Genomic DNA, 57671 nt, shown 5'->3' with positions numbered 1-57671 from the left:
GGGAACCGTTCGGTCGGTTCAGTCGTCCTTGCGCTTGTATCCCCGCAGGAGGAACCACGCGGTCAGGGCGCAGCCCACGATCATCACGAGGAGGACGATCCGGAGCATGTTTCCGGGCCCCTGGGGCTCGGCGGCGGTCACGGCCTGGGCGAGCCGGACGGTGTGGGGGCTGTACTCCATGGCGCGGACTCCTTCGCTGTACTGCCCGTCCACGGTATCTCCGCCTAGGCTGGGCTCTGCTTCGGGGATGCGCGCACGCACGCGCGTGGGTTACGCACCGGGCCGTGGTGATGCGCGGGCCCGCTCGAGTACCTGGGGGAAGACATGTCCGACGGCCACGACGACAGCGGGCGGGAGCGGGTGCCGGGCCGGCAACGGCGGCGTTTTCCGGGGATCTCCTCGCGGGCGTACGAGCATCCGGCGGATCGCAGTGCTCTGGTGGCGTTGCGGAAGCTGAGCGGTTTCGACACGGTTTTCAAGGCGTTGAGCGGTTTGTTGCCGGAGCGGAGTCTCCGGTTGTTGTTCCTTTCGGATTCGGTGCGGGTCTCGGACCGGCAGTTCGCGCATCTGAACGTGATGTTGCGGGACGCCTGCTACATCCTGGACCTGGAGAAGGTCCCGCCGATGTACGTGACGCAGGACCCGGTGCCGAACGCGATGTGCATCGGTCTGGACGAGCCGATCATCGTGGTGACGACGGGGCTCGTCGAGTTGCTGGACGAGGAGGAGATGCGCGCGGTCGTCGGGCACGAGGTCGGGCACGCGCTGTCCGGTCACTCGGTGTACCGGACCGTGTTGCTGTTCCTGACGAGTCTCGCGGTCCGGGTGGCGTGGATTCCGCTGGGCAATCTGGCGATCATGGCGATCGTCACGGGGCTGCGCGAGTGGTTCCGCAAGTCGGAGTTGTCGGCCGACCGGGCGGGTCTGCTGGTCGGCCAGGATCTGCAGGCGTCGATGCGGGGCCTGATGAAGATCGCGGGCGGTAATCATCTGCACGAGATGAACGTGGACGCGTTCCTGGAGCAGGCCGACGAGTACGAGGCCGGTGGCGATCTGCGCGATTCCGTACTGAAGATCATGAACGTGCTGCCCCGGTCGCATCCGTTCACCACGGTGCGCGCGGCCGAGTTGCGGAAGTGGGCCGCCTCGCGCGACTACCAGCGCGTCATGGATGGTCACTATCCGCGGCGGGACGAGGACGGCGACGCCTCGGTGCGGGACTCGTTCCGCGAGTCGGCGTCGCACTACGCGGGCCATGTGCGCAATTCCAAGGATCCGCTGATGAAGCTCGTGAACGACATCGCCGGCGGTGCGGGAGATCTCGGGGAGCGGGTGCGGCGGGGCTTCGGCGGCTTCACGTCGTCCACGCCTCGGCCGCCGAAGGACGGGACGGGACCGGAGGGCGGGCAGGCGGAGGGCCGGGACCGGCCGGAGGGCCCCGATGCGCCGGGGGACGGGCCGCCGCGCGAGAACGGCTGATCCGGGCCGACGCTGCCGGCCGGTGCGGGGTCTCGGCCTCGCGCCGGGTCACGCCCCTCCCGGGGCGGCTCACGCGGTTTGACACGCCCGGGGCGTTCCGATCGCTCCGGGTAGCGGACACGGTCCGCTCAACGCACTCCGGGTGTGTCCCGCCACTGCCGCGACACGCCCGGGATGCTGTGAAGGCTTCCTACGGCCGACACAACGGGCCCGGGGGCGGGAGCGCTCCCTGGGCGCCCTGCGGGCGGGCACGACACGCCCGGGGTCTCTTCGCGGCTCCCCACCGCGACACCACGACACGCCGAGGGCACGACACGCCTGGGGGCCTCCTACCGGCCGCTTAGGCCTGCGCGAGCCGCCTCGCACGCCCTCTCCCCCGTCGCTCGTCTCACAGCCACCGCCCATCTCATCCCCCCGTCGGCTGGGCCCGGTCCGCGAGTGTGCCGCAGAGGTGGGTGACGCCGTCGGGGGTGTAGGGGTCGGTGTCGGCGGGTGCGCCGTCCTTGGGGGTCTGGCCGGCGAGGAGGGGGCGGAGGTGGTTGGCGGGGTTCTCGGCGCAGGAGAGGGGGCCGGCGCGTACGGAGGAGGTGACGAGGCGGGTGTGGTGGAGGCGCAGGTCGTCGCGGTCGAAGCGGAAGAGCAGTTCGCGGCGGACGGTGAAGAGGGAGACCTTGCCGTGCGGGTCGTCGGCGGGGCGCAGGGCGTAGACGAGGGTGTGGTCGGCGGTCACCTCGAGCGTGGAGGAGTCGCTCTCGGTGAGGGTGAGGTGGCCCTGGACGCGGGTCTGGTCGTCGGCGAGGCGGGCGTGGTCGGGGTCGAAGCGCACGAGCCAGCCGGTGGGGGTGTTGCGGCCGTCGGCGGCGGGGTGGCTGAAGCCGCGGTCGAACTGGTCGTGCTGGTCGGGGTCGAGGAGGACGCGGACGGTGCGGACGGGGCCGCCGGTGAGGACGTCGGGGTCGAGGGAGGAGCGGACGATGTAGTCCTTGGCGATAGCGAGGGCGCTGAGGACCTGGTCGTCGGAGAAGTGGGCGGTGCGGCGTCCGCCGGGGAGGGTGATGCCGTCGGCGCCGGTCCGGAAGCGGGCGGCGGGGCTGTGGGCGTAGAGGCGTTCGGGGTCGTCGGCGCCGGGGACGGGGTGGCGGGGGGCGAGGGGGACGACGCTCAGCCTGGCGGGTTCGCCGAGGCGCTGGGCGGCGGGGCCTTGGTAGGGGTGGCGTACGCCCATGTAGATGGCGGTGCCGAAGGCGACGGCGACCAGCATGACGAGGATGAGTGCCTGGTGGGGCAGTCCGCGTCGGCGGCGGGGTCTGCGGCGGACGGCGGGGGCGTGGTCGGTGACGCGTTCCTCGGCGGAGTATTCCTGGAGGCGGGCAGCGCGGATGAACGATTCGTCGAAGACGACGGACCGGTACTCGTCATCGCCGCCTCCGGGCGCACCCTCGGGTGTCCCTTCGGGCGGATCGTCAGACCCTCCCATACTTCCAGGGTTGGTCTGCGGGGGGCCGCGTAAACGCGCCCGTGCGCGTCAAGTTGGGGCGGGGGCGGCCGGGTGGGCGGTAGTGGTCAGGGGCTGTGCGGGATGACGGGGACGGGGGGTGTGGAGTGGTCGGCGGAGGCGGAGGGGCCGGTGTGGTCGCCGCCCTGTTCCCGGCCGGTGGAGGCGGGGGGCGGGGCCTGCTGGGGGCTGCCGCCGCCGGAGGAGGAGCCGCGGTAGACGGCGGCGAAGGCGAGGGCGACCATGCCGACGCCCATGACGACGGCGAGGACCCAGGCGACGGGGCGGTGCCAGCGGGCCTGCCGGCCGTAGGCGCCGGGGGCGCCGTAGGGGCGGTCGAGCGGGTCGAGGTCCTCGTCGGGGTCGTCGGTGCCGGGGTGGTGGCCGTATCCGGGGTACGGGTCGTCGGGGCGTTCGCCGCGGGCGCGGGTGCGGCGGGCGGCCTCCGCTTCGGAGGCTTCGGCTCTGGCCTCGGCGGCGGCGAGCAGGCGTTCCACCGCGGATGGCTCGTGGACCGCCGCGGCGCGGACGAAGTCCTCGTCGAAGACCACGGAGGCGAACTCTTCGTCCGTCACCCCGTGGTCGTGGTCGTCGTCGGGCTCCCAGCCGTCCGGGAACGGCGTGCCCCCCACGTCCTCCGGCACGGTTCCAGAGTAGTGGCGGGGGGTCGTTTTGGGCAGACGGTGGGGAAATTCATCCGCTGGGTGAGATGCCCCGTTCGACGCGACGGCGCACGCGCCGGAGCGGGCCGGGGGCATATGCCCCCGGCGTGCGCCCTCAGCGGCGTACGTGTCCGTCGCCGGTGACGATGTACTTGGTGCTGGTCAGCTCGGGCAGGCCCATGGGGCCGCGGGCGTGCAGCTTCTGGGTGGAGATGCCGATCTCGGCGCCGAAGCCGAACTGGCCGCCGTCGGTGAAGCGGGTGGAGGCGTTGACGGCGACGGTGGTGGAGTCGACCAGTTGGGTGAAGCGGCGGGCGGCCTGCTGCGAGCTGGTGACGATGGCCTCGGTGTGACCGGAGGTCCACAGGCGGATGTGTTCGACGGCCTTGTCCAGGGAGTCGACGACGGCGGCGGCGATGTCGTGGGAGAGGTATTCGGTCTCCCAGTCCTCGGGGGTGGCCTCGACGAGGGTGGCGCGGGTGTCCTTGGCGTGGGCGAGGACGCGTTCGTCGGCGTGGACGGTGATGCCGGCGTCGGCGAGGGCGTCCAGGGCGCGGGGCAGGAAGGCGGGGGCGATGTCCTGGTGGACGAGGAGGGTCTCGGCGGCGTTGCAGACGCTGACGCGGTGTGCCTTGGAGTTGACGAGGATGTCGATGGCCGTGTCGAGGTCGGCGTGGGCGTCGACGTAGACGTGGCAGTTGCCGGTGCCGGTCTCGATGACGGGGACGGTGGATTCCTGGACGACGGTGCGGATGAGGGAGGCGCCGCCGCGCGGGATGAGGACGTCGACGAGGCCGCGGGCGCGCATCAGCTCGCGGACGCTGTCGCGGCTCTCGCCGGGGACGAGCTGGATCGCGTCGGCGGGCAGTCCGGCGCCGCCGACGGCGTCGCGGAGGACGCGGACGAGGGCGGTGTTGGACTGGTAGGCGGAGGAGGAGCCGCGCAGGAGGACGGCGTTGCCGGACTTGAGGCAGAGGGCGGCGGCGTCGACGGTGACGTTGGGGCGGCCTTCGTAGATGATGCCGACGACGCCGAGGGGGACGCGGACCTGGCGCAGGTCGATGCCGTTGGGGAGGGTGGAGCCGCGGACGACCTCGCCGACGGGGTCGGGGAGGGCGACGACGTCGCGGACGTCGGCGGCGATGGCGCGGATCCGCTCGGGGGTGAGGGTGAGCCGGTCGATCATGGCGTCGGCGGTGCCGGCGGCGCGGGCCTTGGCCACGTCCTGGGCGTTGGCTTCGACGATCTCGCCGGTGCGGACCTCGAGGGCGTCGGCCACGGCGAGCAGCGCGTCGTCCTTGAGGGCTCGCGGCAGCGGCGCGAGGTCGGCGGCGGCGGCCTTGGCCCGGTAGGCGGCCTGGGTGACCGGGGACATCGAGTCGTACGGCGAGAGCGTGGTCATGGGGGCAGGGTAATGCGCCGGAGCGGGGCGTCCGGGGCTTGTCCCACACCCCGAGACGTCTGTTTTGCGGTGGATCGGCCGGGCGGGCGGTCCGGGGTTCCCGGGCGGGCCCGGTCCGCGAGGGGGCGACCCACGAGGGTCCGGCCCAGAGGGGCCCGGACCGCAGGGGGGCCAGCCCGCCGGGGCCCGCCCCCCGGGACCCCGGGAGGCGCCGCCGGACGCACGCGACGCCCGGCATGCCCGGCAGCCGGGCGGCCCGCGGGCGGGGCTTTCCGCGGCCCCCGGGACACCGCGATACCGAGACCCCGAGATCCCGAGACCCCGAAAACGCCAAGGCACGCAGACACGCAGACACGCAGACACGCAGGCGCGCGGACACCCAGGCACCGCGGCCGGAGAAGCCCCGGAGCCCCGGAGCCTCAGAAGGGGTGGACGCCGACGGGGGTGGCGGGGGCGGGGCCGTAGCCGGCGGCGATGCGCTGGTGGTAGGTGGCCCGGTCGATGACCTCCAGGCCGACGATCTCCCAGGGCGGCAGTCCGGCGGTCTGCCGGTGCTCGCCCCACAGGCGGAGGGCGACGGCGGCGGCGTCGTGCAGGTCGCGGGCCTCCTCCCAGTAGCGGATCTCGGCGTGGTCGTCGGCGTATCTGCTGGTCAGCAGGAAGGGATGGTCGTGTGCGAGCTGTTCCAGCGCGCGGCGGACCTCGGCGAGCGGGGCGCGGGCGCCGGAGACGCTGAGGGTGACGTGCCACAGGCGGGGGGTGTGTTCGGGTTCCTCGCCGCGGAAGCGGTCGCCGGCGGCGACGCTGGTCAGGGCGCGTTCCTCACCGGCGCGGGGGGCGCGGGCGCCGGTGGTGCGCGCCGTGGTGCCACCGCGCGCTCCGGCGGCGCCCCTGGACGTACCGGAGCGGGACGCCGGCGTCCCAGGGCGCACTCTGCTCACGACGGCCTCCTCCGCACACGGTCCGGCCCGGTGGTCGGCCGGGCCCATCCCTCAGGAAAGTTGAGCAGGCCGCGGGAGATCGCGGGGCGGTTTTGCGGAACGTCCACCGCCGATTCGGGGACGTTTCGACCTATTACGGGTGCAGGATCACCAGATCGTCCCTGTGTACGACTTCCCGTTCGTACGCCGGTCCGAGTTCGCGTGCCAGTTCCCGGGTGGAGCGGCCGATGAGGCGGGGGATCTCCTTGGCGTCGAATCCGACGAGTCCGCGGGCGACGGCGTGGCCGGCGGGGTCGCGTAGTTCGACGGGGTCGCCGGCGCCGAAGTCGCCCTCGACGGCGGCGATGCCGGCCGGGAGGAGTGACTTGCGGCCCTGGACGACGGCGCGGACGGCTCCGTCGTCGAGGACGAGGGCGCCGCGCGGGGTGGAGGCGTGCTGGAGCCACAGGAGGCGGTCGGTGGAGCGTTTGCCGGTGGCGTGGAAGTAGGTGCCGGTGTCGCCGCCGGTGAGGGCGTCGGCGGCGTGGACGGCGCTGGTGAGGACGACGGGGATGCCGGCGGCGGCGGCGATGCGGGCCGCCTCGACCTTGGTGACCATGCCGCCGGTGCCGACGCCTGCCTTGCCGGCGCTGCCGATCTCGACGCCGGCGAGGTCGGCGGGGCCGCGGATCTCGGCGAGGCGGGAGGTGCCGGGGCGGCTGGGGTCACCGTCGTAGACGCCGTCCACGTCGGACAGGAGCACCAGGAGGTCGGCGCGGACGAGGTGGGCGACGAGGGCGGCGAGGCGGTCGTTGTCGCCGAAGCGGATCTCGTCGGTGGCGACGGTGTCGTTCTCGTTGACGACGGGGAGGGCGCCCATGGCGAGCAGTTTGTCGAGGGTGCGGGAGGCGTTGCGGTGCTGGGAGCGGCGGCTCATGTCGTCGGAGGTGAGCAGCACCTGGCCGACGCGGACGCCGTAGCGGGCGAGGGAGGCGGTGTAGCGGGCGACGAGGAGGCCCTGTCCGACGCTGGCGGCGGCCTGCTGGCGGGCGAGGTCGCGGGGGCGGCGGCGCAGGCCGAGGGGGGCGAGTCCGGCGGCGATGGCGCCGGAGGAGACGAGGACGATCTCGCGTTCGCCGCCGCTGCGGACCTTGGCGAGGACGTCGACGAGGGCGTCGACGCGGTCGGCGTCGAGTCCGCCGGAGGCGGTGGTCAGCGAGGAGGAGCCGACTTTCACGACGATCCTGCGGGCTTCGCTCACGTCCTGCCTTGCCACTGTCACCTGCGTCGTCCTCACTCGGCCGTTCTCGCGCCCCGCCGTGTCCGGTGGCGGCGCCGCCAATCTACGGGAGGACGGCCGCGGGCCGCGCGTCCATTCCGTGGGCTGGACACGGGGCCGGGAGGGCGGGAGCCGGGGTGCCGGGAGGGCCGAAGCCGGGCGCCGGGAGGGTGGGGACCGGGGTGTCGTGGGGAGGTGCGGGGCCCGTGGAATGCTGGCGGACATGAGGATTCTCGTCACCGGCGGAGCGGGGTTCGTCGGTTCGCAGTTCGTGCGCGCGCTGCTCCTGGGGCGGCTCGCCTCGGGGGCCGGGGCGCGGGTCACCGTGCTCGACAGCCTGACGTACGCGGGCAACGAGGCGAACCTCGCGCCGGTGGCGGGCCGGGAGGGGTACGTGTTCGTGCGGGGCGACGTGCGGGATCCGGTGGTGGTGGACGAGGTGGTGCGCGGCCAGGACGTGGTGGTGCACTTCGCGGCGGAGTCGCACGTGGACCGGTCGATCGCGGACGCGGCGCCGTTCGTGGCGACGAACGTGCTGGGCACGCAGGTGCTGCTGGAGGCGGCGCGGCGGCACGGGGTGGGGCGTTTCGTGCAGGTGTCGACGGACGAGGTGTACGGGTCGATCGCGGAGGGTTCCTGGACGGAGGAGAGCGTGCCGGCGCCGAATTCGCCGTACGCGGCGTCCAAGGCGGGCGCGGACCTGCTGGCGCTGTCGTACCACCGCACGCACGGGATGGACGTGGTGGTGACGCGCTGCTCGAACAATTACGGGCCGTATCACTTCCCGGAGAAGATGATCCCGTTGTTCACGACGAACCTGCTGGACGGCCGGAAGGTGCCTCTGTACGGGGACGGGCGTCAGGTGCGGGACTGGGTGCACGTGCTGGACCACTGCCGTGGGGTCGACCTGGTGCTGCGCGGTGGGCGGGCCGGGGAGGTGTACCACATCGGCGGCGGTACGGAGCTGTCCAACCGGGAGCTGACGGGGCTGTTGCTGCGGGCGTGCGGGGCGGGTGCGGACCGGGTGGAGTACGTCGCGGACCGCAAGGGGCACGATCTGCGGTACTCGCTGTCGTTCGCGAAGATCCGGGAGGAGCTGGGGTACGAGCCGCTGGTCGGTTTCGAGGAGGGGCTGGCGGACACGGTGCGCTGGTACCGGGAGCACCGTTCCTGGTGGGAGCCGCTCAAGGGGAGGGCGGCGCTCCCGGTGTGAGGCGCGGCGGTGGGGGGCCGTGGGCGGGGGTGCCGACGGGGCCGGCACCGGGGGGGCGGGAGCGCGTCACCCGCAGGTGGGGTGGGATCCGGGCTCGTGTAGGCTGCCGACCCGTGTATTCATAGGACGATCGCCGCCTTTGGCCTCTCGTGGCCTCCGTGGTGGACAGTGGGTGCGGCGCGGCGGTTTCCGCCGTCGGCCGCCCACGGCCGGGTACCCCCCTGGCGGAGCGGTCGGGCCTGTCCCTGAGGCGTATCGACACCGGAGCGCGGCGTGACGTGGTGGATGCTGACCCCGGCCTGCGGGGCCCGCCCCGTCCGGGCGCGCCGCCGGGGGCCGTCGGCCGGCCCCGCCCGCCCGGGTTCGTCCCGCACGGAACCGAATGAAGGCCGCGCGCGGGGCGCACGGGCATCGCCCGTCCCGGTCCGCGCCGTCCCCTCCCCCGTCCCTCTCCGGAAGTCCACGCCCCCATGACAGCCACACCCGTCGCCGCGCAGACCGCCGCGGCGCCCCGCTTCAGCATCATCGTGCCGGCGTACGGCGTCGAGGGTTATCTGCGCGACTGCCTCGACTCCGTGCTCGGACAGTCCTTCCGGGACTTCGAGGTCATCGCGGTCAACGACGCCTCTCCCGACGCCTGCGGTCTGATCATGGACGAGTACGCGGCGAAGGACCCGCGCGTGGTGGCGGTCCAGCTCGAACGGAACGTGGGCCTGGGCCGGGCGCGGAACGAGGGCATGTCCCGGGCCCGCGGCACGTATCTGATCTTCCTGGACAGCGACGACACGATGCTGCCGGGCGCGTTGCAGGCGGTCTCGCGCCGGCTGGAGGAGAACGGCGACCCGGAGCTGCTGGTCTTCGACTACGCGCGCACCCACTGGGACGGCCGGATCACGCCCAACGCCAAGCGGCGGGTGCTCACCACGAGCCCGGAGGGCGTCTTCCGGCTGGACGATCACCCGGAGCTGGTGGGGCTGCTCCAGGTCGCCTGGAACAAGGCGTACCGGCGTGACTTCGTGGAGCGCTGGGGCTTCACGTACCCCTCGGGCTATTACGAGGACACGCCGTGGACGTATCCGGTGCTGGTGGCGGCGGAGTCGGTGTGCGTGCTGGACCGGGTGTGCGTGCACTACCGCCAGCGGCGGCAGGGCAGCATCCTGCGTTCGCGCAGCCGCAAGCACTTCGACGTGTTCGACCAGTACGAGCTGGTCTTCGACTTCCTCGACGCGCATCCGGGGCTCGACCGGTGGCGGCCGGCGATGTTCGAGCGGATGAGTCATCACTTCCGGGTGATCGAGCGGAGTCCGGGCCGGTTGCCGGAGGACGCGCGGGCCGAGTTCCGTGCCCGGCGGGTGGAGGCGGAGCGGAAGTACCGTCCGGCGGGTTACGTGGAGCCGGGCGGGGGTGGTTCGGCGGCCCGGCGGGCCGCGCGGCGGCTGCCGGCGCCGGTGCGGGCGTTGGCGCGCCGGGTCCGGCGGGTGCCGGGCCGGGTCAGGAAGGCGCTGCGGGCGTCGGTGCTGGCCGCGTACTACCGGGCGCAGCGCATGCTGCCGGTGCGGAAGGACGTCGCGGTCTTCGCCGCCTACTGGAACGCGGACTACGCGTGCAATCCGGCGGCGGTCCACCGCAAGCTGCGGGAACTGTCCCCGCGGACGAAGACGGTGTGGGTGCTGAAGCCGGGCACGCGTAACCGTCCGCCCGAGGGCACGACCGTGGTGCGTCCGGGGTCGTTCGGTTTCTGGCGGGCCATGGCCCGGGGCAAGTATTTCGTCAACAACGTCAACTTCCCGACCGCCGTGGTGAAGCGGCGGGGGCAGGTTCATGTGCAGACGCACCACGGCACGCCGTTGAAGCGGATGGGTGTCGACCTGATCGAGTTCCCGGTGGGTCAGGGCACGCTGGAGATGACGTCGCTGATGGAGCGGGTGGACCGCTGGGACTACAGCGTGTCCTCCAACAGTTTCTCCACGGCCGTCTGGGAGCGTGCCTACCCGGCCGAGTACACGTCCCTGGATTACGGCTATCCGCGTAACGACGTCCTGGTGAACGCCACCGACGCGGACCGGGCGCGGGCCCGTGAGGCGCTGGGGATCGCTCCCGGCACGACGGTCGTGCTGTACGCGCCGACGCACCGGGACTACCACGCGGCGCCGCGTCCGCTGCTGGACGTGGAGCACTTCGCGGAGCGGCTGGGCGAGGACTTCACGGTGCTGTCGCGGGTGCACTACTTCAACCTGGGTTCCGGCTCGGGGGCGCTCACGGGGGCGGGTGTCGTGGACGTGAGCGGGCATCCGAGCGTGGAGGAGCTGTACCTGGCGGCGGACTGTCTGCTGACGGACTACTCGTCGCTGATGTTCGACTACGCGCTGCTGGACCGGCCGATCGTGGTCTACGCGAACGACTGGGAGGTCTACCGGGCCACGCGGGGCACGTACTTCGACATCCACGACGAGCCGCCGGGTCATGTGGTGGACACCGAGGGGGATCTGCTGGACGTCTTCCTGTCGGGCCGCTGGTGCGACGACACGTCGGCGAAGGCGCGGACGGAGTTCCGCAGGCTGTTCTGCGAGTTCGACGACGGGCGGGCCGCGGAGCGGGTGGTGCGGCGGGTCTTCCTGGGGCAGGACGTGCCGCCGGTGGAGTTGCCGGAGGGCCGTCCGCGGCGGTCGGCACGCGGCTGACGCGGTGTCCGGCCCGGGACAGGCCGAGGGGCCCTCTCGTATCGCATGGTGGCGGTACGGGCGGGCCCCTCGGCGTGTCGGCCCGAGTTCGGAGTGTCGGGCCCGGGTTCGGAGTGTCGGGCCCGGGTTCGGTGTGTCCGGCTCGGCGTGTCGGGTTCCGTGTGGCGGGCAGGCCGCGTGTCGGGCGTGTCGCGCTACTTCGCGGCGGGCGAGCCCCGCATCGGCTGTGTCGCGCTACCTCGCGACGCGCAGGCCGCGTGTCGGGCTTCCGTTCGGCGGGGGCTTCGCGTGCCGGGCGTGTCGGAGCCTCTCTGTGTCCTCCTCGTACCGGTTTCCGGCGTTTCGGCGGCCCTCCGTCTGCCGGGGGGCGGAGTGTCGGGCCCCGGCAGGTCCCGGCGGCCGGTGTCAGAGCCCGGCGAGCCGGGCCTCGGCGGGGGCAAGCCAGGCCCTGGCGGGACGAGCCGGGCCTCGGCGGTGCCTGCGCGCGGACCCCGTGCGCAGGCACCGGGCCGGTTCGCGCGCGGCCCCGGGTGGCCCGTAACGGGCCCGTGTCTCCGGGGGAGGTCCGTCAGAAGGGTTCGAAGCCGTCGTACTCGCGCTGGGACTCGTCGCGGCGGGCTTCCCGTTCGCGGCGGCGCTGGGCGGCCGGGCGCGGGGCCTCGAAGCGGTGGTCCTCGCCGCGGCGGCCGAGCATCTCGGCGCCGGCGGTGACGGACGGCTCCCAGTCGAAGACGACCGCGTTCTCCTCGGGGCCGATGGCCACGCCGTCGCCGGGGCGGGCCCCGGCCTTGAGGAGCCGGTCCTCGACGCCGAGGCGGTTGAGCCGGTCGGCGAGGTAGCCGACGGCCTCGTCGTTGTTGAAGTCGGTCTGGCGGACCCAGCGTTCGGGCTTCTCTCCGCGCACGCGGAAGAGTCCGTCGTCCTCGCGGGTGACGGTGAACCCGGCGTCGTTGACGGCCTTGGGCCGGATGACGATGCGGGTGGACTCCTCGGCGGGGCGTGCGGCGCGGGCGGCGGCCACCAGTTCGGCGAGGGCGAAGGAGAGTTCGCGCAGCCCGGTGCGGGCGACGGCGGACACCTCGAAGACGCGGTAGCCGCGGGCTTCCAGGTCGGGCCGGACCATCTCGGCGAGGTCCTTGCCGTCGGGTACGTCGATCTTGTTGAGGACGACGACGCGGGGCCGGTCGTCGAGTCCGCCGTAGGCGCGCAGTTCCGCCTCGATGACGTCGAGGTCGCTGAGCGGGTCGCGGTCGGACTCCAGGGCGGCCGTGTCGAGGACGTGGACGAGGACGCTGCACCGCTCCACGTGGCGCAGGAACTCCAGGCCGAGGCCACGGCCCTGGCTGGCGCCGGGGATCAGTCCGGGCACGTCGGCGATGGTGTAGACGGTGGCGCCGGCGGTGACCACGCCGAGGTTGGGGACGAGCGTGGTGAACGGGTAGTCCGCGATCTTGGGCTTGGCCGCGCTGAGCACGGAGATCAGGGAGGATTTGCCGGCGCTCGGGTAGCCGACGAGTGCGACGTCGGCGACGGTCTTCAGCTCCAGGTGGACGTCCCGGAGGTCGCCGGGCACGCCGAGCAGCGCGAAGCCGGGGGCCTTGCGCCGGGCGGAGGCCAGCGCGGCGTTGCCGAGGCCGCCCCGGCCGCCCTGGGCGGCGACGTAGGAGGTGCCGTGGCCGACGAGGTCGGCGAGGACGGTGCCGTCCGCGTCGAGGACGACGGTGCCGTCGGGGACGGGGAGGATCAGGTCCTGGCCGTCCTTGCCGGAGCGGTGGCCGCCCTCGCCGGGCTTGCCGTTGGTGGCCTTGCGGTGCGGGGAGTGGTGGTAGTCGAGGAGCGTGGTCACCGACTGGTCGACGGTGAGGATCACGTCGCCGCCACGGCCGCCGTTTCCGCCGTCCGGGCCTCCGAGCGGCTTGAACTTCTCACGGTGGACGGAGGCACAGCCGTGGCCTCCGTTACCCGCGGCGACGTGCAGCTCGACGCGGTCCACGAAGGTGGTCATGGTGTGGTGCCTCCAGAAACGTGCGGGGGTGGGTGTAGCTGTAACGCGGAAAGGGCGGACCTGCTTCCCGTGCCGGGAAGTGAGGTCCGCCCTCGCCGCATCGCTCGGTACGGAAGCCGTGCCCTGGGAAGGGTCAGGCGACCGGAACGATGTTGACGACCTTGCGGCCGCGGCTGGTGCCGAACTGCACCGAGCCGGCCTGCAGCGCGAACAGGGTGTCGTCGCCGCCGCGGCCGACGCCCGCGCCCGGGTGGAAGTGGGTGCCGCGCTGACGGACCAGGATCTCACCAGCGTTGACGACCTGACCGCCGAAGCGCTTCACGCCGAGCCGCTGGGCATTGGAGTCGCGCCCGTTCCGGGTGGACGATGCGCCCTTCTTGTGTGCCATGAGTTCTCAGTCCCTTACTTCGCGGCCGCGGGGATCTCAGTGACCTTGATCGCCGTGTACTGCTGGCGGTGGCCCTGACGACGGCGGTAGCCGGTCTTGTTCTTGTAGCGCAGAATGTCGATCTTCTGGCCCTTGTGGTGGTCCACGACCTCGGCCTGGACCTTGATGCCGGCCAGCACCCACGGGTCGCTGGTCACAGCGTCGCCGTCGACGACGAGCAGGGTCGAGAGCTCGACCGTGTCGCCGACCTTGGCGGTGGAAATCTTGTCAACCTCGACGATGTCGCCGACAGCAACCTTGTGCTGGCGACCACCGCTGCGCACGATGGCGTACACGCGGATCTCACTCTCTCGCTCGGGAACGGCACCCCCGCAGTCCAGCCGTCCCGCGGCAGACGCGTACGGCCTCTCCCGGTCGCGGCCCGCGTCCGGGAGGAAAGGGTTTACGGGGATGTGACGCGTCTGTCGACACGCCGACGCTCAAGATTACGGGCCTGCCGGACGGGGGTCAAACCGGCCCGTGTGGCCCGGTGACGGAGGCGGCGTACTCGGCGTAGGCGTGGGCGATCCGCTCGGGCGGCAGGTCCAGGTGTTCCAGGATCGTGTAGCGGCCGGGCCGGGTGCGCGGCGCGAAGGCGACGGCGCGGACGAAGTCGTCGTCGCCGACGCCCAGCTCGCGGGCGAGCACGGGCAGCCCGTGGCGGCGCAGGGTGCGGGCGACGAGCCGGGCGCGGCCGGTGTCGCCGCGCAGGTGGGTGGCGAAGGCGGCGGCCATGCCGACCTGTTCCCCGTGGCAGGCGGGGTGGCGCGGGTGGAGCAGGTCGAGGGCGTGGCCGATCTCGTGGCAGGCGCCGGAGGCGGGCCGGCTGTGCCCGGCGGTGGTCATGGCGACGCCGGACAGCACCAGTCCCTCCGCGAGGACGGTGAGGAAGGCGTCGTCGTCGCAGCCGCCGGGGTGGCGCAGGACGCTCTCGCCGGCCTGGCGGGCGAGGGCGGCGGCGAGGCCGTCGACGCGTTCGCCGCGGACCCGGTGGGCGAGTTCCCAGTCGGCGACGGCGCTGAGGTTGGAGAGGGCGTCGCCGATGCCGGAGCGCACGTAGCGGGGCGGGGCCCGGCGGACCACGGCGAGGTCGACGAGGAGGGCGACGGGTGCGGGCACTCCGTAGGAGCCGTGTCCGGCGTCGTTGGCGAGGACGGAGACCGGCGAGCAGATCCCGTCGTGGGAGAGGCTGGTGGCGACGGTGACCATGGGCAGTCCGAGGCGGGCGGCGGCGAACTTGGCGCAGTCGATGACGCGGCCGCCGCCGATGCCGACGATCGCGTCGTGGCGGCCGGTGCGGGTGCGGTCGGCGAGGCGCACGGCGTCGTCGAGGCCGGCGCCGCGGGTCTCGAACCAGGCGGCGCCGGGCAGCGCGGGTGCGAGCCTGCGGCGCAGGGCGGTGCCGGAGCCGCCGCTGACGGCGACGGCGACCCGGCCGGAGGGGGCGATGCGCTGGTCCACGAGGAGGTCGGGGAGGTCGTCGAGGGCGCCGCGGCGGATGTGGACGGCGACCGGTGAGGGGATGAGCCGTGACAGGACCGGCACCGTTCCTCCGTCGCGGGGGTCTCGTGCGGCGACGGACGGGTCCCGGCGCCGAAGGGTCATCATGGCCGCGGCGGACCCGCGGGTCTCCGTCCGGGGCGGGGGGTGGCCGGGAAGGTGCGGGAAGTTGTCCGGGAAGGGGTGTGGCCCCGTCCCTTTGGGGGGCGGGGCCACACGGTGGTGCCTGCGGGGCGGGTCAGCCCTCGTCGGCGGTGGCGGTGACCGTGGCCGGTGCCTGGCTCTCGGCCGCCGCGGTCTTCTTGGCGGCCGTCTTCTTGGTGGTGGCCTTCTTCGCGGTGGCCTTCTTGGTGGCGGCCTTCTTGGCGGGCGTCGTCTTGGCGGCCGTGGTCTTGGCCGTCGTCGTCTCCGCCGCCTTCTTGGCCGTGGCCTTCTTCGCCGCGGTCTTCTTGGCCGCCGTCTTGGTGGCGGTCGTCTTCTTGGTGGCGGCCTTCTTCGCGGTGGCCTTCTTGGCCGTCTTGCGGGCCGCCGCCTTCTTGGCGGGCGCCGCCTCCTCGGTCCCGGCCGCCTCCTCGGTCCCGGCCGCCTCGCCCGGCGCGGCGGCCTCGGTGGCCGCGGGGGCCTCGGTGGCCTCCGTGGTCCCGGTCTCGGCGGGAACCTCGGCGGCCGGGGCCGCCTCCGGGGCCGTGGCCGACGGGACGACCACGACGGCCGTGTCCTCGGACGCGGTGGAGGTGGTGGGCTTGCGCACCGCCCGGCGCCGCGGGCGGGCCGGGGCCGCGCTCTCGGCCTCGGACGCCTCCGGGGCGGCCTCGGCAGGCGCCTCGGCCGGGGTCTCCGGCGCCGCGGGGGCCTCCGGCTCGGCCGGGGCCTGCGGCGTGTCGGCGACGGTCACCACGGCGGCCTCGGCCCCGGCGGGCGAACCGGCCGGAGCGGTGGCCTTCCGGGTGGCCCGGCGCCGGGTACGGCCCTTGGGGGCGGCCTCGTCCACGGCGGCGGCCTCGGCGGCCGGCGCCTCCGCGGCCTCGGGGGCCTGGGCGGCGGGCGCCTCGACGACCGCGTCCTCGACGGCGGCCGGCTCGGCCAGCGCCTCGGCGGCCGGCTCCCGCCGGACCGGGCGCTCGGCCTCCTCGGCGGCGCTGACGTCCTGGGCGGTCGGGCCCTGCGGCACGGCGGTGTCCCGGGTGGGGGCGCCCGCCGGGGCCGACGCGCGCCTGCCGGTCCGGCGGCGGCCACGGCCGCGGGTCGCGGCGGCCTCCGCCTCGGCGGCGCTGTTGTACAGCTCCTCGTCGGCGCTGAAGTCGGGCGCCGGCAGGGCGACCGGTTCGGCCGCCTCGGCGGCCACCTCGGCCTCGGTCTCCGCCTCCTGCTCCGCGGTCGGGCCGGTCTCGACGCCGGCCGCCGCCTCGTGCTCGTGCGGCTGCTCGGCCGCCCCGGCGCGGGCCCGCTTGCGGCGCTTGCCGCCGCCCGCGGCGGAGGGCTGGTCGAGGTGGACGATGACACCCCGGCCGTTGCAGTGGACGCAGGTCTCCGAGAACGACTCCAGCAGGCCCTGGCCGACCCGCTTGCGGGTCATCTGCACCAGGCCCAGCGAGGTGACCTCGGCGACCTGGTGCTTGGTGCGGTCGCGGCCCAGGCACTCCAGCAGGCGGCGCAGCACCAGGTCCCGGTTGGACTCCAGCACCATGTCGATGAAGTCGATGACGATGATGCCGCCGAGGTCGCGCAGCCGGAGCTGGCGGACGATCTCCTCGGCCGCCTCCAGGTTGTTCCTGGTGACCGTCTCCTCCAGGTTGCCGCCCTGGCCGGTGAACTTGCCGGTGTTGACGTCGATGACGACCATCGCCTCGGTCCGGTCGATCACCAGCGAACCGCCGCTGGGCAGCCAGACCTTGCGGTCCAGCGCCTTGGCGAGCTGCTCGTCGATCCGGTACGTGGCGAAGACGTCGACCTCGGAGGTCCAGCGGGAGAGCCGGTCGGCGAGGTCCGGCGCCACGTGGGAGACGTATCCGTGGATGGTCTGCCACGCCTCGTCGCCGCTGACGACGACCTTGGAGAAGTCCTCGTTGAAGATGTCCCGCACGACCCGGACGGTCATGTCCGGCTCGCCGTAGAGCAGTGTCGGGGCGTTGCCGCCCTTGGCCTTCTTGCGGATCTCGTCCCACTGCGCCTGGAGGCGTTCGACGTCGCGGCGCAGTTCGTCCTCGCTGGCGCCCTCGGCGGCGGTGCGCACGATGACGCCTGCGTCCTCGGGGACGATCCGCTTGAGGATGGACTTGAGGCGGGAGCGCTCGGTGTCGGGGAGCTTGCGGCTGATGCCGGTCATCGAGCCCTCGGGCACGTAGACCAGGTAGCGGCCGGGCAGGGAGACCTGGCTGGTGAGGCGGGCGCCCTTGTGGCCGATCGGGTCCTTGGTGACCTGTACGAGCACCGACTGCCCGGACTTCAGGGCGGACTCGATGCGGCGGGGGCCGCCGGACATGCCGAGCGCCTCGAAGTTGACCTCGCCAGCGTACAGGACGGCGTTGCGGCCCTTGCCGATGTCGATGAAGGCGGCCTCCATCGACGGGAGCACGTTCTGCACCTTGCCGAGGTAGACGTTGCCGACGTACGAGGTCGACTGCTCCTTGTTGACGTAGTGCTCGACGAGCACGTCGTCTTCCAGGACGCCGATCTGGGTGCGCTCGCCGTGCTGGCGGACGACCATGACGCGCTCGACGGCCTCGCGGCGGGCGAGGAACTCGGCCTCGGTGATGATCGGGACGCGGCGGCGGCCCTGCTCGCGGCCCTCCCGGCGGCGCTGCTTCTTGGCCTCCAGGCGGGTGGAGCCCTTGATGGACTGGACCTCGTCGGAGGGTTCGGTGGCCTTGCGGGGCTCGCGGACCTTGACGACGGTGCGCTCGGGGTCGTCGGTGGACGACTCGGCCTCGCCGGAGGCGTCCCCGGCGCGGCGGCGGCGACGACGGCGGCGTCGGCTGCTGCTGGAGCCGCCCGCGTGGTCGGTCTCGCCGGAGGTGTCGTCGCCGTCCTCGGCGTCCTCGTCGGCCTGTGCGGTGGTGTCCTCGGCGTCCTCGTCGGCCGGCCGTTCGGCGGTGTGTCCGGTGCCGGGTTCCGTGCCGTGCGCGCCGTCGGTGGTGTCGCCGTCGGCGTGGTCGTGGTCGCCGTCGGTGCCGTCGCCGTCGGTGGAGTCGCCGCGCCGGCGGCGGCGTCCGCCCCGGCGACGGCGGCGGCGGGAGCCGGACTCCTCGCTGCCCTCGCCGTCGTCGCCGTGGTCGCCGTCGTCGCCCTGGTCGTCGGCGTCGTTCTGGTCGTCGGCGTCGTCGTCGGCCGCGGTGGCGTGGTCGGGGCCGGTCTCGGCGGCGGGCGTGGTGGTGCGCTCCTCGGCCGTGTCCTCGGGGGCGGCGCCCCGGCGGCGGCGACGGCGGCGCGACGCGGCGGGTTCCTCGGTGTGGTCCTCGTCCTGCTCGGGCGCGGGGGTGCCGGCGGCCTCGGCGGCGGCTTCCGCGGCGGCCCGCTCGGGCGTCTGGAAGCGCGGCTCGGCGAAGACGGGCGGCTGGAAGAGGGCGACGGCGGGGCGGGCCGGGCGCTTCGGCGTGCCGGACTCCTCGGTGCCGGAGGCGGCGGTGTGCGCGGGCTCGGCGAATCCGCCGGCGGCCTTGCGGGTGGCGCGGCGGCGGGCGCGGCGCGGGGCGGCGTCCTCGGTGGGAGCGGCGGGCGCGGTGGACGGCGGGGTGGTCCCGGGGGTCTCGGCGGCGGGCTCGGGCGTGTCGGCCGGGGCGGGCTGCTCGACGGTGGTGTCGGCGGCGGCTCCGGGCGTGTCGGCCGGGGCGCTCGCGCGGCGGGCGACCCGTCGGCGGCCACGGCGCGGGCCGGCCTCATCGGCGGCTTCGGCGTCGCCCGCCGGGCCGGTGCCCTGCGTGTCCTGGGCGTTGTCCCGGGCCGGGGCCTGTGCGGCGGGGGTCTGCTCGGCCGGGGCCTGCGCGGCCGTGGGCGAGGTGGTGTCGCGGGTGGCGCGGCGGCGGGTGCGGCGCGGGGGCTCGGCCTCCGCGGTCACGGCCGGGGCGGGCGCCTCGGCGGGGGCCTGCGCGTCGGCGGCGGGGGCCGCGGGGACGACGGTCTCGGCCGCCTCGGCGGCGGCGGGCGCTCCGGCGGGGGCGGAGGCGCGGCGCACGGCACGGCGCCGGGGGCGGGCCGGGGCGGCCTCGGGGGTCTCGGTGGCCTCTTCGGTCCCGGCGGCCTCGGCGGCTGCCGTCTCCTCGGAGTCTTCGGGGTCCTCGAGGGCCTCGGGGCCGGTCACGGCCGTCTCGGCCGGGGCGACGGTCTCCGCCTGTGCCTCGGAGGCGCCCGAGGGCGGGCCCGCGGGGCGGGAGGCGGCCCGGCGCCGGCGGCGCGGGGGCAGGGTGTCGCTGGGGGTGTTCGAGTCGGCGTCCGTGGTGGCTGTCGCGGACTCTGTGGTGTCGGTCGGTTCGAGCATGCGGGGGTTTCTCCCGTCAGGCTCCCGGGCGCCGCGCCTGGTCCGGCATCGACCGTGTCGGTCGCCGGTGACGTCCGCGGTCCGCGCGGTGCGCGGTCCCGCCGTCCGGGGCGCGGGCGCCGCTCGGGAGCTCTCCGTGTCTGTCTCGCCGGTTCCGCACTCCTTGTGGTGCACGGCCTGGCGAAAGTCTTGTGGTGGGTGCGCTGCCCGACCCAGGTGGCTCCCGAGGTCGAAGGGCGGCGCTACGACATCCGTCCCTGCGCGGGACCTTCCTTACGCCGGTGCCTTCGCGGCGGCAGCGGCAGCGGGGGCCGTGGGCGGCTCGGGCGCTACTGCCTCGCGGTCGGGCGCGAGCGGGTCGGTCACCGCACCGGTCTCTTCATCGAGCAGCCCCTGCGCCAGCCTGGTCACCGCTGCGGGGACCGGCGGCGCCAGGTCGGCCACGGCGCGGAGACCGGACAGGACGTCGTCGGGTCGTACGGCAGGCGTCACGTGCCGAACAACCAGCCGCAGTATCGCACAGGGCCGGTCGCTCGGCCTATCAGCCTGCGCGGGGTCGCGCTGTCCGGTGCGCAGGCTCACGACGGCCGCGCGGGCGTCGAAGGTGCGCAGGCCGCTCTTGGTGCGGCGCTGCACCTCGACACCGTCGGCCGCGGTGAAGGCGGCGGCGGCGCGCTCGGCCTCGGCCGGGTCCACGCCGTCCAGCCGCAGCTCCCACACGGAGGCCGTCAGCCGGTCGGCGAGCCCGGAGGTGCGGGTCTCGACCGCGTCGACGATGTCGAGACCGGCGGGCAGGGACGCGTCGAGGAGGCGGCGCAGGGTGTCGGGGTCGCGCGCTTCGGTGAGCGCGATCTCCAGGTATTCCGCCTCACTGCCCGTGCCGGTGGGTGCGGCATTGGCGTAGGACACCTTCGGGTGCGGCGTGAACCCCGCCGAGTACGCCATGGGCACCTCGGCGCGGCGCAGCGCGCGCTCGAAGGCACGCTGGAAGTCACGGTGGCTGGTGAACCGGAGGCGGCCGCGCTTGGTGTAGCGCAGTCGGATGCGCTGCACCGCGGGTACGGGCGGCGGTCCTTCGGGCTGTCGCTTGCCCAGTGTCGTTCAGTCCTTCGTGAGTGCGGTCGTCCTGCTTCCAAGAGTACGTGCCGCGGCGCGGGATGGTTCCCCCGTCCCCGGGGTTTCCGGGCGGGGGCTCGGGCGGGGGCGCCGGGGGCCGCCAGGCAGACTGTGCGTGCCCGCTTCTCGTACCGACGGAAAGGCTGTGCCACGCATGATCACGCTCACGAAGGAAGACGGCCCGGCGGATCTGGACGGGGTGACGCACCTGTCCATCGGGGTGTCCTGGGACCCGACCTCCGGCAGCAGCGGAGGGCTGCTGGGGGCGCTGCGCCGCAAGTCCGGCACGGACCTGGACCTGATCGCCATCGCGCTGCAGGGCGCGGACCCGGTGCGGCTGGCGGGTCTGGACTCGCTGGATCCGATGGGCAACGGCTCGCTGCTGCACAGCGGTGACAACCAGACGGGCCGGGGGGACGGCGACGACGAGACGGTGACGGTGGAGTTCGCGCGCATTCCGTCCCACATCACGTCGATCGTGTTCATCGCGGCGGCCTACAAGAAGGGCAGTTCGTTCCAGAAGGCGCGCAACATCAGTTTCAAGGTGTACGACGCGACGGGGGGCAGTTCGCAGCAGGTGGCGGACATCTGGCCGAGTCTGCTGACGCAGGACAACGGCTGCGCGGTGGCGAAGGCGGTGCGGGTGGGCACCGGCTGGAAGCTGGAAGTGATCAATGTGACGGGGAAGATCAAGCAGGGTGACGAGCACGCGCTGATGCGGTTCGCGGTCAGCAAGTAGCGGCCGGCCGTGCGGGGCCGGGCCGCGCCGCGCCGCCGTCACTCACTCCCCCGGGCGTACCCCGCCCCCCCCGGGTCCTGGTTCCCGGGGGGGGCGGGGGCCGGGGGCTACTTCTCGCAGCCCTGGAGGCGGGGTACGGCGTCCATGACCCAGCCGTCGCCGCTCTTGCGCAGGTCGAAGCCCAGGCAGTGACCGCCCTGGCGGAGGGCGGCGAAGGGGCGGTCGCCGGTGCCCTCGTGGGTCACCTCCAGGCTGCCGGGCAGGGCGGAGAACCGGTCGAGCAGGGCCTCGGCGTATCCCTCGCCGGCCTGCGCGGAGAGGTGTGCGGCGAGGGCGTCCGCGTCCTGGACGGCGAGTGCCGTGGCGATGTCCTCGGTGAGCGCGGCGGGGGTGGGTGAGGCGGTCTTTTCGGGTTCGTTGGCGATGGCGACGACGATATAGGTGATCCAGCCGACCAGAAGCAGTCCGACGATCGCGGGGAATGTCGCTTTCTTCAGTGCTGCTTTGCGGCTCGTCGCGTCCATGCGGTTCAGTCTAACGGCGGGTTTCGGCTGTTCACGGACGGTTCCGGGCGTCCGCGAGGCCCTTGCGGGGGCGGGCTCGCGGGGGCTGTGCTTCCTTGCCGGGGCGGGTGTTCCGCCGCGACGCGGGTGCGCGTATTGCGGTGGTGTGCGTCGTTGCGGCCGTGGTTCACGGATTTCCGGAAACGAGAGGGCGCGGTATGCGGGAGGCTTTCGGAGAATGTCCCGCATGACCGCGCCCGTCGTTCTCCTTTGGGGGAAAGGGCGTCCCGGCGGGTCAGCCGGCGCTTTGTCCGGTGACCGTCAGCGGGAGCAGTTTCCTGCCGGTCGGGCCGATCTGGATGGAGGTGTCCATCGCGGGGCACACGCCGCAGTCGAAGCAGGGGGTCCAGCGGCAGTCCTCGACCTCGGTCTCGTCGAGGGCGTCCTGCCAGTCCTCCCAGAGCCACTCCTTGTCGAGGCCGGAGTCGAGGTGGTCCCAGGGCAGGACCTCCTCGTAGCCGCGCTCGCGGGTGGTGTACCAGTCGACGTCGACGCCGAAGGGCTCCAGCGCCTTGTCGGCGCAGTTCATCCAGCGGTCGTAGGAGAAGTGTTCGCGCCAGCCGTCGAAGCGGCCGCCGTCGTCGTAGACGGCGCGGATGACGGCGCCGATCCGGCGGTCGCCGCGGGAGAGCAGGCCCTCGACGATGCCGGGCTTGCCGTCGTGGTAGCGGAAGCCGATGGAGCGGCCGTACTTCTTGTCGCCGCGGATCTTGTCGCGGAGTTTCTGCAGGCGGGCGTCGGTCTCCTCGGCGGAGAGCTGCGGTGCCCACTGGAAGGGGGTGTGGGGTTTGGGGACGAAGCCGCCGATGGAGACGGTGCAGCGGATGTCGCCGGAGCCGGAGACCTCGCGGCCCTTCTGGATGACGCGGGTGGCCATGTCGGCGATCTGGAGGACGTCGTCGTCCGTCTCGGTGGGCAGTCCGCACATGAAGTACAGCTTCACCTGGCGCCAGCCGTTGCCGTAGGCGGTGGCGACGGTGCGGATGAGGTCGTCCTCCGAGACCATCTTGTTGATGACCTTGCGGATGCGTTCGGAGCCGCCCTCGGGGGCGAAGGTCAGTCCGGAGCGGCGGCCGTTGCGGGTCAGCTCGTTGGCCAGGTCGATGTTGAAGGCGTCGACGCGGGTGGAGGGCAGCGAGAGGCCGATCTTGTCTTCCTCGTAGCGGTCGGCGAGGCCCTTGGCGACCTCGCCGATCTCGCTGTGGTCGGCGGAGGAGAGCGACAGCAGGCCGACCTCCTCGAAGCCGGTCGCCTTCAGTCCCTTGTCGACCATCTCGCCGATGCCGGTGATGGAGCGTTCGCGGACCGGGCGGGTGATCATGCCGGCCTGGCAGAAGCGGCAGCCGCGGGTGCAGCCGCGGAAGATCTCCACGGACATCCGCTCGTGGACCGTCTCGGCGAGCGGGACGAGGGGCTGCTTGGGGTAGGGCCACTCGTCGAGGTCCATCACCGTGTGCTTGGAGACGCGCCAGGGCACGCCGGAGCGGTTCGGTACGACGCGGGCGATGCGGCCGTCGGGGAGGTACTCGACGTCGTAGAAGCCGGGGACGTACACGCCGCCGGTGCGGGCCAGGCGCAGCAGGAGTTCCTCGCGTCCGCCGGGGCGGCCCTCGGCCTTCCAGGCGCGGACGACGGCGGTGATCTCCAGGACGGCCTGTTCGCCGTCGCCGAGGACGGCGCAGTCGATGAAGTCGGCGATGGGCTCGGGGTTGAAGGCGGCGTGTCCGCCGGCGACGACGACGGGGTCGTCGGGTCCGCGGTCAGCGGCCTCCAGGGGGATGCCGGCCAGGTCCAGGGCGGTCAGCATGTTGGTGTAGCCGAGTTCGGTGGAGAAGGAGAGGCCGAACAGGTCGAAGGCGCGGACCGGGCGGTGGCTGTCGACGGTGAACTGCGGGACGTGGTGTTCCCGCATCAGCGCCTCCAGGTCGGGCCAGACGCTGTAGGTGCGTTCGGCGAGGACGCCGCGCTGCTCGTTGAGGACCTCGTAGAGGATCATGACGCCCTGGTTGGGGAGTCCGACCTCGTAGGCGTCCGGGTACATGAGCGCCCAGCGGACGTCGTTCTCCTCCCAGGGCTTGACCGTGGAGTTCAGCTCTCCGCCGACGTACTGGATCGGCTTCTGCACATGCGGGAGCAGAGCTTCGAGCTGCGGGAACACCGACTCGGCGGCTTCGGCAGGCATCTGGCGGGACCTTTGTGTGCTGACAGGGTGTCCCCCAGCCGGCGGCCGGGGGGCGGGTGGCCACCCAGACTAACCCGGCGGGCCGCCTGGGCGGCATCCGCGCGGGTCAGGCGGAGACGGGTCTCTGGGCGGTGATGGACTGCAGGAGTCCGATGGAGACCCAGACGGCGAACATGGACGAGCCTCCGTAGGAGACGAAGGGCAGGGGCAGGCCGGTGACGGGCATGATGCCGAGGGTCATGCCGATGTTCTCGAACGTCTGGAAGGCGAACCAGGCGACGATGCCGGCGGCGACGATGGTGCCGTACAGGTCGCTGGTGCCCCGGGCGATGCGGCAGCCGCGCCAGAGGATGATGCCGAGCAGGGCGATGATGAGGCCGGCGCCGAGGAAGCCGAGTTCCTCGCCGGCGACGCTGAAGACGAAGTCGGTCTGCTGCTCGGGCACGAAGCGGCCGGTGGTCTGGGAGCCCTGGAAGAGGCCGGAGCCGGTGAGTCCGCCGGAGCCGATGGCGATGCGGGCCTGGCTGGTGTTGTAGCCGACGCCGGCGGGGTCGAGTTCCGGGTTGGCGAAGGCGGCGAAGCGGTTGATCTGGTACTCGTCGAGGATGCCGAGCTGCCAGACCGCGAGGGAGCCGATCACCCCGGTGCCGAGCAGCCCGAAGACCCACCGGTTGGAGGCGCCGGAGGCGAGGAGCACACCGAGCACGATGACGACCATGACCATGACCGAGCCGAGGTCGGGCATGAGCAGCACGATGAGCATGGGCACGGTGGCGAGGCCGAGTGCCTGGAGCACGGTCTTGTGGTCCGGGTAGGGCTTGTCGCCGGCGTCGACGCGGGCGGCGAGCAGCATCGCCATGCCCAGGATGATCGTGATCTTCACGAACTCGGAGGGCTGGAGGGTGAAGCCGCCGGGGAGCTTGATCCAGGAGTGGGCGCCGTTGATGGTGGAGCCGAGCGGGGTGAGCACCAGCAGGTTGAGGAAGACCGAGGCGCCGTAGAGGACGGGGGCGGCGGTGCGCAGGGCGCGGTGGCCGAACCAGATGGTGGCGACCATGAGGGCGAAGCCGATGCCGGTGTTGAGCAGGTGCCGGGTGAGGAAGTAGTAGGGGTCGCCCTGGTTGAGTTCGGTGCGGTTGCGGGTGGCCGAGTAGATGAGCAGGGCGCCGATCATCGACAGGACCACGGAGGCCGTGAGGATCGGCCAGTCGAGTCGCCGGGCGAGGGAGTCGCGGGCGAAGACGCGGGTCCAGCCCGAGCGTTCGGGGCCGTATCCGGAGACCTGGAAGCTGTTGGTTCCGGTCATGTGCGGGTCCTTCCGGTCCTCCGGGTCCGCCTGCGGGTCTGCCGGTTGCCGGTGGCGGGCGGTTCGACGGTGGCCTGCGGGTCCTGCGGGGCGGTGGGGTCGTCGCCGCCGGGCGGCGGGGTGTCCTGGGTGTTCCGGGGGGTGGCGAGGAGTTCCTTGACGGGGTCCTCGGGCATCTTCGGGGCGGCGATGGTGCCGTCCGTCCTGATCTCGGGGAGGGCGGTGATGGGCTTGGCCATGAGGGCCTTGCCCTTGTCGAGGGAGCCGTCGGCCTGGACGCCGTAGAGGGCGTCGTAGATCTTGCGGACGGCGGGGCCGGAGGCGCCGGAGCCGGTGCCGCCCTGGGAGATGGTCATGACGATGGCGTAGTCGTCGGTGTAGGTGGCGAACCAGGAGGTGGTCTGCTTGCCGTAGACCTCGGCGGTGCCGGTCTTGGCGCGCATGGGGATCTTGTCCTGGGGCCAGCCGCCGAAGCGCCAGGCGGCGGTGCCGCGGGTGGCGACGCCTTCGAGGGCCTCGTCCATCTTGGCGAGGGTGGCCTTGGAGAGGGGGAGCTTGCCGTGGGAGGCGGGCTCGATCTCCTCGACGTGCTTGCCGTCGGGGCTGACGACGGCCTTGCCGATGGTGGGGGCGTAGAGGGTGCCGCCGTTGGAGAGGGCCGAGTAGACGGTGGCCATCTGGATGGGGGTCACGAGGGTGTCGCCCTGGCCGATGGAGTAGTTGATGGAGTCACCGGCGCGCATCTTGTTGCCTTCGAGGCAGTTCTCGTACGCGATCTGCTCGACGTAGGAGCCGCCCTTCTTGCCGGTCTTGCACCAGGCGTCCTTGTTGGCCTCCCAGTACTTCTGCTTCCACTCGCGGTCGGGGACGCGGCCGGTGACCTCGTTGGGGAGGTCGATGCCGGTCTCCTTGCCGAGGCCGAATTCGTGGGCGGCCTTGTAGAAGTAGTCGTGGGGCTTCTTCGGCTTCATGCCGCCGTCGCGCTTCCACTCCTCGTGGGCGAGGCGGTAGTAGACGGTGTCGCAGGAGAGTTCCAGGGCGCGGCCGATGCTGATCATGCCGTCGTTGGCGGACTCGAAGTTCTTGAAGACCTGGCCGCCGACCTCGTAGGAGCCGGAGCAGTCGTAGCGGCCGTCGAAGTCGTAGCCGGCCTCGACGGCGGCGGCGGAGGAGACCACCTTGAAGATGGAGCCGGGGGCGGCCTGGCCCTGGATGGCCCGGTTGAGGAGCGGGTAGTTGGAGTCCTTGCCGGTGAGCTTCTTGTAGTCCTTGGCGGAGATGCCGCCGACCCAGGCGTTGGGGTCGTAGCTGGGGTTGGAGGCCATGGCGACGACGCGGCCGGTCTTGGCCTCCATGACGACGACGGCGCCGGCGTCGGCCTTGTAGGTGGTGTTGGTGTTGCGGTCGAACTCGTTGCGGGCGGCCTTCATGGCCTCGTTCAGCTCGTACTCGGCGACCCGCTGGACGCGGGCGTCGATGCTGGTGACGAGGTTGGAGCCGGGTTCGGCGGGGTCGGACTCGGCCTGGCCGATGACGCGGCCGAGGTTGTCGACCTCGTAGCGGGTGACGCCGGCCTTGCCGCGCAGCGCCTTGTCGTACTGGCGTTCCAGTCCGGAGCGGCCGACCTGGTCCGAGCGCAGGAACGGCGAGTCGGTGTCCTGCGCCTTCTGGATCTCGTCGTCGGTGACCGGGGAGAGGTAGCCGAGGACCTGGGCGGTGTTGGCCTTGCCGGGGGCGGTGTAGCGGCGGACGGCCTCGGGTTCGGCGGTGATGCCGGGGAAGTCCTCGGAGCGTTCGCGGATCTGGAGGGCCTGCTTGGGGGTGGCCTCGTCGGTGATGGGGATCGGCTGGTAGGGGGAGCCGTTCCAGCAGGGCTGCGGCGTCTTGGCGTCGCACAGCCGGACCTTCTCCCTGACCTCCTGCGGCTTCATGCCGAGGACGTCGGCGAGCTTGGTGAGGACGGCGTCGCCGTCGTCCTTCATCTTCATCAGTTCGGTGCGGGAGGCGGAGACCACGAGGCGGGTCTCGTTGTCGGCGAGGGGGACGCCTCGGCTGTCCAGGATGGAGCCGCGCACGGCGGGCTGGACGACCTGCTGGACGTGGTTGCCGGACGCCTTCTTGGCGTATTCGTCGCCCTGGCGGATCTGGAGGTACCACAGGCGTCCGCCGAGGGTGCCGAGCAGGGAGAGGACGAGGATCTGGATGACGACGAGCCGGGTCTGGACGCGCGTGTTCCGGCCGGTCTCCGGGATGTTAGTCATGGTCCGGGCCCGTTCCGTGGTGGGTGGTGGTGGGCGACGGGTGGATGTGGGTCACTGCTGCCGGCTCCCCCGCGCGACGTGTGTGCGTGTGTGCGGCCCGTACGGCCCGTACGGCCCGTGCTGCCTGTACGGCCTGTGCTGCCCCCGGTGTCACAGCCGCTTGACCCCCTTGATGCGTCCGGCGCGGGCGCCGCGGGAGCGGGCGGCCTTGACGCGCAGGGGGTTGCGCTGGCCGCCGATGCGCAGTCCGGTGCCGCCGGAGAGCCAGCCGGAGGCGATGTCGGTGTTCTGGGCGGTGGACCCGGAGTCGGCCAGCGGGTCGTTCTCGGCGCGGCGGGCGAGGGCCATCACGGCGGGGACGACGAAGGGCGCGAGGAGCAGGTCGTACAGGGCGGCGGTGAACAGGAGTCCGGGCAGGCCGACGTCGCGGGCGGCGGTGTCGCCGACGAGGGCGCCGACGCCGGCGTAGAGCAGGGTGGTGCCGACGGCCGCGGCGACCACGACGGCCATGGGGCCGACGGCGGAGCGCAGCCGGCCGTTCTCCGGGCGGGCGAGGCCGGCGAGGTAGCCGACGAGGCAGAGCACGAGGGCGTAGCGGCCGGCGGCGTGGTCGGCGGGCGGGGCGAGGTCGGCGAGGAGGCCGGCGCCGAAGCCGATGAGGGCGCCGCCGACGTGGCCGTAGACGAGGGCGAGGCCGACCACGGTGAGCAGGAGCAGGTCGGGGACGGCGCCGGGGAGCTGGAGCCGGGCGAGGACGCTGACCTGTACCACCAGGGCGACGACGACCAGGGAGGAGGAGAGCAGGATCCGGTTGACGCGCATGGGGTGAGTGCTCCTACTGCTCGGGCTGCGGCGGGCCGTCGGGGGCCGGGGCGGACGGGGTCACGGTGACCGTGACGGTCGGCGCGGGCTTCGGTTCCGGCTTGTCGGGCAGCACCGTGTCCCGCGGGTCCTTCTTGGGGGCCTGGACGACGACGCCGATCACGTCCAGCTTGGTGAAGCTGGCGAAGGGCGTGACGTAGAGGGTGCGGGTGAGGTCGCCGCCGGAGGGGTCGACGCGGCTGACGACGCCGACGGGGACGCCGGGCACGAAGGGCTTGTCGGCCTGGGAGCCGAAGGTGACGAGCCGGTCGCCCTTCTTGACGTCGGCCTTGCCGTTGAGGAGTTCGACGCGCAGGGGGCGGTCGCCCTGGCCGGAGGCGAAGCCGAGTTCGTCGCCGGACTCCATGCGGGTGCCGACGGTGAAGTCGGGGTCGTTGGCGAGGAGCACGGTGGCGGTGTGGGGGCCGACGGTGGTGACGCGGCCGACGAGTCCGTCGCCGTTGAGGACGGTCATGTCGCGTTGGATGCCGTCGTTGGCGCCGGCGTCGATGGTGATGGTCCAGGAGAAGCCCTGGGCGGCTCCTATGGCGATGACCTGGGCGCCCTTGATGCCGTACTGGCCGGCGCCGGCGAGGCCGAGCATCTTGTCGAACTGGCGCAGGCGGCTGCGTCCGCGTTCGTCGCTGCCGAGCTTGGCCTTCAGGGCGGCGTTCTCGGTCTCCAGGGCGGCGAGCCGGTCGTGCCGGTCGCCGGAGGAGCGGATCGCGGCGACGGCGTTGCCGACCGGGTCGACGGCGGCCGACACGCCGTTCTCGATCGGGCCGAAGACGGTGGCCGCGGCTTGCCGGGCGCCGTCGACGGGTGAGTCCTCACCGCCGCGGATGTCCACCGTGATCAGCGCGAACGCGATCGCGATCAGCAGCACCAGGAGCAGCCGGCTCTCTTTCGTGTCCCTCACGTGCGGCGGCCGTGCCTTCCTCGTCGGAGTCGGAAAACTGCGGGAACTGCGGGAACTGCGGGTACTTCGGGTACTGCGGTTGCTTCGATTGCCCCGGGTACTTCGGTTGCTTCGGGAAGCGCAGGTACCACGGAACTACGGGAACTGCGCGAACCGCGGGAAGTGCGGGGACTTCGGGCGTTTCGGGAGGCGGGGCCCGCTTCGGGAAGTGCGGACGCCCCGGGAAGCGGGGCCACTTCGGGAAGTACGGGAACCGCGGGTCTTGCGGGAGTACGGGAACTGCGGTTTCCACGGGTGGTACGGATACTTCGCAAACCAGGGGTGTTTCTCCGGACGTTGGGGACGTCGGGCGCGGACGTTTCGGGTGTCCGGGGAAACCCGCCGGCGCGTCGGGGTGTTCTCCGCGCCGCCCGGGAACATCCGGCCCGGGACTCGGGGGCGTTCTCATGTCTCTATATCAACGATCCGCCGCACGAGAGGGGATCGTCTCGTACGGCGGAACCGTCGTGCGACGTCACCTGCGGGGCTGGGCGTCCAGCACCTGCTGGAGCGCCTCGAACTCCTCGACGCACTTCCCGGAACCGAGCGCGACGCTGTCGAGCGGGTCCTCGGCGATGTGGATCGGCATGCCGGTCTCCCTGCGCAGCCGCTCGTCGAGGCCGCGCAGCAGCGCCCCGCCGCCGGTCAGGACGATGCCCCGGTCCATGATGTCGCCGGACAGCTCCGGCGGGCACTTGTCCAGGGTCGTCTTGACCGCGTCGACGATGGCGTTGACGGGTTCCTCGATCGCCTTGCGGACCTCGGCGGCCGAGATGACGACGGTCTTGGGCAGGCCGGAGACGAGGTCCCGGCCGCGGATTTCGGTGTGCTCGTCGGAGTCGAGGTCGTACGCCGATCCGATCGTGAGCTTGATCGACTCGGCCGTGCGCTCGCCCAGCAGAAGGCTGTACTCCTTCTTCACATGCTGGATGATCGCGTTGTCCAGCTCGTCACCCGCGACGCGGATGGACTGGGCGGTGACGATGCCGCCGAGGGAGATGACCGCGACCTCCGTGGTGCCGCCGCCGATGTCGACCACCATGTTGCCCGTGGCCTCGTGGACCGGCAGGCCGGAGCCGATGGCCGCGGCCATGGGCTCCTCGATGATGTGCACCTGGCGGGCGCCGGCCTGGGACGACGCCTCGATGACGGCGCGGCGCTCGACGCCGGTGATACCCGAGGGCACACAGACGACGACCCGCGGACGAGCCAGATACCGCCGCTTGTGGATCTTCAGGATGAAGTAGCGGAGCATCCGCTCGGTGATCTCGAAGTCGGCGATCACGCCGTCCTTCAGCGGGCGCACGGCGACGATGTTGCCCGGGGTGCGCCCGATCATCTTCTTCGCTTCGGCGCCGACCGCGAGGATGCCACCGGTGTTGGTGTTGATCGCGACGACGGACGGCTCGTTCAGTACGATCCCGCGACCCCTGACGTACACCAGCGTGTTGGCGGTCCCGAGGTCGACAGCCATGTCACGGCCGATGAACGACATTGAGTTCCCCATCAGGATTCGGCTGGCCTTCCCACAAGCCTATGAGGGCTTTTCAGGTCGGCGAGGTGGGTGCAGTGACGTGAAGGCTTCCATGGTAGACGCGCTTTCACGAACACCGCGCGAGGGTCTTCGCCATTGTCAGCAGATGGCGCACCGCCTCGCTTGTGGAGACGGGCCAACGGTGGAATCCGTTCCCCCGATCGGCACGCATATGCCGCAGGGCGGTCGCTTCTCGGCGACCGCCCCGGTCCGCCGGGCCCCTCTGGGCTGACGGCGCGTCAGAAAAAAGATGTTCCGGTGGTTCAGGCGAGGCCGGGGAAGAAGATCTTCACCTCGCGCTCGGCCGACTCCTCGGAGTCGGAGGCGTGGATCAGGTTCTCGCGGACGATCACCCCGTAGTCGCCGCGGATGGAGCCCGGGGCCGCCGCGATCGGGTCGGTCGGGCCGGCCAGCGCGCGCACGCCCTCGATGACGCGCTCACCCTCGACGATCAGGGCGACGACGGGGCCGGAGGCCATGAACTCCATCAGCGGCTCGTAGAAGGGCTTGCCCTGGTGTTCGCCGTAGTGCTGCTCCAGCGTGCCGGCGTCCAGCGTGCGCAGTTCCAGCGCGGTGATCCGCCAGCCGGCCTTGCGCTCGATCCGGCTGATGATCTCGCCGGTCAGTCCGCGCCGGACGGCGTCGGGCTTGAGCAGGACGAGGGTGCGCTGGGTCACGGGAGGGCTCCTTCACATCACAGGGGTGCTGGACGAGAGGTTACCGGGCGTGTCGCGGCGTCCGTCACGCAGCGTCAGGCGCGGGGGTCTCGTCCTGGGCGGCCTGCGCGGCGAACCGCGCCTTCGCCTCGTCGATCTTGCGGCCGTAGTGTACGGAGGCCCACCACAGGGCGCCGAAGAGCGCGCCCATGAAGAACATCGTCGGCACGACGAAGCCGGAGGCGACCAGGGCGGCCTGGAGGGCCCAGCCGAGGGCGATGCCGCCGGGCCGGGTCACCACGCCGCACAGCGCCAGGCACAGGAACATGGCGATGCCGCTGACCGTCCACACGGTGGTCATGGACAGGCCGGGGTCCTTCATGGCGACGAGGGCGGCGAAGCCGATCACGAAGAACTCGCCGATCAGGGTCGAAGCGCAGAGGGTACGCACGTCGGGTCAGCCCTTCCCCAGCAGCAGTCGGGCCTCGCCGACGGTGATGACGGAACCGGTGACGAGCACACCGCCGCCCGCGAACTCGCCCTCCTCCTCGGCCAGCGTGATCGCGGCCTCCAGGGCGTCGGGCAGCCGCGGCTCGACCTGGACGCGGTCCTCGCCGAAGACCTCGACGGCGAGCGCGGCGAGCGCGTCGGCGTCCATGGCGCGGTGGGTGGAGTTCTGGGTGACGACGATCTCGGCGAAGACCGGCTCGAACGCCTCCAGCAGGCCCCGCACGTTCTTGTCGCCGCTGGCGCCGACCACGCCGATGAGCCGGCTGAACTGGAACGCCTCGCCGACCGCCTCGGCGGTGACGCGGGCGCCCGCCGGGTTGTGCGCGGCGTCCAGCACCACGGTCGGCGAGCGCCGCACGACCTCCAGGCGGCCGGGCGAGGCGACGGCGGCGAAGGCCCGGCGCACGGTCTCCCCGTCGAGTGGTTCGGCGCGCTCGGCGCCGACGCCGAAGAACGCCTCGACGGCGGCGAGCGCGACGGCCGCGTTGTGCGCCTGGTGGGCGCCGTGCAGGGGCAGGAAGACGTCGGTGTACTCGCCGCCGAGTCCGCGCAGGGTGAGGAGCTGGCCGCCGACGGCGACCTGGCGGGCGCCGACGCCGAACTCCAGGCCCTCGCGGGCCACGGTGGCGTCGACGGCGACGGCCTTCTTCAGCAGCGCCTGGGCGGCCTCGACGGGCTGCTGGGCGAGGATCACGGTGGCGCCCCGCTTGATGACGCCGGCCTTCTCGGCGGCGATCTCCGCGTGGGTCTCGCCGAGCCGGTCGGTGTGGTCGAGGTCGATGGGGGTGACGACGGCGACGTCCCCGTCGATGACGTTGGTGGCGTCCCAGGAGCCGCCCATGCCGACCTCGACGACGGCGACGTCGACCGGCGCGTCGGCGAAGGCCGCGTAGGCCATGCCGGTCAGCACCTCGAAGAAGGAGAGCCGGTACTCCTCGCGGGCGTCGACCATCTCGACGTAGGGGGCGATGTCGCGGTAGGTGTCGATGAAGCGTTCGGCGGAGACGGGTGCCCCGTCGAGGCTGATGCGTTCGGTGACCGACTGCACGTGCGGCGAGGTGTACCGGCCGGTGCGCAGGTCGAAGGCGCCGAGCAGGGCCTCGATCATGCGGGCGGTGGAGGTCTTGCCGTTGGTGCCGGTGATGTGGAGGGAGGGGTAGGAGCGCTGCGGCTCCCCCAGGACGTCCATCAGCGCGGCGATGCGGGCGACGGACGGCTCCAGCTTGGTCTCGCCCCAGCGGGTGGCCAGCTCCGCCTCCACCTCGCGCAGCGCGGCGTCCACCTCGGGGTCCTCGGGCCTGCCGGGCACGTCGGCCTCGGGCGGGCCGCCCTGGGTGCGCAGGGTGCGGCTGCCGGCCTCGATGACGGCGAGGTCGGGGTCGCGCCCGGTCTCGGAGGCGACGATCTCGTCGAAGGAGTCGAGCGGGTCGGGCTGCTCGCTGCTGTCGTGCGGGGGGAGCTCACTCACGGGGACCAGTCTACGTACCCGGGTGCGGCGGGCGGCCGTGCCTCCCCCGGGGCGGCGGGCACGCGAGGGCCCCCGCGGCCGGGTGGGTCGCGGGGGCCTTCGGGTGGGTGCGCGGGTCAGGCCTGCGGCAGGCGCTCCAGCTGGGCGGCGAGGCGCGCGATGTCGTCCTCGGCCTTGGCGAGCCGGCCGCGGATCTTGTCCACGACGTGGTCGGGTGCCTTGGCGAGGAACGCCTCGTTGCCGAGCTTGGCGGTGGCCTGGGCCTTCTCCTTCTCGGCGGCGGCCAGGTCCTTGGCGAGCCGCTTGCGTTCGGCGGCCACGTCGATGGCGCCGGAGAGGTCGAGGGCGACCTCGACCCCGGCCACCGGCAGCGTCGCCGTCGCGGTGAATGCCTCGCCCTCCGGCTGGAGGCGCAGCAGTTGGCGGATGGCCGCCTCGTGCGGGGCGAGCGCCGAGCCCTCCAGGGTGAGCCGGGCCGGCACCCGCTGGCCGGGCTGGAGGCCCTGGTCGTGGCGGAAGCGGCGCACCTCGGTGATGACGGCCTGGAGCGTCTCGATCTCGCGCTCGGCGGCGGCGTCGCGGAAGCCGGAGTCGCGCGGCCAGTCGGCGACGACCACGGACTCGCCGCCGGTCAGCGTGGTCCACAGCACCTCGGTGACGAAGGGGACCACGGGGTGCAGCAGCCGCAGGGTGACGTCGAGGACCTCGCCGAGGACGCGCTTGCCGACCTCGGCGGCGGCGCCGCCCTCCTGGAAGGTGGTCTTGGACAGCTCGACGTACCAGTCGAAGACCTCGTCCCACGCGAAGTGGTAGAGGGCGTCCGACAACTTGGCGAACTGGAAGTCCTCGTAGAGGGCGTCCACGTCGGCGACGGTGCGGCCGAGGCGGGAGAGGATCCAGCGGTCGGCGGCGGACATCTGCGAGGGGTCCGGGAGGGGGCCCTCGGTGGTGGCGCCGTTCATCAGGGCGAACCGGGTGGCGTTCCAGATCTTGTTGGCGAAGTTGCGGGACGCCTGGACCCACTCCTCGCCGATCGGGACGTCGGTGCCCGGGTTGGCGCCGCGCGCCAGGGTGAAGCGGACGGCGTCGGAGCCGTAGGCGTCCATCCAGTCGAGCGGGTCGACGACGTTGCCGAAGGACTTCGACATCTTCTTGCCGCGCTCGTCGCGGACCAGGCCGGTCAGGGCGACGGTCTTGAAGGGGACCTCCCCGTCCATGGCGTAGAGGCCGAACATCATCATCCGGGCGACCCAGAAGAAGATGATGTCGTGGCCGGTGACCAGGACGTCGGTCGGGTAGAACTTCTCCAGTTCCGGGGTGCGCTCGGGCCAGCCCAGGGTGGAGAAGGGCCACAGGCCCGAGGAGAACCAGGTGTCGAGGACGTCGGTGTCCTGGTGCCAGCCCTCGCCGGTGGGCGGTTCCTCGTCGGGGCCGACGCAGACGACCTCGCCGTCGGGGCCGTACCAGATCGGGATGCGGTGGCCCCACCAGAGCTGGCGCGAGATGCACCAGTCGTTCATGTGGTCGACCCAGTCGAAGTAGCGCTTCGCCATGTCCTCGGGGTGGATCGTCACCCGGCCGTCGCGGACGGCGTCGCCGGCCGCCTTGGCGAGCGGGCCGACCTTGACCCACCACTGCAGGGACAGGCGCGGCTCGACGGTGGTCTTGCAGCGCGAGCAGTGGCCGACGCTGTGGAGGTAGGGGCGCTTCTCGGCGGTGATCCGGCCCTGCGAGCGCAGCGCGGCGACGATCGCGGAGCGGGCCTCGAAGCGGTCCAGTCCCTCGAAGGGGCCGTGCGTGGTGATGACGCCGCGCTCGTCCATGACGGTGATGGACTCCAGGCTGTGGCGGCGGCCGATGGCGAAGTCGTTCGGGTCGTGGGCGGGCGTCACCTTGACGGCGCCGGTGCCGAACTCGGGGTCGACGTGCTCGTCGGCGACGACCGGGATGGTGCGGTCGGTCAGCGGCAGCTTGATGCGCTTGCCGACCAGGTGCCGGTAGCGCTCGTCGTCCGGGTGGACGGCGACGGCGGTGTCGCCGAGCATCGTCTCGGCGCGGGTGGTGGCGACGACGACCTTCTCGTCGCCCTCGCCGTACTCGATGGAGACGAGTTCGCCGTCGTCCTCCTGGTACTCGACCTCGATGTCGGAGAGGGCGGTCAGGCAGCGCGGGCACCAGTTGATGATGCGTTCGGCGCGGTAGATCAGCTCGTCCTCGTAGAGCCGCTTGAAGATGGTGAGGACGGCCCGGGAGAGCCCCTCGTCCATGGTGAAGCGCTCGCGGGACCAGTCGACGCCGTCGCCCAGGCGCCGCATCTGGCCGAGGATGCGCCCGCCGTAGTCCTCCTTCCACCGCCACACGCGGCGGGTGAACTCCTCGCGGCCCAGGTCGTGGCGGGACTTGCCCTCCTCGGCGAGCTGCTGCTCGACGCGGTTCTGGGTGGCGATGCCGGCGTGGTCCATGCCGGGCAGCCACAGGGCCTCGTGGCCCTGCATGCGCTTGCGGCGGGTCAGGGCGTCCATCAGCGTGTGCTGGAAGGCGTGGCCCAGGTGGAGGGAGCCGGTGACGTTCGGCGGGGGGATGACGATGGTGTACGGGGGCTTCTCGCTGTGCGGGTCGGCGGTGAAGTAACCCCGCTCTACCCAGCGCTCGTACAGCTTCCCCTCTACCTCGGCCGGCGTGTACTGGGTCGGCAGTTCGGTCGTGGGGGCTGGCTGCGGATGCTGAGTGTTCTCGGTCACGGGGCCCAGTTTACGGGCGTCACGGCCCAGTACCGAAACGCGTTTCCTTTGTAACGGTGGGCCCCCCGGTGGCCTGGCCGGCGTGTCGCCGGGTGAGGATGTCAACACCACGTAAGCGTCTGGAGGGGAACCCAGAGATGAGTCACAATCAGCCGGGGCCGTACGGCGGTCCGCCCCAGCAGCCCGGACCCTACGGCCAGCCGGGGCCGTACGGTCAGCCGCCGCAGGCCCCGCAGCCGGGCTACGGCTACCCCCAGCAGACGCCGCCCCCGCAGCCGGGCTACGGCTATCCGCAGCAGCCGCAGCAGGGCGGGGCCCCGCCGCAGCAGCCGTACGGTCAGCAGCCGCCGCCGTACGGCCAGCAGCCCCCGTACGGCCAGCAGCCGCCGTACGGTCAGCAGCCCTACGGCGCGCCGCAGCCCCCGGCCGGCGACGGCAAGAAGAAGACGGGCCTGATCATCGGCGCGGTGGCCGTGGTCGCGGCGGTCGGCGTGGGCGCCTACTTCGTGTTCGGCGGCGGCGGTGGCGGCGGGCTGGAGGACGACGGCGCGCACAAGCTGACCACCCCGAAGAAGGTGCTCGGCGAGTACACGCTGGCCTCGCAGACCGAGAGCGGCGACGCGGACACCGCCAAGGACATGAAGAAGAGCGGCGTCGAGGACGGCACCACCATCGTGGGCCAGTGGTCGACGGCCGACCTGAGCGGCTTCGACCCCCAGGACCCCTCGACCCTGCCCGACCAGGAAGAGCTGCTGAAGGCCAAGGGCATCACCATGATGGGCGGCTACGGGAAGATCTCCGACCCGCAGGCCACCCTGGACACCTTCTTCGCCTCCATCCAGAAGGAGCTGAAGGACAAGGGCTCCGGCGGCTCGGGCGGCATGGAGAACCTGGAGCTGGTGGGCGATCCCGAGAAGGTCGACATCGACGGCGCGGTCGCCAAGTGCCAGTCGACGAAGTCCGTCAACGGGCTGACCAAGAAGGATTCGACCGACTGGTTCTGCGCCTGGGCCGACTACAGCACGGTCGCCATGGTCTCGCCGGGCGACAACACCGGCACCGGCGTCGGCAAGGACACCGCGGTGGACATCACCGCCAAGCTCCGCGAGGAGATCCGCGTCGGGAACTGAGCGCCTCGCGCGTACGGCGAAGGGCCCCGGTCGGGTGACCGGGGCCCTTCGCCGTACGCGGGCCGGGACGGGTGTCCGTCAGGCCGTCTTCTGCTCGCCCGGTCCCCTCCCCCGCGAATCGCGGGGGATCAGGGTGGGGTTGACGTTGGAGAGGACCACGTCGGCGGTGATGACGACGCGGGCGACGTCCTTGCGGGAGGGCACTTCGTACATGACGCCCTGGAGGACCTCCTCCATGATGGCGCGCAGTCCGCGGGCGCCGGTCTGGCGCAGGATCGCCTGGTCGGCGATGGCTTCGAGGGCCTCGCGTTCGAAGTCCAGTTCCACGCCGTCGAGTTCGAACAGGCGCTGGTACTGCTTGACCAGGGCGTTGCGCGGCTCGACGAGGATCTTCAGCAGGGCCTCGCGGTCCAGGTTGTGGACCGAGGTGAGGACGGGCAGGCGGCCGATGAACTCGGGGATCATGCCGAACTTGACCAGGTCCTCCGGCATGACCTCCTCGAACTGGTCCTTGGACTCCAGCTCGCGCTTGGAGCGGATCGTGGCGCCGAAGCCGATGCCCTTGGCGCCCGCCCGCCCCTCGATGATCTTCTCCAGTCCGGCGAAGGCGCCGCCCACGATGAACAGGACGTTCGTCGTGTCGATCTGGATGAACTCCTGGTGCGGGTGCTTGCGTCCGCCCTGCGGGGGCACCGAGGCCGTGGTGCCCTCCAGGATCTTCAGCAGGGCCTGTTGGACGCCCTCGCCGCTGACGTCGCGGGTGATGGAGGGGTTTTCACTCTTCCGCGCGACCTTGTCGATCTCGTCGATGTAGATGATGCCGGTCTCGGCCTTCTTGACGTCGTAGTCGGCGGCCTGGATCAGCTTCAGCAGGATGTTCTCGACGTCCTCGCCCACGTACCCCGCCTCGGTGAGCGCCGTGGCGTCGGCGATCGCGAAGGGCACGTTCAGCATGCGGGCGAGGGTCTGGGCCAGCAGGGTCTTGCCGGAGCCGGTGGGCCCGAGGAGCAGGATGTTGGACTTCGCCAGTTCGATGGCGTCCTCGCGGCCCTGGGCACCGCCGTTCTCCCCGGCCTGGACCCGCTTGTAGTGGTTGTACACCGCGACGGACAGGGCCTTCTTGGCGGCCTCCTGGCCGACCACGTAGCCCTCCAGGAACTCGTAGATCTCGCGGGGCTTGGGCAGTTCCTCCCAGCGCACCTCGCTGGTCTCGGCCAGCTCTTCCTCGATGATCTCGTTGCAGAGGTCGATGCACTCGTCGCAGATGTACACACCGGGCCCTGCGATGAGCTTCTTGACCTGCTTCTGGCTCTTGCCGCAGAACGAGCACTTGAGCAGATCGCCGCCGTCACCGATGCGTGCCACGGTGTGCTTCCCCTTCGCCTGGGAGACGCCTGGACGTCGACGTCCAGCGGACTCCTGGTGCTGCCTTATGTCCGACGGTACCTTGCCCGGCCCCCCGGCCGGGCCCCCCTTGGCATGGATCGCTTTGACGTGGACCCAGCCAAACCATGCCAAGGGGCGGCAGACGATACAGCCTCCCGCCTAGCGGAGGGAGGAGTTGTCCATCTTCCGGGTGGTGATGATCTGGTCGATCAGGCCGTAGCTCAGCGCGTCCTCGGCCGTGAGGATCTTGTCGCGCTCGATGTCCTCGCGGATCTTCTCGACCGGGGTGGTCGAGTGCTTGGCCAGCATCTCCTCGAGCTGCGCGCGCATGCGCAGGATCTCGTTGGCGGCGATCTCCAGGTCGGAGACCTGGCCGCGGCCGGTCTCGCTGTAGGGCTGGTGGATCAGGATGCGGGCGTTCGGCAGCGCCATCCGCTTGCCGGGCGTGCCGGCGGCCAGCAGGACGGCGGCGGCGGAGGCCGCCTGGCCCATGCAGACGGTCTGGATGTCGGGCTTCACGTACTGCATCGTGTCGTAGATGGCCGTGAGCGCGGTGAAGGAGCCGCCGGGGCTGTTGATGTAGACCGAGATGTCCCGGTCGGGGTCCATCGACTCCAGGCACAGGAGCTGGGCCATGACGTCGTTGGCGGAGGCGTCGTCGATCTGCACGCCGAGGAAGATCACGCGCTCCTCGAACAGCTTCGCGTACGGGTCGTACTCGCGCACGCCCTGCGAGGTGCGCTCGACGAAGCGCGGGATGATGTAGCGGGACTCGGCCGAGGGGCCGGTGTACTCGGCACGCGCGCGGTCGTACAGGCCGCTGCCGGGGAAGTCGTTCACGGTGTCTCCTGGAAAGGGCTGAGGCGGTCGGCTCGGGTCTGGCTGCGGGGCGTGCCGGGTGCCCGTGCGGGGTCCGGCTCGGCTGCCGCGGGGGCCCGGGTGATGCCCCGGCTGCCCGCGGGGGCGCGGGTCAGGCCCCGGTGCCGCCGCCGCCCGGCATGCCGGCGGCCGTGGCGATGACGTCGTCGATGAGGCCGTACTCCTTGGCCTCGAAGGCGTCGAACCAGCGGTCGCGGTCGGAGTCGCGGGTGATCTGCTCGACCGTCTGGCCGGTGTGCTGCGAGGTCAGCTCCGCCATGCGCTTCTTGGTGTGCAGCAGGCGCTCGGCGTGGATCTTGATGTCCGAGGCCGAACCGGCCAGGCCGGCGGAGGGCTGGTGGATCAGGATCTCGGCGTTCGGCAGGGCGAAGCGCTTGCCGGGGGTGCCCGCGCTGAGCAGGAACTGCCCCATGGAGGCCGCGAGGCCCATGGCGATGGTCACCACGTCGTTCTTGATGTACTGCATGGTGTCGTAGATCGCCATGCCGGCCGTGATGGAGCCGCCGGGGCTGTTGATGTAGAGGAAGATGTCCTTGTCCGGGTCGGAGGCAAGGAGCAGCAGCTGCGCGGTGATCTTGTTGGCGATGTCGTCGTCCACGGGCTGCCCGAGGAAGATGATCCGCTCGTTGAGCAGCCGGTTGTAGACCTGGTCGCCGAGACCACCACCGATGGAGGGCTCGCCGGCGGCGGAGGGCATCAGATTCGTCACGTATCCACCTGCTCGTCTTAACGACGGCGCCGGGCCGTCTCACGTGTTCTGCCGGGGCTCGGGGCCGTCCGTCCGGCCGTTTCCGGGGACTCCCCTGCCCTCGTATTCATGGACCCTAACGCGGTGACCCTGCGGTGCCATCCCGGTTCCCGCGGTGTTCGCTGTGAGCGCATGCAGCCGGGGCGGGCGGCGGGACACGGCCGTGCCCTGCGGGGTTTCGCCCGTACGGCCGTACGACAGACGGGCCCCGGCGTGGTCGTCCGGGGCCCGTCGTGCGTCCGTGGGGGCGGCGCGAGGATCAGCCCTCGGTCTTCTCCCCGGCCTTGTCCTCGGCACCCTCGGCGGGGGCCTCGGCGGCGGCGTCGGCCGTCTCGGCCCCGGCGGCCTCGGCGGTCTCGTCGTCCTCGTCGTCCAGGTCGACGACCTCGCCGTTGGTGTCCTTCACGGTGGCCTTCTCGACCACGGCGGCCAGGGCCTTGCCGCGGGCGACCTCGCCGACGAGCAGCGGGACCTGGCCCTGCTCGACGACGGCCTGGGCGAACTGGTCGGGGGACATGCCGGAGGAGGCCGCGCGCCGCATGAGGTGCTCGGTCAGCTCCTCCTGGTTGACGTTGAGCTTCTCCTGCTTGACCAGCTCGTCGAGGACGAACTGGGTCTTGATGCCCTTGACGGCGGCCTCGCGGGTCTCGGTCTCGAACTCCTCGGCGGTCTTGCCCTGGAGCTCCAGGTACTTGTCGAGGGTGAGGCCCATCTGGCCGAGCTGGTGGTGCTCCAGGTTGTGCTTGCGGGTGTTGATCTCGTCCTCGAGGAGCTTCTCGGGGACGGGCACCTCGACGAGCTCCAGGAGCTTGTCGAGCACGCGCTCCTGGGCCTGGGTGGCCTGGTCGTACTGCTTCATGTCGGCCAGCCGCTTGCGGCTGTCGGCCTTCAGCTCCTCCAGCGTGTCGAACTCGGAGGCGAGCTGGGCGAAGTCGTCGTCCAGCTCGGGCAGCTCGCGCTTGGCGACCTGGGTGACCTTGACGGTGACCTGGGCCTCCTTGCCGGCCGCCGAGCCGCCCTTCAGCTCGGAGGCGAAGGTGGCCTCGCCGCCGGCCTCCAGGCCCTTGACGGCGTCGTCGATGCCGTCGAGCAGCTCGCCGGAGCCGATGGTGTAGGAGACGCCGTCGGCGACGCCGTCCTCCAGCACCTCGCCGTCGACCTCGGCGCGCAGGTCGAGGGTGACGACGTCGCCGTCCTCGGCCGCGCGCTCGACCGGCGAGGTGGTGGCGAAGCGCTCGCGGAGCTGCTCCACCGACTTGTCGAGGTCCTCGTCGGTGACCTCGACGGCGTCGACCTCGACCTCGATGCCGGAGTAGTCCGGGATCTCGAGGGCCGGGCGGATGTCGACCTCGGCGGTGAAGTTCAGCGTCTCGCCGTCCTTCAGCTCGGTGATGTCGACCTCGGGCTGGCCCAGCGGGTTCAGCTCGGCCTCGTTGACGGCGTCGGTGTAGAACTTGGGAAGCGCGTCGTTGACGGCCTCCTCCAGCACCGCACCGCGGCCGAAGCGCTGGTCGATGACGCGGGCAGGGATCTTGCCCTTGCGGAAGCCCTTCACCGTGACCTGCTGGTTGATCTTCTTGTACGCCGCGTCGAGGCTGTCCTTGAGCTCCTCGAAGGGCACCTCGACAGTGAGCCGAACCCGGGTCGGGTTCAGGGTCTCCACGGCGCTCTTCACGGTTCGGTCTCCTTGTGGCTGACTTCTCGGGATCGCCGGGACCTGGGGCTCCGGCTGCTACGCCGCCCGGAGACTGCAGACGCTGAGACACACGGGCGTGCAGCTTGCATAGTAACGGCAGCGCCTGCACGTCCCCAAAGGCGACCGTGTGGACGGACCCCCGGCGGGGCCGCGGCCGGGAACGGCCGGCGGATGGTCGGGGTGGCGGGATTTGAACCCACGGCCTTCCGCTCCCAAAGCGGACGCGCTACCAAGCTGCGCCACACCCCGTCTGGTGCGACACGTAGGGTACATGCCGCCGCGCGCCGCGGCCTCCGGGTTCTCCCGCCCGTGACGGTGCGGCACGGGTGGGAACGGGGTGTGCGCGCACCGGTGCCGACCCGCTACGATGCCTCCAGTGCCGCCGCGGTGACGGTGGCGCGCGATGTGCGGGCGTAGCTCAATGGCAGAGCACTAGTCTTCCAAACTAGCTACGCGGGTTCGATTCCCGTCGCCCGCTCCAGTCGTGGCTCCGGCCCGGTCCCCCTGTGGGGGCCGGGCCGGAGTCGTTCGCGCTCCGTGGACGTGGGGGGCGGGCCGCGACGGGGCCGTCGCGGGGGTGGGGCCCGGCGGGCGTGGGGGCGCCGTCGGGCGGGCGGGGGCGGGTCGCGGTTCCCGGGTGCCTAGAAGCGGATGGAGTTGATCGTGTCCGCTATCGAGTTCAGGAACCGCTGGATGTCGTCGGCCATGCCCGTGGAGGCGAGGAAGAAGCCGAAGAGGATCGCGACGATCGCCGGGCCCGCCTTGAGGGAGCCGCCGCGTAGCAGCACCACCAGGATGATCGCCAACAGCAGCACCACGGACAGTGAAATGGCCACAACTGATCACACCCTCGGTCGGTCCGCACTCCCGGCCCGGGGCGCGATCCGGCGCACCCCCGCCAGAACCATCGTGCCACCAACGGGGCCCCACTATGCGGCAGGTGACACGACGTCCGCGCCGGACCCCGGACGGAGCGGCCCGGCCGAGGGCCCGCGGAGCACGACCGAGGGGTGCCGTACAGGAATTCGACGGGGGACCCGCACGGGGAATTCCGGCCACCTCGTTTCCCTGCCCACACACCTTCTTCGCAGGAAATACGAATTCACGCCGCGGGGCGCGGTGGTGGGGCGTGGCCGGGAAGCGCGGGTGTCCCGGCGGCGCATTCCGGACCGCCCTCCGGTGTCCTTATGTGCGCCTGAGAAGCGATGAATCATGACAAGCCGGGAGCGTCTCCCCATCCGGTGTGCGCCGGGCAGTCGGGCGGCAACATGCCGTCGTGTGGGGCCCGTCACGTAATCCCGCAGGTCAACTCTCGGGGAATTGCGGGTAGTCGCGCAGCGAGCCGTGAAGCCGAATACAGGAATGACGTGGATGGTTTTACGGAATCAGCCGGACAACGCTAGGGTGCCTCAGATGTTGAACGCTGCCTCGTCCCCCACAAACGCAGCGGGGTCCCGGACCCGCCCGCCCGGCCGAGGGCGGGGGGCCGTATGACCGACACGCTGCCGTCGCAGGACCGAGCGGCCCCCTCCGGCGCTCGGCGCGACCCCTTCTTCGACAACGCCAAGTACCTGGCGATCGTGCTGGTGGCCATGGGCCACGCGTGGGACCCGCTGAACGACGACAGCCGGGTCATCGACACGCTGTACACCGTCGTGTACGTCTTCCACATGCCGGCGTTCATCATCATCTCCGGCTATTTCTCCCGCAGTTTCGACATGCGGCCGGACCGGCTGCGCCGGCTCGTCACCGGGGTCGCCGTCCCGTACGTCGTCTTCGAGACCGCCTACGCCCTCTTCCAGCGCTACGTCGCCGGGGACGAGGGGCACGACATCAGCCTCATGTCGCCCTGGTACCTGACCTGGTTCCTGTGCGCGCTGTTCGTGTGGCGTCTGACCACCCCGCTGTGGAAGACGATCCGCCAACCGCTCGCGGTCTCGCTGGTCGTCGCCATGCTGGCGTCGGTCTCCCCGTCGATCGGCTACGACCTCGGCATGCAGCGCCTGCTGCAGTTCCTGCCGTGCTTCGTGCTGGGCCTGTGTCTGCGGCCCGAGCACTTCACCATGGTGCGGCGCCGCGCGGTGCGGGTGCTGTCGGTGCCGGTGTTCGCGGCGGCCCTGCTGGTCGGCTGGTTCGTGTCGCCGAACATGGACGCGGGCTGGATCTACCGCAACTCCGCCGCGCAGGACATGGGCGCCCCCTGGTGGATCGGGCCGGTGATGGTCCTCGCGCTGTTCGGCTGCTCGGTGCTGCTGACGGCCTGCTTCTTCGCCTGGGTGCCGGGCCGCCACACGTGGTTCACGGCGCTGGGCGCGGGCACGCTGTACGGCTACCTGCTGCACGGATTCCTGATCAAGGCCGGCTACATCGGCGACTGGTACTCCCACCCCGCCCTGCACCGGCCGGTCGGCGAGATCGCGCTGACCGTGCTGGCCGCGGTGGCGGTCACCCTGATGTGCACGGCGCCGGTGCGGCGGGCGCTGCGCTGCGTGATGGAGCCGCGGATGGAGTGGGCGTTCCGCCGGGACGCGGCCGAACTGGCCCGCGAGCGCGCCGAGCGCGAGCCGTCCGGGGAGCGCCGGGAGAAGGTCTCGGCCTAGCCGGGCGGGCCGTCCCGGCCCCCTCCGGTGCCCCGCGGGTCCGGCAGGCCGAGGAGTGCGCGCATCCGCGCGTACTTCGCGGTCAGCCGGGCGCGGGTGGCCGCGTCGAGGAGGGCGAGCCGCTCCGGGTCCGCGTTGTGCGCGAGGTCGGCCTCCTTGACCAGCGCGGCGCCCGGCGTGGCCAGGACGCGGGCCGCGTACGCCTCCGGGGGCTCCCCCGGGCGTCTGGTGAGGGCGAGGACGATGTCCTTGGTGCGCCGGCTCAGCGGGGCCCCGTTGAGCCACGCCTCGCTGAGGGCGTCGTCCTCCACGGCGTCGTGCAGCCAGGCCGCGGCGATCTGGTCGGCGTCCCCGCCGCGGCGCCGGACGCCCTCGGCGACGGCCCGCAGGTGCTCGGCGTAGGGGCGGCCCGCCTTGTCGGTCTGGGCCGCGTGGGCCTCGCGGGCCAGCGTCTCGACCTCGGCCGGGGTGAGCGGTGGGGTGGTGGGGCGCACGCTCCCCAGTGTGCCAGGGGGCCGGCGGCGCCCCCGGGCCGGGCACCCGCCGGCCGGCCGGGGTCAGTCGCCGAACGGCGCCTGCGCCCCCGCGGACGGGCCCTCGCGGCTGATCAGCAGCAGCGCCCGGTCGTCGTTGACGTCCTTGGCGACCGCCTCGATCAGGTGCCAGGCCGCGCCGTGGAAGCCTCCGGCGACGTAGCGGTCGGCCTCGCCGGTGAGCCGGTCGATGCCCTCGGCGATGTCCCGGTCGGCGGTCTCCACCAGCCCGTCGGTGAAGAGCATCAGCACGTCCCCGGGGCGCAGGGAGCCCTTCACCGGGTCGAACTGGGCGCCGTCGTACACGCCGAGCAGCGGGCCGTCGGCGGACTTCTCCTCCCAGCGGCCGGTGCCGGCGCTGAGCTGGAGGCCCGGCGGGTGCCCGGCGGAGTACAGCTCGTAGTCGCCCGAGTCGAGGTCGAGGACGAGGTGGATGGAGGTGGCGAAGCCCTCGTCCCAGTCCTGGCGGAGCAGGTAGCCGTTGGCGGCGGGCAGGAAGGCGTGCGGGGGCAGGCTGCCCAGCAGTCCGCCGAAGGCGCCGGAGAGCAGCAGCGCGCGGGAGCCGGCGTCCATGCCCTTGCCGGAGACGTCGGTGAGGACGACCTCCAGCGTCCGGCCGCCGCCGGTGCGGGCGGCGACGACGAAGTCGCCGGAGAAGGACTGGCCGCCCGCCGGGCGCAGCGCCATCTCCCGGTGCCAGCCCACCGGCAGGGTGGGCAGCTTGCTCTGGACGCGGATGCGTTCGCGCAGGTCGAAGAGCATGGTGCCGCCGCGCCGCCAGGGCACGCCGACGCGGCTGCGGAACTGGGCGATCAGCAGGCCGAAGAATCCGCAGGCCGCGACGACCAGGACCACGCCGGGGGTGACGCGGGAGGGGCCCTCGGTGTACGGGCCGAGGCGCACCGACTCGACGATCAGCGCCGTGGCCGCCGCCGCGTACAGGCCGAGCAGGCTGGCCGGGCGCAGCAGCAGTCCGCCGGCGACGATCGGCAGCACCAGCGCGGCCGGGGAGAACCACACCGAGTTCATCATGGTGGTGGCCGTGATCACGGGGATCGTCAGCAGCAGTCCGGCCAGGGCGATCCAGTCGGAGCCGTCGCCGCGGAAGTAGTCGACGGCGGATCGGCGCAGCCCGACGCGGGCCCGGTGCCACTGCTTCTTCAACCGGGCCGTGAACGTCTCGGCTTCCGCGCGCCGCTGTCGTCCTGCTGCCATCAGTTCGGGACCCTATCCATCGGACCGGCCGCTCGGTACGGGAGGTCCTGGTTGTCCCCCGTCCGAGCCCGGCTCACCCTGCACGTCACCGGCGGTCCTCCGGCGGCCGGCCGGCGGATGTCGCCTCGCTCTGTCGCGGGCCCCGGTGGTCGCGGCCCCCCTGGCCCAAGACGGTACCGGCCCGGCGGACGGGCGAGGGGAGAAAACGGGAGGCCGGGGGTACGGCTTCGCGCCGGGCGCACGGGTCCTGACGGGGCGTCAGGAGCGTTGGCAGGTGGGACACCAGAAGAGGTTGCGGGCGGCGAGCCCGGCGGTGCGGACCTCGTCGCCGCACAGGTGGCAGGGGAGGCCGGCCCGGCGGTAGACGTAGACCTCGCCGCCGTGGTCGTCGACGCGGGGCGGGCGGCCCATCGCCTCGGGGGTGTGCTCGGGGCGGACGGTGTCGATGCGGTTGAGGCGGACTCCTTCGCGCATGAGGCCGGCCAGGTCGTGCCAGAGGGCGTCCCATGTGGCGCGGGTGAGGGAACGGCCGGGCCGGTAGGGGTCGATGCCGTGCCGGAAGAGGACCTCGGCGCGGTAGACGTTGCCGACGCCGGAGACGACCTTCTGGTCCATGAGCAGGGCGGCGATGGTGGTGCGGCTGCGGGATACGCGGGCGTAGGCGGCGCCGGGGTCCGCGTCGTGGGGGCGCAGCGGGTCGGGGCCGAGCCGGTCGTGGACGGCCTGTTTCCCGGCCGGGGTGATCAGGGCGCAGGTGGTGGGGCCGCGCAGGTCGAGCCAGGTGGTGGTGTTGGCCAGGCGCAGGCGGACGGTGTCGGTGGGCGGCGCCGGACGGGGCGGTTCGCCGGTGGTGGCGCCGAAGGTGACCTTGCCGAAGAGGCCGAGGTGGATGTGTATCCAGTCGGCTGCGCCGTCGCCGTCGAAGCCGTCGTCGCCGCCGCCGAAGCCGAGGAAGAGGTGCTTGCCGTGGGCGTCGGCGGTGCGCAGGACGGTGCCGGTGAGCAGGGCGGCGGCGTCGCTGAACTTGCCCTGGGGGCTGGTGACGCGCACGGTGGTGCCGGCGAAGGCGGCGGCGCAGTCCTCCGCCAGCCGGTGGATGGTGTGCCCTTCCGGCACGGACGTCGTCCTTTCTGTGCCCGGTCCGGCCCGGTCCGGCCCGGTCCCGCCCGGTCCGGTCCGTCTCGGCGGCCCGGCCTTCCTCTGCCGGGTGCGTCCCGGCCGGCCTGCTCCGCCCGGCCCGGCCCGTCCGGCGGGCGCTCGGGCGCGGTCCGCCGGCGCCGCGGGGCGCCGGAGCGGGCGCCCGGCCGCGGAGGCCGCCGCGGGGCGCCGGGGCGGGCGCGGCTGCCCGGGGCGGGCGCCCCGGGGCCGCGTGCGTCGGCGGTCGCCGCCGGTGGTTACCGCTGCGGGTGGTGCGGGGGGATCGGGGGGAGGTCGCCCGTGGTCTCGTAGGCGGAGAGCATGTCGATGCGGCGGACGTGCCGCTCGTCGCCGGAGAAGGGCGTGCCGAGGAAGGTCTCGACGAACTTCGTCGCCTCCTCCTGGCTGTGCATGCGGGCGCCGACCGCGACCACGTTGGCGTCGTTGTGCTGCCGGCCGAGGGCGGCGGTCTCCTCGCTCCAGGCGAGCGCGGCGCGGACGCCCTTGACCTTGTTGGCGGCGATCTGCTCGCCGTTGCCGGAGCCGCCGATCACGATGCCGAGCGAGCCGGGGTCCGCGGCCGTCTTCTCGGCGGCGCGGAGGCAGAAGGGCGGGTAGTCGTCCTGGGCGTCGTAGAGGTGCGGTCCGCAGTCGACGGGCTCGTGGCCCGCCGCCTTCAGCCATTCGACGAGGTGGTTCTTGAGTTCGTAGCCCGCATGGTCGGAGCCGAGATACACGCGCATGCGACGAGTGTGACACGGGGTCCGCGGGGGGTGTGCGCCGGGTGACGGCGGACGGCGCCCCTCGCCGCGCCCGGGGCGGCGGGCGGATGTGTCCCGGTACGCGAAGAGGTCCGCCGGGCGGTGCCGGCGGACCTCGGGCGCGGGGCGGCCGGTCAGCGGCGGCCGAGCAGCTTCCAGGCGGTGGGCAGGACGCCCATGGCCAGGGCGGCCTTGAGGGCGTCGCCGATCAGGAACGGGGTGAGCCCGGCGGCGATGGCGGCACCGGCGGACATGCCGGTGGACAGGGCCAGGTAGGGGACGCCGACGGCGTAGATGACCGCGGAGCCCAGCAGCATCGTGCCGGCCATCCGCCACACGGAGCGGTCGGCGCCGCGGCGGGCGAGGGCGCCGACGGCCGCGGCGGCGAGCATCATGCCGAAGACGTAGCCGAGGGAGGGGGCGAGGGCGCCGGAGCCGCCCTCGGCGAACCAGGGCATGCCGGCCATGCCGACCAGCGCGTACAGCGCGAGAGAGAGCAGGCCGCGGCCGGCGCCGAGGGAGGTGCCGACGAGGAGCGCCGCGAAGGTCTGGCCGGTCACCGGCACCGGGGAGCCCGGCACGGGCACCGCGATCTGGGCCGCGAGGCCGGTGACGACGGCGCCGCCGGCGACGAGCGCGGCGTCCCGGACGCGGGAGGAGGGGATGAGATCGGCGAGGACCTGCCCGGTGCGGGCGGGGACGGCAGCGGTGCTCATGGGGACTCCGCGGTGGTGTGGACATGTCGGACACCGCGACGCTATCCCAGCGGGCGGCGGCCGATCACCAGCAGTGCCCGACAAGGCGGGGTCGGGGGCTTGGTGGGCTCCCGACAAAGGTCGCGCGGCATGCGTGTTCCGGGGTGATGCCGGTCACTGAGGTGACGAGGTGAGCGTCACCCGCGCCAGGGCCGTCCGGGGCCGCGGCGACTGTGGGGTTCCGCCAACTCGGCGTGTCCGCGCGGGAACCGGGGAAGGCTGTAGCCGTACGGTCACCCTCCGCACCGGAAGTGTCCGCATCGTGGGCGACGGCTGTCGCGCGCGGGCGGCGCGTCCCAGACTGTGGGCGTTTTACCCACCCCCCGCGCCCCCAGCACCCCACGTCCCCGTCCCCCCACGCATTGGACGAGCCGCGCCCATGTCCAGCACCACCACGAAGACCCCGTCCCGTCCGGACGGGACCTCGCTGTCGCACGGTCTCAAGCAGCGCCACCTGTCGATGATCGCCCTCGGCGGGGTGATCGGCGCGGGGCTGTTCGTCGGTTCCGGGGCGGGCATCGCCGCCGCCGGCCCCTCCATCGTCCTCGCCTACACGCTCTCCGGCCTCCTGGTGATGCTGGTGATGCGGATGCTGGGCGAGATGTCGGCGGCGTACCCCTCGTCGGGGTCCTTCTCCGCGCACGCCGAGCGGGCGTTCGGCCCGTGGGCCGGTTTCACCGCGGGGTGGGGTTTCTGGGTGCTGCTGTGCACGGCGGTCGGGCTGGAGGGCATCGGCGCCGCGCAGATCGCGTCCAACTGGCTGCCGGGTACGCCGGAGTGGGCGTGGGTCGCGCTGTTCATGGCGGCGTTCTGCGGCGCCAACCTGGCGGCGGTGCGCAACTTCGGCGAGTTCGAGTTCTGGTTCGCCGCGCTCAAGGTGGGCGCGATCTCGCTCTTCCTGCTGCTGGGCGTCCTCGCCATCGCCGGCGTGCTGCCGGGGACCGACGCGCCGGGCACGGCCCACCTGGGCGAACTGCTGCCGCACGGCGGGGAGGGCCTGGTCATCGGCCTGCTCGCCTCGGTGTTCGCGTACGGCGGGCTGGAGACGGTGACCATCGCGGCGGCGGAGTCGGAGAACCCGGTCAAGGGCGTGGCGAGGGCGGTGCGCACCGCGATGTGGCGGATCGCCCTCTTCTACGTCGGGTCGATGGCGGTCATCGTCACCCTGGTGCCGTGGGACTCCCCCGCGGTGGTCCAGAAGGGCCCCTACGTCGCCGCCCTCGACTCGCTGGGCATCCCGGGCGCGGCCCAGCTCATGAACGTCGTGGTCTTCGTGGCGCTGCTGAGCGCGATGAACGCGAACATCTACGGCGCGTCCCGCATCGCCTACTCGCTGGTGGAGCGCGGCCAGGGCCCGAAGGCGCTCGGCCGGGTCTCGGGCGGGGTGCCGCGGCGGGCGGTGCTCGCCTCCAGCGCCTTCGGCTTCGGCTGCGTGCTGCTGAGCTACTGGCGGCCGGACGACGTCTTCTCCTGGCTGCTCAACATGATCGGCGCGGTCATCCTGGTCGTCTGGATCTTCATCGCCGCCTCCCAGCTCCGGCTGCGGCGCCGGATGGAGCGGGAGGAGCCGGAGAAGCTGGTGGTGCGCATGTGGCTGTTCCCCGGGCTGACGGTGGTGGCGCTGGCGGGGATGGCCGCGGTGTTCCTGCTGATGGCGCGTGAGCCGGACACCCGGGTGCAGCTCTACTCGACGGGTGCCATGACGCTGGCGCTGGCCGCCGCCGGGTACGTCCGGCAGCGGCGGCGGGCCCGCGCCTGACCCGGTCCGCGGTCCGAGGGGTCCTCGTACGGAAGCTCTCCGTACGGGGACCCTTTTGCGTGCCCCGCCGTGCCCGCGCCCCCTTCTGCTGCTAGCGTGCACTTGCAAGCCTTTTGCAATAAGCGTCCGGAGGGGATCCCCCATGCCCGTCTACACACTTCCCGAACTGCCCTACGACTACTCCGCGCTCGCCCCCGTGATCAGCCCCGAGATCATCGAGCTGCACCACGACAAGCACCACGCGGCGTACGTCAAGGGCGCCAACGACACGCTGGAGCAGCTCGCCGAGGCGCGGGACAGGGAGACGTGGGGCGCGATCAACGGACTGGAGAAGAACCTCGCCTTCCACCTGTCCGGACACATCCTCCACTCGATCTACTGGCACAACATGACCGGCGACGGCGGCGGCGAACCGCTGGCCGCGGACGGGGTGGGCGACCTCGCGGACGCCATCACCGAGTCCTTCGGCTCCTTCGCCGGGTTCAAGGCGCAGCTCTCGAAGGCGGCGGCGACCACGCAGGGCTCCGGCTGGGGCGTCCTCGCCCACGAGCCGCTGAGCGGCCGGCTGATCGTGGAGCAGGTCTACGACCACCAGGGCAACGTCGGCCAGGGCGCGACGCCGATCCTCGTCTTCGACGCCTGGGAGCACGCCTTCTACCTGCAGTACAAGAACCAGAAGGTCGACTTCATCGAGGCCATGTGGAAGGTCGTGAACTGGCAGGACGTGGCCCGGCGCTACGAGGCCGCCAGGTCGCGGACGAACACGCTGCTGCTGGCGCCCTGAGCGCCGGACCGCGGACGTCCTGCCTCGTGATCGTCTTCTCACCCTTCACGGCGGCAGGCGCAGAGGGGAAGCCCCCGCGAGGACGTGACTCGCGGGGGCTTCCCGTGTGCCGGTGGCCCGTGCGCGCGCGTGCGGTGGCCCCGGGGCCCGTCAGAGGTTGCCGAAGTCCGGCCCCTTGGTGCGGGTGCGCTTGATCTCGTAGAAGCCGGGGACGGAGGCGACGGCGAGGGTGCCGTCCCAGAGGCGGGCCGCCTCCTCGCCCCGCGGGGCCGGGGTGACGACCGGGCCGAAGAAGGCGATCTGCTCGCCGTCGGCGCCGGGCACGGCGATGACCGGGGTGCCGACCTCCTGGCCGACCTTCTCGATGCCCTCCCGGTGGGAGGCGCGCAGCTGCGGCTCGTAGGGGGTGTCGTCCCAGTGGTCCATGAGGGAGTCGGGCAGCCCGGCGTCCTTCAGCGCGGCGGCGACGGTCTCGCGGCCGGCCTCCTCGCCCCGGTTGTGGAAGCGGGTGCCGAGCGCGGTGTAGAGGTCGCCGAGGACCTCGGGCCCGTGCTCCTCGCGGGCGGCGATGACGACGCGGACCGGGCCCCACGCCTTGGTCTCCAGCAGCTCGCGGTACTCCTCGGGCAGTTCGTCGAGCCGGTCCTCGTTGAGCACGGCGAGGCTCATCACGTGCCAGCGCACCCGCACGTCGCGGACCTTCTCCACCTCCAGCATCCACCGCGAGGTCATCCAGGCCCAGGGGCACAGCGGGTCGAACCAGAAGTCGACGGGGGTCTTGCCGGAGACGGTCTCGGTCATGGCTCTCCTCGGTGGTGACAGCACGGGCGCGCGGCGCCTCTCCCCACGGGAACACCCTCCGGCGCCCGGCGCATTCCCGGCACCGCCGCGGGCTCCCGCACGCGGGCCGGGCGGGGCCGCGCGCCCCGCCCGGGGACATTCCCCCGTACCGGGCACGGGGACCGCGTGGCAGGATCGGTGGCGTCCACATCGTGAACACCACCGAGGGAGTGCCGCCCGTGCCCGGAGAGAATCTGTCCCGCGACGAGGCCCGGGAGCGGGCCGCCCTGCTCCGCGTCGACGGGTACGAGGTGTCCCTCGACGTGCGCTCGGCGACCGGCGCGGCACACGACGGCGAGCCGCGCACCTTCCGCTCCGTCACCACGATCCGCTTCCGCTGCAACGAGCCCGGGGCCGCGAGCTTCGCGGACCTGATCGCGCCCAGCGTGACCGCCGTCAGCCTCAACGGCCGCGACCTCGACCCGAGCGAGGTCTTCGACGGCACCCGCATCGTCCTGGAGGACCTGGCCGCCGACAACGAGCTGGTCGTCGACGCGCAGTGCGCCTACTCGCGCACCGGCGAGGGCATGCACCGCTTCGTCGACCCCGAGGACGGCGAGGTGTACCTGTACACCCAGTACGAGCCGGCCGACGCGCGCCGGGTCTTCGCCAACTTCGAGCAGCCGGACCTCAAGGCGCCCTACCGCTTCGAGGTGCGGGCGCCCGAGGAGTGGACGGTGTGGAGCAACGGCACCGGCGAACGCGCCGACGGCGTCTGGCGGTTCGCCGAGACCAAGCCGATCTCCACGTACATCACCTGCGTGGTCGCCGGGCCGTACCACTACGTGACGGACTCCTACTCCCGTACGTTCGCGGACGGTTCGACACTGGAGATCCCGCTCGGCGCGCTGTGCCGCAAGGGCCTGGCCCCGTACTTCGACGCGGAGGACGTCTTCCTCGTCACCAAGCAGGGCCTGGACTTCTTCCACGACCACGTCGACTACCCGTACCCGTTCGGCAAGTACGACCAGGCGTTCGTGCCGGAGTACAACCTCGGCGCGATGGAGAACCCGGGAATGGTCACCTTCCGCGAGGAGTTCATCTTCCGCGGCAAGGTGACGCAGGCGTCCTACGAGAGCCGCGCCAACGTCATCCTGCACGAGATGGCGCACATGTGGTTCGGCGACCTGGTCACCATGGAGTGGTGGGACGACCTGTGGCTGAAGGAGTCCTTCGCGGACTTCATGGGCGCCTTCTCGCTGGTCGGCGCGACCCGCTTCACCGACGGCTGGGTCACCTTCGCCAACCGCCGCAAGTCGTGGGCGTACCGGGCCGACCAGCTCCCCTCCACGCACCCGATCACCGCGGACATCCGCGACCTGCAGGACGCCAAGCTCAACTTCGACGGCATCACCTACGCCAAGGGCGCCTCCGTCCTCAAGCAACTGGTGGCCTACGCGGGCCAGGACGCCTTCCTGGAGGGCGCCCGCCGCTACTTCAAGCGGCACGCCTACGGCAACACCCGCCTCGGCGACCTGCTCGCGGTGCTGGAGGAGACCAGCGGGCGCGACATGGCCGCCTGGGCGCGCTCCTGGCTCCAGACCGCGGGCGTGAACACGCTGACCCCGCAGGTGCTGCTGGACGCCGGGGGCCGGATCGACGAGCTGGCCGTGGTGCAGGAGGCCGCCGAGTCACACCCCGAACTGCGCCCGCACCGGGTGGCGGTGGGCCTCTACCGGCGCACCGGGAGCGGCACCCTGGAGCGGTACGCGCGGGCCGAGACGGACGTCGAGGGGCCGCGCACGGTGGTGGCGGAGCTGGCCGGAGCCGAGGCGCCGGACCTCGTGCTGGTCAACGACGACGACCTCACCTACTGCAAGATCCGCTTCGACGAGACGTCCCTGGCCACGCTGCGCGAGGGGCTCGGCGGGCTCACCGACCCGCTGGCGCGGGCGCTGTGCTGGGGCGCCCTGTGGAACATGACGCGGGACGCGCTGCTGCCGGCCCGCGACTTCATCGCGCTGGTGCTGCGCTTCGCGGGCCGCGAGTCCGACATCGGCGTCCTGCAGATGCTGCACGCCTGGGCGCAGTCGGCGCTGGTGCACTACACGGCCCCCGGCCGGCGCGAGAGCGGCGGCCGGCTGCTGGCCGAGGGCGCGCTGCGGGAGCTGCGCCGGGCCGAGCCGGGCGGTGAGCCGCAGCTCGCGTGGGCCCGGTTCCTGGCGGCGGTGGCCTCCGGCGAGCCGGAACTGGCGCTGCTGCGCGGTCTGCTGGACGGCACGGAGAAGATCGAGGGCCTGGAGGTGGACCAGGAGCTGCGCTGGGCGTTTTTGGAGCCGCTCACCGCGCACGGCGCCGCCGACGAGGGCGTCCTCGCCGCCGAACTCGCCCGGGACGACACGGCCTCCGGCAAGCGCCACCAGGTGCGCTGTCTGGCCGCCCGCCCGTCCGAGGCGGTGAAGGCGCAGGCGTGGGCGCAGGTGGTGGAGTCCGACGCGCTCTCCAACGCGCTGGTGGAGGCGACCATCGCGGGCTTCGCGCAGCCTTCCCAGCGGGAGCTGCTGGCCCCGTACACGGAGCGGTACTTCGCGGCGATCGAGCGGGTGTGGACCGAGCGGTCCATCCAGATCGGGATGGTCGTGGTCCAGGGCCTGTTCCCGGCGCTGCCCGACTCGCGCGAGACCCTCGACGCGACGGACGCGTGGCTCGCGGAGCACGAGGGGGCCGCCCCGGCGCTGCGCCGGCTGGTGCTGGAGGCGCGGGACGACCTGGCGCGGGCGCTGCGCGGCCAGGAGTGCGACGCGGCGGCGGCCGGCTGAGCCGGCCGGTCCATGGGGCCGCCCCGGGTGCCGGGCACCCGGGGCGGCCCGATGTCTGGCCAAGGCTTCGGCGCTGGGTCATCGTTACCGAATCCGGGCACAGCAGGCCGTAACCTCCGGGCACACCCGAACGGACCAGCGCCTTCGGCATCCGAACACCCGTCCTTGAGGACGGGCTTGTCCGGGTTTGCCGACGGACGTGTAACAGTGGTTAAAAACCGGACGGGTCGCGGGAGATTCCTGGTCATGACGCACGACATCCCGCTCTCCCCCCACCGTCTGACCGATCCGGCCGGCGAACCGTCCCCGGTGCTCTCCGCCGCGCAGTTGCGGGCCCGCGGTGTCACCGCCGCCGAGGCCGACGAGCGGTGCCGTCCCGGCGGCCCCTGGCAGCGGCTGCTGCCCGGCGTGGTCCTGCTCCGTCCGGGTCCCCCGACCGGCGAGGAGAAGGTGCGGGCGGTGCTGCTGTACGCGGCGCGGGCGCGGGCCCCGAGAGCGGCGACGGCCTGCGGCGCCCCGGCCCGGCCCGGCCTCGCGGAGCCCTCCGCTCCCTCTCCGGAGGCCGTGATCACCGGCCTGGCGGCGCTGGCCCTGCACGGGGTGCGCTCCGTTCCCCCGCTGCCGTCACTGGCCGCCGTCGACGTGCTGGTGCCGCGGCTGCGCCGGCTGCGCTCCACCGGCTGGGCCCGGATCGTGCGCACGGCCGCCCTGCCGGCGGCGGTGCGGGTCGACGGCGTGCCGGTGGCGCCGGTGGCGCGGGCGCTGGCCGACGCGGTGGCCCAGGAGACGGACGGGGACCTGATCCGCCGGCTGCTGGCCGCGGCGGTGCGCGACGGGCACTGCGAACCGGCGGCGGCGGTGCGCGAGCTGAACCGGGCGCGGCTGCTGGACCGGCCGCAGGTGGTGGCCGCGGTGGACTCGCTGGTGGCGGAGGGCCGGGCGCGCGCGGAGGACCGGCTGTACCGGATGGTGCGGGTGCAGGGGCTGCCGGACCCGTTGTGGAACGTCGACCTGCGGCTGCCGGGCGGACCGCACCTCGGCGGGCTGGACGCGTACTGGCCGGAGCAGGCGGTGGCGCTGGAACTGGACACCCGTGTCCACCGGCGGGCCGGGGACGGCGGGGCGCCGGAGCCGGGCGCGCTGCGCGAGCACCTGGAGCGGCTCGGCATCACGGTGGTGCGGATCACGCCCAGGGCGCTGCGGGAGGCGCCGGAGCAGCAGGCGGCGGTGGTCCGCACGGCGCTGATGGCGGCGGCCGACCGGGAGCCGGCCGCGTACGTGGTGGTGCTGCCCCGCTAGGTGTATTGATCACGAGTGGGGGTCACGCCGCGCTCGCGGGGTCCGGCCCGGTCCCCACGAAAGACCCCAGGCGGTCCGGGCGGTGTCCGGGGGAGGCGGCGGGCCGGCGGGCGCCGGTGGCGCCCCTCCCCCGGGCCGCCTCAGTCGCGGCAGAACTCGGCCTCGACCACCGCCGCGACGTCGCCGCTCCAGTCGCCGTTGAAGTTGAGGGCGAGGGCGTGGCGGCCGTCGCGGGTGGCGACCGCCTCCGAGGTGGAGCCGTGGATGCCGCCGCCGTGGCCCCAGACGTTCACCCCGCAGCTCAGCCTGGTCCTCATCAGTCCCAGTCCGTAGTCGGTCCGCTCGTCCATCGGGACCGTCGTCGTCATCTCGGCCAGTTGCCGGGCCGGCAGCAGCCGGCCGCGGAGCAGGGCGGTGTAGAAGCGGGTCAGGTCGTCCGAGCCGGAGATCATCTCGCCGGCCGCGTGGGCGAGGGACGGATTGAGCCGGGTGACGTCGTACGTGGGGCCCGTCGCCGTCTCGGCCAGCTTCGAGTACGCGCGGGAGCTGGGCCGGGGCATATCGGCGCGGGTGCCGGGGACGGAGGTGGCGCGCAGTCCGAGGGGCTGGATGATGCGGCGGCGGACCTCCTCGCCGTAGGGGCGGCCGGTCGCCTTCTCGATGACGAGGCCGGCCAGCACGTAGTTGGTGTTGGAGTAGTTCCAGGAGGTGCCCGGCTCGAAGTCGGGCCGGTGGCGCAGGGCGATGGCGACCGCCCGGCGCGGGGCCAGCGTGTCGTAGCGGTGGGCGAAGAAGCCGTCGGCGGTGAAGTACCGGCGGCCGAACTCCTCGTCGGCCGTGTAGTTGGCGATGCCGCTGGTGTGGTTGAGGAGTTGGCGCAGGGTGATCCGGGTGCCGTCGTGGCCGTTGCCCCGCACCAGTGCGGGCAGCCACCGGTCCACCGTGTCGTCGAGCGACA

General features: G+C 72.6%; 45 protein-coding genes and 2 tRNA genes (1 of these 47 cut by a window edge). 11 read left to right on the top strand and 36 right to left on the bottom strand.

The features are described 5' to 3' along the window. Window positions 1-18 precede the first annotated feature (18 nt). Complete coding sequence (locus VM636_RS20580) at window positions 19-180, bottom strand: hypothetical protein (protein ID WP_030418294.1); 162 nt, start codon at window positions 178-180, stop codon at window positions 19-21. 144 nt (window positions 181-324) lie between these two features. Between VM636_RS20580 and VM636_RS20575 the strand changes: the two genes are divergently transcribed. Next, complete coding sequence (locus tag VM636_RS20575) at window positions 325-1479, top strand: M48 family metallopeptidase (protein WP_051821164.1); 1155 nt, start codon at window positions 325-327, stop codon at window positions 1477-1479. 406 nt (window positions 1480-1885) lie between these two features. Here VM636_RS20575 and VM636_RS20570 read toward each other — a convergent pair whose 3' ends face one another. The 5 genes from VM636_RS20570 to proB form a co-directional block, all read right to left on the bottom strand. Next, a complete protein-coding gene (locus VM636_RS20570; protein WP_030418292.1) occupies window positions 1886-2956 on the bottom strand; it encodes a hypothetical protein in 1071 nt (356 codons plus the stop codon). 86 nt (window positions 2957-3042) lie between these two features. Next, on the bottom strand, window positions 3043-3618 hold the full coding sequence (locus VM636_RS20565; protein WP_030418291.1) for a hypothetical protein: 576 nt from the start codon (window positions 3616-3618) through the stop codon (window positions 3043-3045). Between the two features lie 133 nt (window positions 3619-3751). Beyond that, the gene (locus VM636_RS20560) at window positions 3752-5038 is read right to left on the bottom strand and encodes a glutamate-5-semialdehyde dehydrogenase (RefSeq protein ID WP_053912484.1); all 1287 of its coding nucleotides are present in this window, start codon (window positions 5036-5038) and stop codon (window positions 3752-3754) included. 419 nt (window positions 5039-5457) lie between these two features. Further along, complete coding sequence (locus VM636_RS20555) at window positions 5458-5979, bottom strand: hypothetical protein (protein WP_078855688.1); 522 nt, start codon at window positions 5977-5979, stop codon at window positions 5458-5460. A 133-nt stretch (window positions 5980-6112) separates the two neighbouring features. Continuing rightward, complete coding sequence (gene proB / locus VM636_RS20550; protein WP_030418288.1) at window positions 6113-7219, bottom strand: glutamate 5-kinase; 1107 nt, start codon at window positions 7217-7219, stop codon at window positions 6113-6115. 241 nt (window positions 7220-7460) lie between these two features. On the opposite strand from proB, the gene rfbB reads away from it, so the two are divergent. Further along, window positions 7461-8450 (top strand): dTDP-glucose 4,6-dehydratase, encoded by a 990-nt coding sequence (gene rfbB / locus VM636_RS20545; RefSeq protein ID WP_030418287.1) that lies wholly within the window; start codon window positions 7461-7463, stop codon window positions 8448-8450. 470 nt (window positions 8451-8920) lie between these two features. After that, window positions 8921-11131: a bifunctional glycosyltransferase family 2 protein/CDP-glycerol:glycerophosphate glycerophosphotransferase gene (locus VM636_RS20540; RefSeq protein ID WP_051821163.1), complete on the top strand. Its 2211-nt coding sequence runs from the start codon at window positions 8921-8923 to the stop codon at window positions 11129-11131. Between the two features lie 568 nt (window positions 11132-11699). Here VM636_RS20540 and obgE read toward each other — a convergent pair. The 6 genes from obgE to VM636_RS20510 all read right to left on the bottom strand — a co-directional run bounded on the left by obgE (window position 11700) and on the right by VM636_RS20510 (window position 20590). After that, a complete protein-coding gene (gene obgE / locus VM636_RS20535; RefSeq protein ID WP_030418285.1) occupies window positions 11700-13136 on the bottom strand; it encodes a GTPase ObgE in 1437 nt (478 codons plus the stop codon). A 133-nt stretch (window positions 13137-13269) separates the two neighbouring features. After that, window positions 13270-13524, bottom strand: coding sequence for a 50S ribosomal protein L27 (rpmA, locus tag VM636_RS20530; RefSeq protein WP_006132816.1), 255 nt, complete (start codon window positions 13522-13524; stop codon window positions 13270-13272). 14 nt (window positions 13525-13538) lie between these two features. Beyond that, window positions 13539-13859 (bottom strand): 50S ribosomal protein L21, encoded by a 321-nt coding sequence (rplU, locus tag VM636_RS20525; protein ID WP_004931419.1) that lies wholly within the window; start codon window positions 13857-13859, stop codon window positions 13539-13541. Between the two features lie 172 nt (window positions 13860-14031). After that, window positions 14032-15108 carry an iron-containing alcohol dehydrogenase family protein gene (locus tag VM636_RS20520; RefSeq protein WP_030418284.1) on the bottom strand — a complete coding sequence of 359 codons (1077 nt, stop codon included), beginning with the start codon at window positions 15106-15108 and terminating at the stop codon, window positions 14032-14034. Window positions 15109-15301: 193 nt separating this feature from the next. Next, window positions 15302-19537 (bottom strand): Rne/Rng family ribonuclease, encoded by a 4236-nt coding sequence (locus VM636_RS20515; RefSeq protein ID WP_338485278.1) that lies wholly within the window; start codon window positions 19535-19537, stop codon window positions 15302-15304. Between the two features lie 273 nt (window positions 19538-19810). Next, window positions 19811-20590, bottom strand: a complete 780-nt coding sequence (locus tag VM636_RS20510) for a TIGR03936 family radical SAM-associated protein (RefSeq protein WP_030418282.1) — start codon at window positions 20588-20590, stop codon at window positions 19811-19813. Between the two features lie 217 nt (window positions 20591-20807). On the opposite strand from VM636_RS20510, the gene VM636_RS20505 reads away from it, so the two are divergent. Next, complete coding sequence (locus VM636_RS20505; RefSeq protein ID WP_030418281.1) at window positions 20808-21392, top strand: TerD family protein; 585 nt, start codon at window positions 20808-20810, stop codon at window positions 21390-21392. Window positions 21393-21499: 107 nt separating this feature from the next. On the opposite strand, the gene VM636_RS20500 is transcribed toward VM636_RS20505, so the two are convergent. The 11 genes from VM636_RS20500 to VM636_RS20450 all read right to left on the bottom strand — a co-directional run bounded on the left by VM636_RS20500 (window position 21500) and on the right by VM636_RS20450 (window position 36432). Continuing rightward, window positions 21500-21916, bottom strand: coding sequence for a hypothetical protein (locus VM636_RS20500; RefSeq protein ID WP_053912482.1), 417 nt, complete (start codon window positions 21914-21916; stop codon window positions 21500-21502). Between the two features lie 274 nt (window positions 21917-22190). Then, entirely contained in the window at window positions 22191-24137 is a 1947-nt protein-coding gene (locus VM636_RS20495; protein ID WP_030418279.1) for a TIGR03960 family B12-binding radical SAM protein, read from the bottom strand. Between the two features lie 106 nt (window positions 24138-24243). Beyond that, the gene (gene rodA / locus VM636_RS20490; RefSeq protein ID WP_030418278.1) at window positions 24244-25443 is read right to left on the bottom strand and encodes a rod shape-determining protein RodA; all 1200 of its coding nucleotides are present in this window, start codon (window positions 25441-25443) and stop codon (window positions 24244-24246) included. Continuing rightward, window positions 25440-27704, bottom strand: a complete 2265-nt coding sequence (gene mrdA / locus VM636_RS20485; protein ID WP_030418277.1) for a penicillin-binding protein 2 — start codon at window positions 27702-27704, stop codon at window positions 25440-25442. The genes rodA and mrdA overlap by 4 nt, the downstream gene beginning before the upstream one ends. Before the next feature lie 150 nt (window positions 27705-27854). Beyond that, a complete protein-coding gene (gene mreD, locus VM636_RS20480) occupies window positions 27855-28526 on the bottom strand; it encodes a rod shape-determining protein MreD (protein WP_030418276.1) in 672 nt (223 codons plus the stop codon). 13 nt (window positions 28527-28539) lie between these two features. Next, on the bottom strand, window positions 28540-29484 hold the full coding sequence (mreC, locus tag VM636_RS20475; protein WP_030418275.1) for a rod shape-determining protein MreC: 945 nt from the start codon (window positions 29482-29484) through the stop codon (window positions 28540-28542). A gap of 514 nt (window positions 29485-29998) precedes the next feature. Next, window positions 29999-31018, bottom strand: coding sequence for a rod shape-determining protein (locus VM636_RS20470; protein WP_030418274.1), 1020 nt, complete (start codon window positions 31016-31018; stop codon window positions 29999-30001). Between the two features lie 302 nt (window positions 31019-31320). Then, on the bottom strand, window positions 31321-31734 hold the full coding sequence (gene ndk / locus VM636_RS20465; RefSeq protein WP_338485277.1) for a nucleoside-diphosphate kinase: 414 nt from the start codon (window positions 31732-31734) through the stop codon (window positions 31321-31323). 64 nt (window positions 31735-31798) lie between these two features. Then, entirely contained in the window at window positions 31799-32164 is a 366-nt protein-coding gene (locus VM636_RS20460; protein WP_030418272.1) for a DUF4233 domain-containing protein, read from the bottom strand. A 6-nt stretch (window positions 32165-32170) separates the two neighbouring features. After that, entirely contained in the window at window positions 32171-33691 is a 1521-nt protein-coding gene (locus tag VM636_RS20455; RefSeq protein ID WP_030418271.1) for a folylpolyglutamate synthase/dihydrofolate synthase family protein, read from the bottom strand. Between the two features lie 116 nt (window positions 33692-33807). Next, window positions 33808-36432 (bottom strand): valine--tRNA ligase, encoded by a 2625-nt coding sequence (locus tag VM636_RS20450; RefSeq protein WP_338485276.1) that lies wholly within the window; start codon window positions 36430-36432, stop codon window positions 33808-33810. A 137-nt stretch (window positions 36433-36569) separates the two neighbouring features. Here VM636_RS20450 and VM636_RS20445 point away from each other — a divergent pair, with 137 nt between their 5' ends. Next, window positions 36570-37562: a hypothetical protein gene (locus VM636_RS20445; RefSeq protein ID WP_030418269.1), complete on the top strand. Its 993-nt coding sequence runs from the start codon at window positions 36570-36572 to the stop codon at window positions 37560-37562. 78 nt (window positions 37563-37640) lie between these two features. Here VM636_RS20445 and clpX read toward each other — a convergent pair whose 3' ends face one another. The 5 genes from clpX to VM636_RS20420 all read right to left on the bottom strand — a co-directional run bounded on the left by clpX (window position 37641) and on the right by VM636_RS20420 (window position 42520). Then, window positions 37641-38927, bottom strand: coding sequence for an ATP-dependent Clp protease ATP-binding subunit ClpX (clpX, locus tag VM636_RS20440; RefSeq protein WP_030418268.1), 1287 nt, complete (start codon window positions 38925-38927; stop codon window positions 37641-37643). A gap of 180 nt (window positions 38928-39107) precedes the next feature. Then, the gene (locus VM636_RS20435) at window positions 39108-39788 is read right to left on the bottom strand and encodes an ATP-dependent Clp protease proteolytic subunit (RefSeq protein ID WP_030418267.1); all 681 of its coding nucleotides are present in this window, start codon (window positions 39786-39788) and stop codon (window positions 39108-39110) included. A 130-nt stretch (window positions 39789-39918) separates the two neighbouring features. Beyond that, window positions 39919-40524: an ATP-dependent Clp protease proteolytic subunit gene (locus VM636_RS20430; RefSeq protein WP_030418266.1), complete on the bottom strand. Its 606-nt coding sequence runs from the start codon at window positions 40522-40524 to the stop codon at window positions 39919-39921. Between the two features lie 310 nt (window positions 40525-40834). Further along, window positions 40835-42250, bottom strand: a complete 1416-nt coding sequence (gene tig / locus VM636_RS20425) for a trigger factor (protein WP_053912481.1) — start codon at window positions 42248-42250, stop codon at window positions 40835-40837. 193 nt (window positions 42251-42443) lie between these two features. Next, a tRNA-Pro gene (locus VM636_RS20420) sits at window positions 42444-42520 on the bottom strand. A gap of 158 nt (window positions 42521-42678) precedes the next feature. On the opposite strand from VM636_RS20420, the gene VM636_RS20415 reads away from it, so the two are divergent. After that, a tRNA-Gly gene (locus tag VM636_RS20415) sits at window positions 42679-42752 on the top strand. 160 nt (window positions 42753-42912) lie between these two features. Here VM636_RS20415 and VM636_RS20410 read toward each other — a convergent pair. Next, window positions 42913-43107, bottom strand: a complete 195-nt coding sequence (locus VM636_RS20410; RefSeq protein ID WP_030418264.1) for a hypothetical protein — start codon at window positions 43105-43107, stop codon at window positions 42913-42915. Between the two features lie 654 nt (window positions 43108-43761). Between VM636_RS20410 and VM636_RS20405 the strand changes: the two genes are divergently transcribed. Continuing rightward, complete coding sequence (locus tag VM636_RS20405) at window positions 43762-44871, top strand: acyltransferase family protein (protein ID WP_338485275.1); 1110 nt, start codon at window positions 43762-43764, stop codon at window positions 44869-44871. Here the strand turns inward: VM636_RS20405 and VM636_RS20400 are convergent. The 5 genes from VM636_RS20400 to VM636_RS20380 all read right to left on the bottom strand — a co-directional run bounded on the left by VM636_RS20400 (window position 44868) and on the right by VM636_RS20380 (window position 49233). Then, window positions 44868-45365: an HD domain-containing protein gene (locus VM636_RS20400; protein ID WP_053912479.1), complete on the bottom strand. Its 498-nt coding sequence runs from the start codon at window positions 45363-45365 to the stop codon at window positions 44868-44870. The two genes, VM636_RS20405 and VM636_RS20400, sit on opposite strands and share 4 nt — an antisense overlap. Before the next feature lie 63 nt (window positions 45366-45428). After that, window positions 45429-46619 carry a PP2C family protein-serine/threonine phosphatase gene (locus VM636_RS20395; RefSeq protein WP_030418261.1) on the bottom strand — a complete coding sequence of 397 codons (1191 nt, stop codon included), beginning with the start codon at window positions 46617-46619 and terminating at the stop codon, window positions 45429-45431. A 258-nt stretch (window positions 46620-46877) separates the two neighbouring features. Further along, the gene (locus VM636_RS20390; RefSeq protein WP_030418260.1) at window positions 46878-47735 is read right to left on the bottom strand and encodes a DNA-formamidopyrimidine glycosylase family protein; all 858 of its coding nucleotides are present in this window, start codon (window positions 47733-47735) and stop codon (window positions 46878-46880) included. A gap of 278 nt (window positions 47736-48013) precedes the next feature. After that, complete coding sequence (locus VM636_RS20385; protein ID WP_030418259.1) at window positions 48014-48499, bottom strand: ribose-5-phosphate isomerase; 486 nt, start codon at window positions 48497-48499, stop codon at window positions 48014-48016. A 152-nt stretch (window positions 48500-48651) separates the two neighbouring features. Continuing rightward, a complete protein-coding gene (locus VM636_RS20380) occupies window positions 48652-49233 on the bottom strand; it encodes a biotin transporter BioY (protein WP_030418258.1) in 582 nt (193 codons plus the stop codon). Between the two features lie 418 nt (window positions 49234-49651). Here VM636_RS20380 and VM636_RS20375 point away from each other — a divergent pair, with 418 nt between their 5' ends. Beyond that, window positions 49652-51031, top strand: a complete 1380-nt coding sequence (locus VM636_RS20375; RefSeq protein ID WP_030418257.1) for an amino acid permease — start codon at window positions 49652-49654, stop codon at window positions 51029-51031. A 142-nt stretch (window positions 51032-51173) separates the two neighbouring features. After that, window positions 51174-51815 (top strand): superoxide dismutase, encoded by a 642-nt coding sequence (locus VM636_RS20370; protein WP_030418256.1) that lies wholly within the window; start codon window positions 51174-51176, stop codon window positions 51813-51815. 150 nt (window positions 51816-51965) lie between these two features. Here the strand turns inward: VM636_RS20370 and VM636_RS20365 are convergent, their stop codons facing one another. Then, on the bottom strand, window positions 51966-52616 hold the full coding sequence (locus tag VM636_RS20365; protein ID WP_030418255.1) for a DsbA family protein: 651 nt from the start codon (window positions 52614-52616) through the stop codon (window positions 51966-51968). Between the two features lie 218 nt (window positions 52617-52834). Between VM636_RS20365 and pepN the strand changes: the two genes are divergently transcribed. After that, window positions 52835-55414: an aminopeptidase N gene (pepN, locus tag VM636_RS20360; protein ID WP_030418254.1), complete on the top strand. Its 2580-nt coding sequence runs from the start codon at window positions 52835-52837 to the stop codon at window positions 55412-55414. A 246-nt stretch (window positions 55415-55660) separates the two neighbouring features. Continuing rightward, window positions 55661-56713, top strand: coding sequence for a hypothetical protein (locus VM636_RS20355; RefSeq protein WP_053912477.1), 1053 nt, complete (start codon window positions 55661-55663; stop codon window positions 56711-56713). A gap of 140 nt (window positions 56714-56853) precedes the next feature. Here the strand turns inward: VM636_RS20355 and VM636_RS20350 are convergent, their stop codons facing one another. Then, window positions 56854-57671, bottom strand: partial view of a serine hydrolase domain-containing protein gene (locus VM636_RS20350; RefSeq protein WP_030418326.1) — the 3' portion only. The gene runs 322 nt beyond the window's last position; only the last 818 of its 1140 coding nucleotides appear in the window; its start codon lies beyond the right edge, outside the window — the gene reads right to left on this strand; the stop codon is at window positions 56854-56856.

It is taken from the genome of Streptomyces sp. SCSIO 75703 (genome assembly GCF_036607905.1).
GTDB lineage: Bacteria > Actinomycetota > Actinomycetes > Streptomycetales > Streptomycetaceae > Streptomyces.
Note: the sequence above shows the minus strand (reverse complement) of the source record. Positions and strands in the feature narration are given on the sequence as shown.

Excerpts from the sequence above, each read along its gene's own strand:
- VM636_RS20580 (WP_030418294.1), bottom strand. The coding sequence starts at position 180 with ATGGAGTACAGCCCCCACACCGTCCGGCTCGCCCAGGCCGTGACCGCC.
- VM636_RS20575 (WP_051821164.1), top strand. The coding sequence starts at position 325 with ATGTCCGACGGCCACGACGACAGCGGGCGGGAGCGGGTGCCGGGCCGG.
- VM636_RS20570 (WP_030418292.1), bottom strand. The coding sequence starts at position 2,956 with ATGGGAGGGTCTGACGATCCGCCCGAAGGGACACCCGAGGGTGCGCCC.
- VM636_RS20560 (WP_053912484.1), bottom strand. The coding sequence starts at position 5,038 with ATGACCACGCTCTCGCCGTACGACTCGATGTCCCCGGTCACCCAGGCC.
- rfbB (WP_030418287.1), top strand. The coding sequence starts at position 7,461 with ATGAGGATTCTCGTCACCGGCGGAGCGGGGTTCGTCGGTTCGCAGTTC.
- VM636_RS20540 (WP_051821163.1), top strand. The coding sequence starts at position 8,921 with ATGACAGCCACACCCGTCGCCGCGCAGACCGCCGCGGCGCCCCGCTTC.
- obgE (WP_030418285.1), bottom strand. The coding sequence starts at position 13,136 with ATGACCACCTTCGTGGACCGCGTCGAGCTGCACGTCGCCGCGGGTAAC.
- rpmA (WP_006132816.1), bottom strand. The coding sequence starts at position 13,524 with ATGGCACACAAGAAGGGCGCATCGTCCACCCGGAACGGGCGCGACTCC.
- VM636_RS20515 (WP_338485278.1), bottom strand. The coding sequence starts at position 19,537 with ATGCTCGAACCGACCGACACCACAGAGTCCGCGACAGCCACCACGGAC.
- VM636_RS20505 (WP_030418281.1), top strand. The coding sequence starts at position 20,808 with ATGATCACGCTCACGAAGGAAGACGGCCCGGCGGATCTGGACGGGGTG.
- VM636_RS20500 (WP_053912482.1), bottom strand. The coding sequence starts at position 21,916 with ATGGACGCGACGAGCCGCAAAGCAGCACTGAAGAAAGCGACATTCCCC.
- VM636_RS20495 (WP_030418279.1), bottom strand. The coding sequence starts at position 24,137 with ATGCCTGCCGAAGCCGCCGAGTCGGTGTTCCCGCAGCTCGAAGCTCTG.
- rodA (WP_030418278.1), bottom strand. The coding sequence starts at position 25,443 with ATGACCGGAACCAACAGCTTCCAGGTCTCCGGATACGGCCCCGAACGC.
- mrdA (WP_030418277.1), bottom strand. The coding sequence starts at position 27,704 with ATGACTAACATCCCGGAGACCGGCCGGAACACGCGCGTCCAGACCCGG.
- mreD (WP_030418276.1), bottom strand. The coding sequence starts at position 28,526 with ATGCGCGTCAACCGGATCCTGCTCTCCTCCTCCCTGGTCGTCGTCGCC.
- VM636_RS20470 (WP_030418274.1), bottom strand. The coding sequence starts at position 31,018 with ATGTCGTTCATCGGCCGTGACATGGCTGTCGACCTCGGGACCGCCAAC.
- VM636_RS20445 (WP_030418269.1), top strand. The coding sequence starts at position 36,570 with ATGAGTCACAATCAGCCGGGGCCGTACGGCGGTCCGCCCCAGCAGCCC.
- VM636_RS20430 (WP_030418266.1), bottom strand. The coding sequence starts at position 40,524 with ATGCCCTCCGCCGCCGGCGAGCCCTCCATCGGTGGTGGTCTCGGCGAC.
- VM636_RS20405 (WP_338485275.1), top strand. The coding sequence starts at position 43,762 with ATGACCGACACGCTGCCGTCGCAGGACCGAGCGGCCCCCTCCGGCGCT.
- VM636_RS20395 (WP_030418261.1), bottom strand. The coding sequence starts at position 46,619 with ATGGCAGCAGGACGACAGCGGCGCGCGGAAGCCGAGACGTTCACGGCC.
- VM636_RS20385 (WP_030418259.1), bottom strand. The coding sequence starts at position 48,499 with ATGCGCGTGTATCTCGGCTCCGACCATGCGGGCTACGAACTCAAGAAC.
- VM636_RS20380 (WP_030418258.1), bottom strand. The coding sequence starts at position 49,233 with ATGAGCACCGCTGCCGTCCCCGCCCGCACCGGGCAGGTCCTCGCCGAT.
- VM636_RS20375 (WP_030418257.1), top strand. The coding sequence starts at position 49,652 with ATGTCCAGCACCACCACGAAGACCCCGTCCCGTCCGGACGGGACCTCG.
- VM636_RS20370 (WP_030418256.1), top strand. The coding sequence starts at position 51,174 with ATGCCCGTCTACACACTTCCCGAACTGCCCTACGACTACTCCGCGCTC.
- VM636_RS20365 (WP_030418255.1), bottom strand. The coding sequence starts at position 52,616 with ATGACCGAGACCGTCTCCGGCAAGACCCCCGTCGACTTCTGGTTCGAC.
- VM636_RS20355 (WP_053912477.1), top strand. The coding sequence starts at position 55,661 with ATGACGCACGACATCCCGCTCTCCCCCCACCGTCTGACCGATCCGGCC.